The organism is Streptacidiphilus albus JL83, from assembly GCF_000744705.1.
Taxonomy (GTDB): domain Bacteria; phylum Actinomycetota; class Actinomycetes; order Streptomycetales; family Streptomycetaceae; genus Streptacidiphilus; species Streptacidiphilus albus.
Map to the genome: position 1 here is coordinate 342,487 of NZ_JQML01000001.1, position 57,276 is coordinate 399,762.

Genomic DNA, 57,276 nt, shown 5'->3' on the forward strand with positions numbered 1-57,276 from the left:
CTCCTCTGATCGAATGGGTACGTATCGAGCACGAGTACGAGCGTGAGGCCAGCAACAGATATGAGTGACCGTCAGAAATGAGTTGCTTTTGGCTCGTTTCCCGCCAAGGATGCCACCACCGCCCGGGGTGCGAACCGGGGGCGGTGGTGGCAGCCGGTCAGGAGAGGACCTCGAACTCGGCGACCTGGGCGCCGTTCTGGACGCTGTTGGCGCTGAAGTCCAGCTCGACGTACCGGTCGGCGGTGCCGGCCGGCAGGGTGATGGAGACGGTGTTGCCGGTGGCGGGGTTGAAGGTGTAGGTCGCCGGGCCCACCAGGGTGGTGAAGCCGGTGCCGTTGGTGCTGCCCAGGACGGACAAGGTCTGGGTGCGGGTGTTCCAGTCGGTGGCCGGTGGCAGGTCGACCACCACCGAGGACAGCGACTGCGCGGCGCCGAGGTCGACCGTGAGGGTGGTCGGCCAGACGCCGTCGGTGCCCTCCCAGTAGCTGCTGGTGTTGCCGTCGTCGGCGTTGCCGGCCGGGTAGCCGGGGGTGCTGCTGCTGGCACTGACCGGCCGGTCCAGGGCCAGGTTGACCGGGCTGCCGCTGCTCCCGGTCCCGGACAGGGCGACGCTCAGGGGTCCGTTCGCGGCGCCGCCGACCACCACCAGGCTCGCCGAGGCCGCACCGGTCGCGGTCGGGGCGAAGGCGACCGCCACCGTGCACGAGGCGCCGGCGGCCAGGCTGCTGCCGCAGGTGTTGGTCTCGCCGAACGGTGCACCGGCACTGATCGAGGAGATCGCCGCCGCCACGGTCCCGGTGTCGGTGACCGTCACCGACTGCGCCGCCGTGGTCGAACCCACCGTCTCGCTGCCGAACGAGAGCGAGCTCGGCGACGCGCTCAGCGTCGCGGTGCCCGGGCTGCCGCCGCCGGTCCCCGGGAAGACCTCGAACTCCGACACCTGCGCCGCGCTCCACCCGGTGTTCGCGGTGAACGAGAGCTCCAGGTACTTGTCGTTCGTGCCCTGGGGCAGGCCGAACGACACCGTGTTGCCCGTCGCCGGGTTGAAGGTGTAGTTCGCGGAGGGAACCAGCGTGCTGTACGTGGTGCCGTCGGCCGAGCCGAGCACCGACAGGGTCTCGGTGCGGGTCGCCCACGCGGTGGACGGCGGCAGCGTCAGCGTCACCGAGCCCAGCGGGTACGACTGGCCCAGGTCGGCGGTCAGGGTCTGCGGATAGGCCGCCCCGTCCAGGCTCTCCCAGTACGTGCCGGTGTTCCCGTCGTTGGCGTCGCTCGCCGGGTACCCGGCGGCGGCGCTGCTCGCGGTCATCGTCCCGGCCGCCGCGAGGTCGGTGCCCGGGCCGATGCCGTTGCCGGACAGCGACACCGTGGCCGGGCTGCCGTTCGCGTTGCTGGTGACGGTCAAGGCGCCCGGAGCGGCCCCGGCCGCGGTCGGGGTGAACCCCACGGTCACGGTGCAGGATCCGTTGACGGCGACGGTGGTGCAGTCGTTGGTCTCGGTGTAGGGGCCGGTCACCGCGACGCCCGACACGGTCGCCGGTGCGGTGCCCGAGTTGCTCACCGTGACGGTCTGCGTCGGAGCGGCCGTGCCGACGACCTCGTTGGGGAAGCTCAGCGTGCCCGGGGCGGCGCTGAGCACCGGGCCCGGCGCGGTGCCGCTCCCGGAGGAGAAGGCCAGGTAGTGCAGGCTCCAGCCCGGGGCGTCCTGGTCGAGGACGAGGGTCTGCAGGCCCGCGGGCAGGGTGACGGTGTCGGAGACCGTGGCCCAGCTCTGCGGCCCGCCGGTGGCCGGGACCGCCTCCGCACCGGTGAGGGCGTTGCCTGCGGCATCGGTCAGGTGGAGGGCGTCGGAGACGCCGCTGGTCGAGGAGGTCCGGAAGTTGACGGTGTAGAGCCCGGCGGTGGCGACGTCGACGGTGTATCTGAACCACTGGCCGGCGCCCGTCCAGGCCAGGTCGTCACCGCCCCCGGTGTCCGAGCTGGCCTCCAGGTCGACCCCGTCGGGCCGGTAGCCGTCGGCCGTGCCGTTGACCGAGCCGACGGTGTAGGCCACGCCCTGGCCGCCGCTGTCGTAGTTCGCCGCCTGCACGGTTCCCGGCACTGCGGCCGCGGTGCCGCCGTAGGGGCTCTCGGCCGTGGTGTTCTGCCAGCTGTTGCCGGTGGTCGTGGCGGTGAAGCCGGTGGACTCGTTGTCGTAGGCGGTCGTTCCCGGGGCCAGGCCGGTGACCGAGTTCCCGGTGATGACAGCGTTGCCGGTGGGGGCCGGGTAGTACTGGGGGGAGATCACGACTCCGTCGCGCCACGGGTCGACCACCTGGTTGGCGGCCAGGGTGGTGTCGGTGGAGGTGGAGAAGTCGATGCCGTCGTAGACCGGGTCGACCACGGTGTTGCCGGTCACGTCGGCGTCGGTGACGGTGCCCACGTTCTGGCCGTCGCCGCCGTTGCCGATCTGCAGTGCGGGCTGGCCCTGGAAGTAGGCGTTGCCGCCGGAGCGCACGATCACGTTGCCGGAGACCGTGGCGCCGAGCAGGTCGCTGCCGTTGACCCCGAAGCGGCCGATCCCCAGGCCGATGTAGCGGGCGGTGTCGGCGATGTAGTTGTCCTCGACCACGTGTCCGCTGCCGCCGTAGACGCCGATGCCCTTGCCGCCCCACGCCCCGAGCAGGGTGTTGTGGGTCATGGTGATGTCGGACATCGCGGTGTAGTCGGTCGAGCCGTTGTAGGCCACCGAGTTGATGGCCATGGCGTCGTCCCCGGTGCCGCGGATGAAGTTGTCGGTCACCTTGATGTCACTGCCGGTGGTGCCGGTCAGCGAGACGTTGTTGATGTTGCACCCGTCGGCCCAGATCGAGGTGAAGAAGTTGCCCGCCACCGTGCCGCCGGTGCCGGAGGCCCAGAGGCTGGACTCGACGTGCTGGACCCACATGGACTCGATCGACCAGTCGCTGCCGGTGGTGTCCTCGGCCCCGCCGCCGCCGTCGACCTCGGCGCGGCTCAGCGCGTCGGAGTCGATGTGGAAGCTCTGCAGGTGGCAGGAGGTGCACTGGAACGCGGAGCCCAGCGCCACGCTGTTGGGCAGCGGGACGTCGCGGTAGATCTCGCTGTACAGGTAGCCCGCCCCCTCCACCGTCACGTTGTCCACCACGATGCTCGCGGTGCCGGTCAGGTAGAACGTGCCCTGCGGGATCCACAGGATCTCGTGGTCCGCCGCCGCCTCGTTGACGCAGTTCTGGATGTCGGCGGTGCTGTCGACCGCGCCGGGCGCGGCCGTGCCGTTGGTCGGGGTGTCGTCGGGGACCGCGCCGCAGCTGGTGATGGAGATGGAGTTCGCCGGCTGGGCGGCCGGGGCGGGCGCGTCGAACAGGTCGATCGAGTTGATCCAGTAGGACCCGGCGGTGTTGGACGAGTCCTCCTGGAGGCCGAAGGTCGCGCCCGGCGGGATCGGGGTGCCGGTGACGAAGGCGTGGAATTCGTCCCAGAAGTCGCGCGGGCTGCCGTCGGCGGGGTTCTGGTCGCTGCCGTTGTAGTTGTCGTCGCCCTCGTACTGCCAGCTCTGGATCGAGTTCAGGGCCAGGGCCTGCCGGAACACCCCGTTGACGTAGAAGTCCAGCGTGTTGGTGAGCCCTCCGCCGGTGGCGGAGTCCGGGACGGAGGCGCGCACGTTGATGAAGCTGATCGGCTGACCGGTGTCGTTGGTCCACTGAACGGACTGGCCGGTGCCGGTCAGTTGGACGTAGGCGTGGCCGGTGGCCTCCCCCTGCGGGCTGTCGTACTCGGAGGTGGGCGCCGAGGTCAGTGACACCACGCCGGCCCCGCCGCCCAGCGCGCCCTCCGGCGCCTGGTAGGTGGTGAACGGCGTGGTCGCGCCGGCCACGCTCGGCGAGGGGGTGCCCGGCGCCTGGTACGCGGTGGCGGTGGAGGGGGCAGCCGCCACCGCGGCCGACGCCGGCAGGACCGCCAGCATCAGGCCGGCGACGGCGGTGGCCGCCGCGGTGCACATGGCTAACAGCCTGCGCGGGCGGCGGCGGGAGGGGAGCGGCTGCACGGTCGGGGCAGAGTGTCTCATCGGTCTCCCTGGTTGACGTCGTGCCGAACCTCGACCGCGGCAACCGCGCTGCGGCGCCTGGAGGGGCCGGTGGGTTCGATTGGTGTGCAGAGAGTAGGACCAGGGACACATCGCCGCAATAGTTGCAGATAAGTTACTCAATATTGATGTGAGGTACTGCAAAAAACCGACAGCGACTCCCCCCGCCGGCCTGCTCGAACCGACGCGGCCGAGCACCCGGCCGGCCGGCCGGCGGGGCCGCAGTGGGTAATCCCCGCACCCGAGCCGCGGCGGGTCGGTTACCCTCAGAACCTCTGGTGAGCCGGGAAGTCTGGTCGGCGGCGCGCGACAGCCCCCGAGGGGCGGCGCGTCCGTTCGCCTGCCCCGGGAGTCCTGATGTCCTCCAGCTACCGCCTTCGCAAGCCTCGGGGCGGGTTCCGGGTCGCCGCCTGGCGGCTCGAAGCCCTGCGTACCAACCTCTGGCTGGTGCCCGCGCTGGAGTCGCTGCTCGCGACCGCGCTCTTCGCCGCCACCGTCGCCGTGGACCGGGCCGCCTACGACGGCCGGCTGACCCTGCCCACCTGGGTCCTGGCCGGAAGCGCCGACGGGGCCCGGCAGATCCTGACCACCGTGGCGGCGGCCGTGATCACCGTCGTCGGCCTGGTGTTCTCGATCACCATAGTGGCGCTGACGCTGGCCTCGACCCAGTTCGGCCCGCGGCTGCTGCGGAACTTCATCCGCGACCGCGGCACCCAGCACACCCTGGGCACCTTCGTGGCCACCTTCCTCTACACCGTTCTGGTGCTGGTCGCGGTGAGCCCGGGACCGCACGGCGACTTCGTGCCGCATCTGTCGATGACCGTCGCGCTCGCGCTGACCGTGCTCGACCTGGCCATGCTGATCTACTTCATCAACCACATCGCCAGGACCATCCAGCTGCCGGAGGTGATAGCCGCAGTGGCGGCCGACCTGGCGAAGGCGATCGTCGACCAGGGCGGCGCCGACGCCAGCGCGGTGGACGGGCGCGAGCGCGGCCTGTCCCCCGCGGAGCTGCTGGCCCGGATGGACAGCGCGGGCGCGGTGATCCCCACCCCGGCCAGCGGCTACCTGCAGTACCTGCGCCACGACCGGCTGATCCGGATCGCGCGTGAGGCCGATGCGGTGATCCACCTGCCCTACCGGCCGGGCCACTTCCTGGTCGAGGGCGCGCCGCTGGCCGTGGTCTGGCCCGCCGAGGCCGCCCCGCACGTGGCGGCGAACCTGGGCCGGGGCCAGGCCACCGGCCCCTACCGGACCCTGTCCCAGGACATCTCCTTCGGCATCGACCAGTTGGTGGAGATCGCGATCCGCGCCCTCTCCCCCGCCGTCAACGACACCTTCACCGCACTGACCTGCATCGACTGGCTCGGGGACTGCCTGTGCCGGATCACCCTGGGCTGGCACCCGCAGCGGGTGCACCGCGACCGCGACGGGTACGTGCGGGTGTTCGCCCAGCAGGTCGCCTACGACCGCCTGGTGCAGCGCGCCTTCGACAAGGTCCGCCAGGCCTCGGTCGCCATGCCCGCGGTGATGATCCGTCAACTCGACGCCCTGCACCGGGTCGCCGAGCAGACCGTGGACCCGGACCGCAGGCAGGTCCTGCTGGACCAGGCCCAGCTGATCGCCAACACCTGTGACGCCACGGTGCCGGAGCAGGCCGACCGCGACGACGTCCGGCGTCGCTTCCAGCTGCTGTTCGACCTCTGCTCGGCGGGCCCGGCCGGCGAGCTGCCGAGCGTCCGCCTCGCGCCGCTCGGCAGCGGGGCCGGTGCTACTGCCCCGTGATGTACTTCATGGTCGGGCCGGTGGTCCAGCCGCCGTCGACGGCCAGCTCGGCACCGGTGATGTAGGAAGCGGCGTCGGAGAGCAGGAAGACCACGGCCGACGCGATCTCCGGGGCCTCGCCGACGCGCCCCATCGGCGTGTTCGGGTAGTTGCCCTCCCCTTGCCGGATGCCGGTCACGGCGGTCATCGGGGTGTAGGTCATGCCGGGGTGCACCGAGTTCACCCGGATCCGGTCGGTGCCCAGTTCGACGGACCCGATCTTGCTCAGCCCGCGCACCCCCCACTTCGAGGCGCCGTAGCTGCCGGTGAAGGCCATGCCCATCAGCCCGGCCGCGGAGGAGATGTTCACGATCGAGCCGCCGCCGGCCTCCTTGAGGGCCGGTATCACGGACTTCATGCCGATGAACACGCCCACCAGGTTGACCTCCAGCACCCGGCGGAAGTGCTCGACGGACTCCGCCTCCAGCAGGCTGCCCGTGGAGATCCCGGCATTGTTGACCAGGCCGTCGAGGCGGCCGAACTCCGCGACGGCGAACCCGACCACCCGGTTCCAGTCCTCCTCGGAGGTGACGTCCAGCCGCGCGAAGCGGCCGGCCTCGCCGAGCTCCGCGACCAGCGCGGCGCCGTCCTCCTCCAGTACGTCGGCCACCACGACGCGGGCCCCGGCGGCCACGGCCTGGCGCGCGGCCTCCGCGCCCAGCCCGCGCGCGCCGCCGGTGATGATGACGACCTTGTTCCCAAGGGTGCTCATGTGGTGCTCCTCGTGCTGTTGGGGTGTAGCGGGTCCGGCGTTCGGGAACGCGTCGGCGGCGGGGGCGCCTGCAGCAGGGCGACGCTCACATTCGCCAGGTCCGCCAGGAACAGCGGCTCGTCGGTGAGCGGGGGGAGCTGCTCCTGGTACTGCTGGGCGCGGTCGGCCAGCATGTGGCCCACCAGGGTCAGCACCTGCTCGACCCGCTCCAGGCGCAGCGGCTCGGCCAACCCGGACCGGTCGGCCAGCCGGGACTCGATCGCGGTGACGAGCTCCCAGACCCGGGTGCCCGCCAGCAGCGGGTGGGGGGTGCGGGTGCGCAGGCCGCTGGTGTGGGTCCGCTGGGCCACGATCCGCAGGCCGTACCGGCCGCGCTCGGTGGCCAGCTCCCGGCCCTCGACCGCGACCAGCAGTCCGACCAGCTCGGCCAGTCCGAGTGGGCTCGGGCCGTCCGGCTCCGGGCGGCCGAGCTCGTCGAGCAGCCCGCGCAGGGTCGCCTCGGTGCGGGCCTGGCGGTCCTTCAGGATGGTGTCCAGCAGCGCCTGGCGGGAGCCGAAGTGGTACTGGATCGCCGACGGGTTGGACTGGCCGGCCAGCCTGGTGATGTCCCGGGTCTGGGTGCCGTCCACACCGAGCGTGGCGAACAGCTGCTCGGCCGCGCGGATCAGCTTCTCCCGGGTGTCACCCTCGTTCTGCTTGCGTGCCATGCCCACATATTAATACTGGGCATTATTAACCACAAGCGACCGAGGGACGCTTGGCGGGCCGTCGGCCGGGGAATGGCATCGGGGTCATGACAATCGGTGGATGGTGCGGAGGTCTTTCGATGGCGTTCGGAAAATGGGTTTCCCTCGCGGCGGCGGCATCGCTGGTACTGGGCCTGGCAGGAGCGGCGCAGGCCAGCAGCATCGGCCCGCACGGCAGCAAGGCGGCCCGGACGGTCAGGGTCTCGGCGGCGGCGCCCACCGGATGCGGCTTCGTCGCCTCGGTGCCCGCCGACCGGTTCAAGGGCGTCCCGGTGTTCAACGCGGCCGAGGCCGCCAAGCCCTACACCGTGAAGCTGCACACGGACCAGGGGCTGATCGCCTTCCAGGCGCTGACCGCCGCCGCCCCGTGCACGACCTTCTCCTTCAAGTTCCTGGCGTCGCAGCAGTACTTCAACCGCACCCACTGCCACCGGCTCACCACCCAGGGCATCTTCGTCCTGCAGTGCGGAGACCCCACCGGCACCGGCAGCGGCGGCCCCGGCTACTCGTTCAACGACGAGAACCTGACCGGTGCGACCTACCCGGCCGGCACGGTGGCGATGGCCAACGCCGGCCCCAACACCAATGGCAGCCAGTTCTTCTTCGTCTGGAAGGACACCACGCTGCCGCCCGACTACACCCCCTTCGGCCGGGTGACCCAGGGCATGGCCGTGCTGGAGAAGATAGCCGCGGCCGGTGACGACTCCCAGAACGGCCCGGGCGACGGCTTCCCGACCCTGCCGGTGGACATCAGCAGCGTGACCGTCAACAGCGCCGGCAGCCGGTAGCCCTCCACGGAGCCCGGCCCTCGTGTTTCCATGGTGGAAGCTCCGGAGTTCCCACCATGGAAACCAATGGGTCGATCAGCGTGGCCGAGGCATCCGCCGCACCGACCTCGGCGAAACGGCGCCAGGTGCGCGTGGTAGCCCGGTGCGGCGGAGCCATCGGCCGGATCGAAATCGATGCCGCCGGCCCCGGACTCATATCCCACCGCCCGCCCGGGAGTTATCGCACTTCACGAGGGCCTTTGTGCCCACGAATTCGGAAACGGTTCACGGACCCGACCGCTCCCCGTCGCCGGGCGGGCGTCGCACCTCCGGACCTGCGGGTGACGCTGTGTCGGAGCTCCCAGCTCGGGGAGATTGAGCCGGAGGACGGCGCGACGGTACGCTCCGCGAATGATCAGAACTGCAGTAATCGCCTTCATCGGGGCGCTCGCGGTCGGCTCCGCCGCCGCGGCCCTGGCCGTGTCCCCCTGGTGGTGGCTGGCCGCCGCCCTGCTCGCGGCAGTGGCAGGGCTCGGAACCTACGATCTCCTGCAGAAGCGGCACTCCATCCTCCGCAATTATCCGGTGCTCGGGCATATACGCTTCATGCTGGAGTCGATCCGACCCGAATTGCAGCAGTATTTCATTGAGCGCAATTTCGACGGGCGTCCCTTCGACCGGGATGTGCGCAGCCTCGTCTACCAGCGGGCCAAGGGGGAAGAGGCGGAGCTCGCCTTCGGTACCGAGCGGAACGTCTATGAAGAGGGCTACGAGTACTTCGAGGCGTCGATGCGGCCGCAGCCGGTGGCGGCCGAGCAGCCCCGGGTCCGCATCGGTGGACCGGACTGCACCAAGCCCTACGACATGGCGCTGCTCAACGTCTCGGCGATGAGCTTCGGCTCGCTGTCCGCCAACGCCATTCTCGCGCTCAACCGCGGCGCCGCCCTCGGCGGCTTCGCCCACGACACCGGCGAGGGCGGCCTCTCCGAGTACCACCTGCGCCACGGCGGCGACCTGGTCTGGGAGATCGGCACCGGATACTTCGGCTGCCGCACCGACGACGGCCGCTTCGACCGGGACCGGTTCGCCGAGAAGGCCGCGCACGACAGCGTGAAGTGCGTGTCGCTGAAGCTCTCGCAGGGCGCCAAGCCCGGCATCGGCGGCGTGCTGCCCGGTGAGAAGGTCACCGCCGAGATAGCCCGGGTGCGCGAGGTGCCCCAGGGCAAGACCGTGATCTCGCCCCCGTACCACCAGGTCTTCAGCACGCCCAGGGAACTGGTCCGGTTCATCGCCGAAATGCGCGAACTGTCCGGCGGCAAGCCGGTCGGCTTCAAGCTGTGCGTCGGCTCCCGGCGGGAGTTCCTGGCGGTGTGCAAGGCGATGATCGAGGAGAACACCACCCCGGACTTCATCATCGTCGACGGCTCGGAGGGCGGCACCGGAGCCGCTCCGCTGGAGTTCGCCGACCACCTCGGCAGCCCGCTCACCGAGGGGCTGACCACCGTCCACAACGCCCTGGTCGGCACCGGCCTGCGGGACCGGATCAAGATCGGCGCCAGTGGCAAGGTGGCCACCGGGGCCGACATCGTCAAGCGGATGGTGCAGGGCGCCGACTTCACCAACTCGGCCCGCGCGATGATGTTCGCCATCGGCTGCATCCAGGCGCAGAGCTGCCACACCAACACCTGCCCGGTCGGCGTGGCCACCCAGGACCAGCGCCGTGCCCGCGCGCTGAACGTCGACGACAAGTCGTCCCGGGTCCACCACTTCCAGTCCGGCACGGTGAAGAGCGCCCAGCAGATCATCGCCTCGCTGGGGGTGAACAGCCCTGCCGAGCTGCGCCCGGCCATGCTCCGCCGCCGCGTGGACCCGGTCACCGTGCAGTCCTACGCCGACCTCTACGAGTGGCTGACCCCCGGCCAGTTGCTGATCGAGCCGCCCGAGTCCTGGGCCGCGGACTGGAAGGCCGCCGACCCCGAGCGGTTCTCGGTCTGACCCCCTGCCGGTCCGGCGTCGACAGCGGCGCGAGGGTGCGCAGCGAGCAGTGCTGCTCGCTGCGCACGGCGGCCCCTCACCCGGGTCGCACCGCGAACGCCGAACGCGTGTTCAAGCAGTATCCGGCCGTAGCTTCCGGGGCCGTGACGGTGCGTCGTCGAATGGTCACGCAATTGCCCGGCGGGTCGCCGCGAATGGACAGCGGTCACCCCGGCGCCGCATTCACCGGAGCATCGGCGCCCGTCATCGGTTCGTCGTGGACGGCGATATCCCGGCGCCATTCCCCCGGCAATGGCAGGTTCATGGCGTCGGGCCTGCGGAATGAATGCGGGGGTGCGCGTCGGTCGGGCGCGGCTCAGAGTTCGAGGCCGGCCTCGATGCCCTTCAGGGCGTGCCGGGCGAGGGCCAGGTTGCCCCGGGAACGGTCGAGCGCGAGGTAGAGGAAGAGCGAACTCTGACTGCGGCCCAGCGGGCGGATCAGGTGGTACTGGGTGCCGAGCGTGATCAGGATGTCCTCGATGACGTCGTCTATCGCCAGTGTGGCCAGGGCGCGCAGCTTCGCCCGGACGACCTCGGTGTTGCCCGCCGCGGCGACCTCCAGGTCGAGGTGCTGCCCCCCGCCGAGGAATCCCAGCGCCATGCCGCTCTCGTAGTCGACGACGGCCACCCCGAGGGCGCCGTCGATGGCCATCGCTTCCTGGAGCGCGGACTGAATGTTCATGTGCTGTACTTCCTTCGAATGACTTCCCCGGCCGGAATCCCGCCGCGTGCACGGACAAAGTAGCAAACAGGCCGTCAACCACCGCCATGCGCGATCAATCTCCGCAATCAAGTAGGCTCGCTGACGTCAGGAAAGGAAAAGGACCCCGGTGCGCACACTCGACACTTCCCTCTCCGACGTACTCGCTTCGCCGGGGACGATCGGTGTCCTCCTCGTCGACGCCGTCAGCGGCCTCACCTATGCCGCCGCCGGCGACCGCACGGCGGTCGGCTCCGGCGAGGCGCTCTCCGAGCTTGCCGAACTGGTCGCCGACGGGCTGCACCAGGCAGGCGCGGACGGAGAGTTGGAGAGCATCGTGGTCACCGGTCGGCGACGGCACCACATCGTCCAGGTGGTTCCCCGGCAGGGGGACCCGCTACTGCTGGCCGTCGTGGTCGACCGCGAGCGGACCAACCTGGCACTCGCGATGCGCGAGACCGCGACCCACGCAGAGAACCTGCTCGCATGACCGAGGGCTCCGTGCCGCGCGCGGCACGCAACGTACCCGCGCTCCTGCTGACACTGCGCCAGGAGGGGTTCAGCGGGCTGGTCACCGTCTCCGGCTCGCCCGGCGGCACCATCCACCTGGAGCGCGGACTGGTCACCGCGATCGACTCCCCCGGCACTCCGAGCGCCGAGACCCTGCTGCTGCGGTCCCGACGGATCAGCGAGGCGGACTGGAGCGCCGCCGCCACGGTCGGCGCCGCCGACGGGCGGCTCGACCGGGCGCTGATCGCCGCAGGGGTCGTCAGCGCGGCCGAGCTGGAGATCGTCTGCCTGGCCGCCGCCTTCGACGGCGCCTTCGCCATGTCCCTCAGCCCGCCCGGGAGCCGGGAGGTGACGGCCTCGGCCGCGGCGCCGCAACTGCCGGTGCGTCCAGGGCTCGAACCGCAGCTGCTGTTCGACGAGACCGCGCGCAGGCGCGCGCTGCTGACCAGGCTCTGGGGACCGCCCGGCGAACTGGCCCGCACCCGGTTCCACTGCTCCCCGGAGGCCGGGGGCGGTGCGCTGCGGATGCCGCGCCGGTACCGGGACCTCCTGGCAGCCGCCACCGGCAGGAACACCCCACGGGACATCGGGTTCGGGCTGGGGCGCGGCCTGTTCGCGGTGATGCTCGACCTGGCCGGGATGGACGCCCGCCGACTGCTCGTCCCGGAGGCGGCGCGCTCCGGCGACGCGGCGCCGAGCGTCGCGCCGCGCACTCCCCCGACCGGCGCACCGGCCCCCGTCGCCGGTCCGCTGCCGCGCCGCACCCCCGGTCGGCCCGCCCCGGGCGCCCGGGCGGCGACCACGCTCCGGGGGACCACGCTCCGGGGGACACGCCCCATCACCCTCCCGGCCGTGAACACGGCCGACGAACCACCTGTCGCACACCGCACGGAGAAGAGCCGACCATGAGCAGCCAGACGTCGTCCGCATCGCTTGTCGATGAGCTGAAGTCGCTACGCGAACGGATCATGGGCCTCTCCGAGAGCGTCATCTCCACGACCGACGGCCTCCTGGTCGCCGCCGACACGGCAACGGTCCACCCCGAGTCCGTCGCCGCCCTGTCGGCCGCCATGCTCGGCCTGGGCCAGCGCACCGCCGCCGAGGTCGGCGTCGGCGGCCTGCGGGACGTGGTCACCCGTTGCAGCGGCGGCTACGTCGTCGTCCTGGCCATCGGCGGGCAGGCCCTGCTGATGATCCTGGGCGACGAGGGACTCGACATCGCCGCCCTGCACCGCGAGTCGCCCGCCACCGTCCACCGGCTGGCGCACCTGCTGGGCATCGCCCTGCCGGCCTAGGGGTGTCGGCGGCGCAGCGGCGATCATGCGCCGTTGCGCTCCTGCCAGAACCGGTAGACCTCGACCGCGTCCGCCCGGGCCCGGTGCCGCATCGGCAGTCGGCGCTCGTCCCAGTTCTTGGCGAACTCGCCGTAGAAGGTGTCCAGTTCGAAGTACTTGCGGTCGTCCACGTAGTACGGCTCGTAGGCGTCGCGGGTGGTGAGGAAGACGACCTCGTCCGGGGAGCAGTAGTACAGCGAGCCCAGGCACATGGGACAGGGGTGGGCCAGCACGTGGATGGTGGTGCCGGTCAGGTGCTCGGTGCCCAGCTTCACGCAGGCCTCGCGGATCGCGAGGATCTCGGCGTGGGCGGTCGGGTCGCCGGTCTGGGCGACCAGGTTCGGGCTCTCCGCGAGGATCCCGCCGTCCTTGACGATGACGGTCGCGAACGGTCGGCCGCCCTCGGCGACGTTCTGGCGGGCGAGGTCGATGGTGCGCTGCGCGAAGTCCATGGCGGGGGTCCCTTGCTGGAGAGGTGCTGGAGACGTGCTGGAGAAGTGCCGAGGCGGTGCGGGCGGGCGCGGGGCCGGGCCCCGCGCACCGCCGCCGATCGATCAGGGGTGGGTCAGAACGGCTTGGTCGGCAGGTACTTGCCGTCCAGGGTGATGACCGCGCGCTCGCCGCCCTCGGGGTCGGCGACCTTCTTCACGTCGAGCTTGAAGTTGATCGCGGAGATGATGCCGTCGCCGAACTCCTCGTGGACCAGGGCCTTGAGGGTGGTGCCGTAGACCTGGACCATCTCGTAGAAGCGGTAGATGGTCGGGTCGGTGGGGATCCCGCCGGGGATCGAGCCACGGACCGGGATGGTCTGCAGCAGCACCGCGTCGTCGCCGTCCAGGCCCAGCAGCTCGCTGACGGCCTCGGCCGAGGCCTTGGGCAGCGGGTGCTGGCCGAGCACGGCGGCGGTGACGAAGGCGACCGACAGGCCGCCGGCCTCGGCGATCTCCCGCCAGGACAGGTCCTTGCGGACCTTTGCCTCGACCGCCCTGACGGCCAGGGCCTCGCGGGCGGTGTTGTCGAACTGGGCGTGCACCATGAGGTGGTGTCCTTTCGCAGAGTGCCGGTCCGAGGGCCGGAGCGGCGGGAATCGGGCGTCCCGGGACGGGTGTCCCGCGACGGGTGGTCCGGGATCGGGCGTGGGCGCCGAGCCTGGGGTCAGGCTGCCAGAGCCGGGGCGCCGGAGGCGGCAAGGTCGACGACCGCGCCGGTGGGGATGGAGTAGACCCAGCCGTGCAGGGTGACCCTGCCATCGGCCAGTGCGCGGGCCACCGAGGGGTGGGTGGCCAGATTGGCCAGCTGCGCGAGGACGTTGCCCCGCACCAGTGCGTCCACCCCGGTGCCGGCGGCGCGGGCCACGGAGGCGTCCGCGTGGCGCAGCCAGTCGGCGACGGTCGGCACGGCGCTCAGGTCGTGCCCCTCGGCCAGGGCGGTCATCGCCCCGCAGGCCGAGTGGCCGCAGACGACCACGTCGGTGACGCCGAGGACGGCGACCGCGTACTCGACGCTGGCCGCCACCCCGTCGGCGCCGGGGGTGTAGGCCGGGACGAGGTTGCCGGCGGTGCGGATGACGAACAGCTCGCCCGGCTCGCTGCCGGTGATCAGCTCCGGCACCACGCGGGCGTCCGAGCAGCTGATGAACAGCGTCGTCGGCGTGTGGTCGGTCGCCAGGCGGGCGAAGAGCTCCGCCTTGGCCGGGAAGACGTCTCGACGGAAACGCGCGACGCCTTCGGAGAGGTTCTGCACGGTCACTCCCTTCGGTGGCTGCCGGTCCTTGGGGCCGACCAGATCCACCATGCATGACCTGTGGCTATAGTGTCCAAGACCTGTTGTCGATGGTTGCCAGTGATGTCATCTATGGTTGGTCCCATGGCCCTGGAACTGCGTCATCTGCGCTATCTGCTCGCCGTCGCCGAACACGGCAATTTCACCCGCGCCGCCCAGGAGCTGCGGATCTCCCAGCCCACCCTGTCCCAGCAGATCAAGCAGTTGGAGCGGACCGTCGGCGTCCAGCTCCTGGACCGGACCGGCCGCTCCGTCCGCCCCACCGACGCCGGCACCGCCTACCTCCACCACGCCCGGCGGGCCATCCGCGACCTCGCGGCCGCCGACCGTGCCGTCCACGACCTCCAGGACCTCTCCCACGGCCACCTGCGCCTGGCGTTCACCCCGACGTTCACCGCGTACCTGATCGGCCCGCTCGCCGCCGAGCTCCACGCCCGCCACCCCGGCATCACCCTGGACGCCAGGGAGCTGAACCAGGACCGGATGGAGTCGGCGCTACTGGCCGACGAGCTCGACCTCGGCATCGCCTTCCGCGGTCCCCACCTGCCCGGCATCACCGGGACCGACCTGTTCACCGAGACCCTCGGCCTCGTCGTCGGCCCCCGCCACCCCCGGGCCGGCCGCAGCGAACCGCTCCCGGTGACCGACCTCGACGGTCAGCCCCTCGCACTGCTCAGCGGCGACTTCGCCACCCGCGGCCACATCGACGCCCACTTCGCCCGCCACCGCACGACGCCGACCGTCGCGGTGGAGGCCAACTCCATCACCGCCCTGACCGAGATCGTCCGGCGCACCCCGCTGGCCACGGTCCTCCCGGACGCCATCACCCACGACCAGCCGCAGCTCCACCCCGTCCCGCTGACCCCCGCCCTGCCCTCCCGCACGGTCACCCTGCTCCGCCGCGAAGCCGCCTACCGGAGCGCTGCGGCAAGGGCGTTCACCAGCCTCACCCGTGACTGCGCCCGGGCACTGGCGCGCTGACGGCCCGGCAACCGCCGCGGGCGGCGGCAGCCGGGCCGGGGGCCGACCGGACTGGTCAGTCGGTGAGTTGGATCGCGAGGGCCGGACAGACCATCGCGGAGCGGCGCACGTCCTGGTCGAGGTCGCGCGGGGGCTCCGGGTCCAGCAGCACCACGATCCCGTCCTCGTCGCGCTGGTCGAAGACGTCGGGCGCGGCCAGGACGCACTGGCCCGAACCGACGCACTTGTCCTGGTCGATGGTCACTCGCATGGGCGTTCTCCTCACTTGTGCCGGGTGGTTGTCGAGCGTGGCTGGTGCGGCGGCGCCGGTCGGATCACCAGGTGACGGGCAACTCGTAGACGCCGTAGACGAGTCCGTCGTGCTTGAAGCGCACCTGGTCGAGGTCGGTGGCCAGCCGGAGGCCGGGGATCCGGCGGTGGAGCGTGCTGAGGACCACCTGGAGCTCGACCCGCGCGAGCGGCTGGCCCAGGCACTGGTGGGGGCCGAAGCCGAAGGCCACGTGGTGCCGGGCCTCGCGGGTGATGTCCAGGCGGTCGGGGTCGGGGAAGGCCTCCCCGTCGCGGTTGCCGACGTCGTTCGCCAGGATGATGCCCTCGCCGGCCCGGATGGTCCGGCCGCCGACGAGGATGTCCTCCGCCGCGACCCGGCGGCGTCCGGAGTGGGTGATGGTGAGGTAGCGCAGGAGCTCCTCGACCGCCCCGGCCACCAGGCGCGGGTCGTCGGTCGTCCGCAACTCCGCCAGCTGCTCCGGGTGCTGGAGCAGCGCGGCGGTCCCGAGCGCGATCATGTTGGCGGTGGTCTCGTGGCCGGCGATGAGCAGCAGCACACTGGTGACCGCCAGGTCGTGCCGGGTCAGCGCACCGGTGGCGACCTGCTCCAGGGCGAGCCTGGACAGCAGGTCGTCGGCCGATTCGGCGAGCTTCCGCGCGATCAGCTCGTCCAGGTAGTCCGCCAGGGCGAGTTGCGCCTGCACCGAGGCCTCGGGGCTCTGGTCACGGTTGACCAGGACGCTGCTGTGCCGCTGGAAGAACGCGTGGTCCTCGTAGGGCACGCCGAGCAGTTCGCAGATCACCATGGACGGCACCGGCAGCGCGAAGGCCTGGACCAGGTCCACCGGCCGGGGCCCCGCCAGCATGGCGTCGACCAGGTCGTCGACGATCCGCTGGATCGCCGGGCGCATCGCCTCCACCCGCTTGATGGCGAAGGGACCGGTCACCATCCGGCGCAGCCTGGCGTGTTCGGGGTCGTCCATGCTGATGAAGGTCCTGGCCTGCTCGCGCCGGGCGCGGGTGGCCTCGGTGGGGTGGGGGTAGGCGGCCAGTCCGGTGTCGGCGCTCACCCGGGGGTCGACCAGCAGGGCGCGCTGGTCGTCGTAGCCGGTGATCAGCCAGGGGGTGCTGCCGTCCCAGAGCCGCACCCGCGTCGGCGGCTCCTGCCGGTCGCGCAGCCGGCGCAGCTCCGGCGGCGGGTCGAAGGGGCAGCGGGCGTCGCGCGCCATGGGGTAGGCCGGCGGGGTGGCGCCCCGGGGGCCGTGGTGTCCGGGTCGATCTGGGTGGAGGTCTCGGTCATCGTCCTGTCCTGTCCCGTCTCGTCTGCTTCGGTGGGGTACGGCTCTCGGGTGCACGGCCTACGGCTGCGCGGCGGCGCCGGGCTCGCCGGCATCGGGCTCGCCGGCATCGGGGCCACCGGCATCGGGCCCGCCGGCGCCGACGGCCTCGTCCCAGGGGGCCCGCCGGGCCACCAGCGCGCGGTGGTTCCGGGTCTGTCTGGGCAGGTTGACGCCGATGACGCCGCCCACCCGGCCGTCCGCCCGGCACAGGGCGACCAACCGGCCCGCCTCGGTACTGCCTTCGACCACGCGGACCTCGTCCGCGCCCCTGGTCCGGCCGTAGATCTGGACCCGCAGGCCGTACAGGTCGGACCAGACGTACGGGACGGGGTCGAAGACCTCGGCGCCGCCGGGCGGGGCGAGGATGTTGCGCGCGACCGCGAGCCCCTGCTCGGCGGCGTTGGTGCGGTGCTCGATCCGGGTCGGCAGTCCCGTGCGCGGGTGGGTCCAGCGGGCCACGTCACCGGCGGCCCACACCCCCGGTCCGGCGCACAGGGTGGCGTCGCAGCGCACGCCGTCGTCGACGGTGAGGCCGCTGCCGACCAGCCAGTCCACGGCCGGGCCGGCGCCGACGGCGAGCAGCACCGTGTCCGCGGGCAGCGAGGTGCCGTCCTGGAGCTCCACCCCGCAGGTCCGCCCCTCCTCGACCAGGACCCGGCGGGCCCGGACCCCGGTGTGCAGCCGCACGCCGTGCTCGCGGTGCGTGCGGGCCAGGAAGGCGCCGATCTCCTCGCCGACGGCATCGGACAGGGGGATCCGGGTGGCCGAGACCAGGGCCACGTCGACGCCCAGCCCGGCGGCGACCGCGGCGACCTCGTTGCCGATGAAGCCGGAGCCGACGATCACCAGCCGGCGGGTCCGCCGCAGTGTTCGCCGCAGGGCGAGGGCGTCGCCGAGGGTGCGCAGGGTGTGGGTCCCCGGTGCCGGGGCGGCTCCGGGGGACGTCCCCGGGAGCAGCCGCGGGGTCGATCCGGTGGCGATCACCAGGGCGCGGTAGCGCAGCCGTTCGCCGGTGGCCAGCCGCACCTCACGACGGCCGGTGTGCAGCGCGGTCGCCGGCCGGCCGAGCCTGAGGTCCAGCTCCAGGGCGGCCAGCGCCGCGCGGCTCCGCAGCTCCAACCGGTCGGGCTCCCAGTCCCCCTGGAGCAGTTGCTTGGACAGCGGGGGTCGGTCGTACGGAAGCTGGTCCTCGGCTCCCACCAGGGTCAGCGGTCCGTCGAAGCCGTGCGCGCGCAGCCCCTCCGCCGCACTCAGACCGGCCGCTGACGCGCCGACGACCACGATGCGGTCGGGTAAGTCGGACACCGGGCCCATCCATCTCTCCCTCCGAGCGGGCTCGCCGAGCAGTCGGCGGCAACCGGCATGACAGAGTCGGCATTTGGTTGGCAAAGCCATCCAAAGGCCTGGCGCCACCCTACTCCTCGAAACCGGCTGTGCACATACCGCCCCTCCCGCCGGAAGCAGGCCCTCCGCCCCATGGTTCACCTGCATCCATCTTTAACGTCTACGGGCAGAACCCTTGACGGAACGGACAACAGACTCTTAAATCTGCATTTAACACTAACAGCAGGCCCGATCCAGGGAGCGCCCGTGAGCACGAACCCGCCCGCCGTCGACGACAGGGCGAGACCAACCGGCCCGCCCCCTGCCCTCGCCTCCGGAGCCGTCTCCGCCACGGTCGGCAAGGGGCTGCGTCCCGACTCCGTCGGGCTGTTCACGATGATCTCCCTGGGACTGGCCTCCGTGGCTCCCGCCTACAGCCTCACCGTCACCCTCGGCCTGGTGGTCGCGATCGTCGGAGTGCAGGCGCCCGCCGCGCTCCTGGTCGGTTTCGTCCCGATCCTGTGCACCTCCTTCGCCTATCGCGAGCAGAACCGGGTGATGCCCGACTGCGGCACCAACTTCGTCTGGATCACCCGGTCCTTCGGTCCCTGGGCCGGCTGGCTGGCCGGGAACTGGGTGCCCCAGATCGCCACGGCGATCGCCATGACCGCGCTCGGCAGCATCGGCGCCACCAATCTGCTCAGCCTGGTCGGCCTCGACGCCTGGGCCGGGCAGACGCTGCCGACGACACTGGTGGCGGTCGGACTGATCGCCCTGGTCACCGCGGTCTCCTACCGCGGGGTACAGCTGTCCGCCCGGGTGCAGAACGCCATGCTGGTGGTCCAACTGGTCGCGCTGCTCGGCTTCGCAGCCATCGCCCTGGGCCGCGGCCACGCCGCGACACCGTCCCTGAGCTGGCTCGACCCCCTGGCGATCCACAGCGCGAAGGGGTTCACCGAGGCCGTCCTGCTGTGCCTCTTCATCTACTGGGGCTGGGACGCCGCCCTGGCCGTGAACGAGGAGGCCAAGGACCGCAGCCGCACCCCCGGCCGCGCCGCGGTGCTCTCCACCCTGATCCTGCTGGGCACCTACGTCTTCACCGCGGTCGCCGCGATCAGCTTCGCCGGCGCCGGCACCACCGGTGCGGGGCTGGCCGACCCGAGCAACTCGGCGGACGTCCTCACCGCCCTGGCCGGCCCGGTCCTCGGCAGCGCCGCCGCCAAGCTCGTCACCTTCGCCATCTGCATCTCCACCGTCAGTGCCCTGCTCACCTGCGTGGTGTCCACCGCCCGGCCCAACGTCTCGGTCTCCGCCCACGGCGCGCAGCCGGCGGTCTTCGGCCGGATCCATCCCCGGTACCAGACCCCGACCTTCGCCACCGTCTTCTCCGGCGCCTCGGCGTCAGTGCTCCTGGTCGTCCTCACCTTCGCCTCCTCCCGGTTCCTCGGCGACGCGATCCTGTCCACCAGCCTGCTGATCGCGTTCTACTACGGCACCACCGCCCTGTCCTGCACCTGGCACTTCCGCCACGAGCTGCGCAACTCAGTACGCGACCTGCTGGTCAAGGGGGTCCTGCCGGCCGCCGGCGGCATCATGATGCTCGCGGCCTTCGGCTACAGCGCCTACCAGACCGTCGCCCCCGACTACGGCAGCACCTCGATCGACGGCGTCGGCGGCGTGTTCCTGCTCGGCATCGGCTCCATCGTGCTGGGCCTGGCCGTCATCGCGGTGCTGCGGCTCCGCTACCCGGACTTCTTCCGCCACGGCCGCAGCACCATCACCGACTTCGTCGTCGAGGACTGACACACCGAACACCGCAGCGCCGCAATACCGCAGCACCGCAGACCGATCGAACAGAGAGACCGAGCAACCGTATGCGAACCCTCGCCATCGCCGCCGTCCAGACCTCCCCGGTGCCCTTCGACCCGGAGGCCAGCTGGCAGCGCTTCGCCACCCAGGCGCGCGCCGTCCGGGAGCTGTTCCCGCACGTCCAACTGCTGGTCGTGCCGGAGCTGCTGCTCATGGCCGAGGGGCCGCTGCTGGCCGACGCCCCCGCCGACTGGATGGAGCGGACGGCCGAGACGATCCCGGGCCCGCTGACCGACCGGATCTGCGCGCTGGCGGCGGAGACCGGCCTGTGGCTGATCCCGGGCAGCATCTTCGAGCGCGCCGGGGACGGGAACATCTACAACACCGCCCTGGCCGTCTCCCCGCAGGGGGAGATCGTCGCCCGCTACCGCAAGGTCTTCCCCTGGCAGCCCTACGAACAGGCCGCCCCCGGAAGCGAGTTCGTGGTCTTCGACATGCCGGGGGTCGGCCGCGTGGGGCTGGCCATCTGCTACGACGGCTCCTTCCCCGAGACCATGCGCCAACTGGCCTGGCTCGGAGCCGAGGTCGTCATCCAGCCCACCCTCACCACCACCCGGGACCGGGAGATGGAGCTGGTCTGCGCCCGCGCCAACGCCTGGACCAACCAGCTCTACGTGGTCAACGTCAACGCCGCCGACCCGGCCGGCGTCGGCGCCAGCGCCGTCGTCGATCCGGAAGGCATCGTCCGCCAGCAGGCCGGAACCGGCGAGGAGGTCCTGGTGGACGTCCTGGACCTGGACACCGTCACCCGGGTGCGCCGCTACGGCTCGGCCGGGATCAACCGCCCCTGGGAGCAACTGGCCCGCTACGGCGAGAAGATAGAACTGCCGATGTACGGCGGCGGGACCTTCCGCACGCCGGACTGGCTCAAGGACGCGGATTCCCGGGGCCTTTAGCGGTCCCGCCGACCGGCGTGGGGTCGGTCCGCCCCGGCCTCGCTCCGCCAGCTGGAACGGAGTTGCGCGCCGAGGTCGCCGGCCTGGCGGAGCCCCGCCAGGTAGGCCGGCTCCCAGGCCGTCGGATCGCCCAGGTCCGGACCGAAGGCGCGCGCCGAGGCCGGATCGGGGCCGACGGTCACCACGGTGTCCGCCCCCACCGCCGCCAACTGCTGGTCGAGGGCCTCACGGGGAAACAGGTGTGCCATCGGCTCGACCACGACCAGCGTGCGGGCTCCGGCCGCCAGATCGGCGTTGGCGCCCGCCCGCAGCGCACCGTCCATGTACCGTCGGCCGTCGACGGCGACGGGGGGCGCGGCCCCGGGGAAGGCGCTGCTCGCCGCCACCGCGTGCACCAGGGGCACGCCGCTGTCGCGCTCCCACACCACCGGCTCACCGGTGGTCGCGTCCACGGCGATGATCATCAGTCGCCGCTCCGGCCACTCGTCCGCGCCGATCAGGGCGCCACGCCCGGCGATCAGCGCCGCATCGGCCCGGGGGTCGGTGCCTTCGAGTGCGAGCCGGCCGACGCGACGCCTGGCCTCGCCGGGTTCCAGGCTGCGGTCGCCGAGCACCGCGAAGACCGCGCCCGCCCGCGCCGGGTCGACCTCGATCCGGTGAGCGGACTGGCGAGCCGGAGCCGCGAGCCGCCCCGGGTCCTGGCCGGTGGCGAGCAGCGTGCCGACGATCGCGCCGGCCGACGTGCCGACGATCAGGTCGGCCTCGCCCAGATCCACGCCGTCGCGGCGCAGCCCGTGGGCCAGACCGGCCATCCAGGCCGTGCCGACATGACCTCCGGGGCCCAGGACGAGTGCTCGGTCGATGGTGTGCATCGTGCCCTCCCTCATTATTGAAACAGTCGTACCATATACTCGCCAACGCACGTTCCGGTTCCGAATTCCCGAGAGGAGATCCACCGTGGGGCGACCCGCAGATCCCGCCCGGCGCGAGCGCACCCTGGCGCGGGCGACCGACTACGTGCTGGCGCACGGCCTGGCCGGACTGAGCCTGCGCCCACTGGCCGCGGCCCTCGACACCAGCCCCCGGATGCTGCTCTACGACTTCGGCAGCAAGCAGGAGTTGGTCGCGACGGTCCTCGCCGAGGCCCGCCGCCGGGGTGCGGTTCGGCTGGCCGAGCACCTTCCGCCGACGACCGGCACCGTGCAGGAGCGGCTGCGCGGCATCTGGGCGTGGATGAGCGCGGACGAGCGGGCGCCGTTCGTCCGACTGTTCTTCGAGGTGCACGCCGACGGGCTGGTCCACCCCGAGAACTACCCCGACCAGGGCCAGGCGATCACGGACTGGTTCGACACCCTCGGCGCCACCTTCCACGACGTCACCGACGGTCCCGACGACACCGTCACGCCCACACTGGTCATGGCCGTGGTCCGGGGCCTGCTGTTCGATCTCACCACCACCGGCGACCGCCGCCGCACCGATCGTGCGCTGGACCGCTTCGCCGAGCTCCTCGCTCGGTGAAGGCGCCGGCGACCGGCGACGCCGGGTCGCCCGGGCTGCCCCGGCAGCAGGCCAACCTCGGTGCGGTGGGAGGATACTGACGGACGACCAGCTCGTTCGGCGGTCCCCGCGCTTCCTGCGGTTCCCGCTCTCCCGCTGCTTCGGAGGCCTGTCATGACCGGCGGCACACCCCGCGCCTCGACCCCGTCCCCGGCCTACCCGCTGGACGCGCGCGGCACCGACCAGCACGCGGAGAACGCCGCCCTGCGCGCCCTCGGGCCGGTCGCCCTGGTGGAACTGCCGGGCGGGGTCACCGCCTGGGCCGTCACCGGCCACGCCGAGCTGCAGTCGCTGCTCGCCGACCCCCGGATCGCCAAGGACCCGCGCCACTGGGGCGCGATGCGCGAGGGCCGCGTCCCCCGGGACTGGCCGCTGCTCGCCATGGTCACCGTCCCCGGCATGACCACCGCCGACGGCGACGACCACCGCCGGCTGCGCTCCCTGGTCAGCAGGGGCTTCACGCCGCGCCGGGTCGAGGCGCTGCGCCCGCACGTGGAATCCACCGTCGCCGAGCTCCTGGACCGGCTGGCCGGCCTCGCGCCCGGGCCGGTGGACTTCCGTGAGCTCTTCGCCTACCCGCTGCCGATGCGGGTGATCGGCGACCTCCTCGGCGTGCCGCAGGACGCGCGGGACACCCTCCACCTCCACTCCATGACGGTGGTCAGCAGCTCCGCCACGCCCGAGCAGTCCCTGGCCGCCTACCGCGGCCTGACCGAGCTGCTGGGCGGGGTCGCCGCCGCCAAGCGCGCCCGGCCGGGCGACGACCTGACCAGCGACCTGATCGCCGTCCGCGAGGCCGACGACCGGCTCTCCGAGCAGGAGCTCGTCGGCACGATGATCCTGATGCTGGTCGCGGGCCACGGCACCACCCTCAACCTGCTCACCAACGCGGTACGGGCGCTCTCGGCCGACCCGGCGCAGCGGGATCTGGCCCGGTCGAGGGCGGTGCCCTGGTCAGCGGTGGTCGAGGAGACCCTGCGCTACGACTCGCCGGTGGCGAACTTCCCCATGCGCTACGCCCTGGAGGACATCGCGATCGCAGGCGTGGTGATCCGCCGGGGCGAGGCCGTCCTGGCCTCCTACGCCGCGGCCGGACGCGATCCGCGCCAGTACGCCGACGCGGACCGCTTCGATCTCACCCGCACACCCAACCGGCACCTGTCGCTGGGCCACGGACTGCACTACTGCGTCGGCGCGCCACTGGCCCGGCTGGAGGCGGGCATCGCGCTGCGCGCCCTCTACCAGCGGTTCCCCCAGCTCACAGCGGTCCACGACACCGAGCCCGTGCCCTCCTTCGTGAGCAACAGCGTGGCCGCGCTGCCCGTGCACCTGGGCCCGGAGACGCGGTCGGCAGCGGCGACGGCCGGGTGGCGCTAATTGGCGATTCCGGCGACGTACTCGTTCCAGAACCTGGGAATGTCGATCGACTGCACGATCGTGGCCCGCTGGGTCCCGACCGGGTTGTTCGGCGGGGAGTACTCGTCCAGGTCGTAGGCGACGGCCCGGCCGTAGTCGGGACCGTCGACGTCGTCCACGTCGACATAGCTGACCTGCTGACGGGTGACCAGGGACGGGTCGAGCAGGACCGCCGCCGCGATGGAGTCCCAGACCGGGGTGGTGTAGCCCGGGTCCTTGGCGAAGGTCGGGCCCTGGAGTGCCTCGAACTCGCGCTTCACCGGGTTCGGCGCGCCGGCCACCACCCGTTGGTACAGCGGCTTGGAGTAGACGACCTGCGTGCACAGCTCGTTGGGCACGATGGTCTGCTTGGCGAAGGGCTGGCGCAGCACGATCTTGGCGGCCTCCGGGTCGAACCAGAAGTTGAACTCGGCGGCCGGGCCGATGTTGCCGGGTGCGGTGAAGGCTCCGCCCATGTAGACGACCTGCTTGATCAGCGGCACGATCTCGGGGTGGTCGCTGACGGCGATGGCGAGGTTGGTCAGCGGGCCGATCTCCAGCAGGGTGACCTGGTGCGGGTGCGCCTCGACCTGGTGGACGATGAAGTCGGCGCCCGAGGTGTCGGCCAACGGGGCCGCCGCGGCGTAGCCGCCGTAGGGCGGTTGCGGCAGGGTGCGGTAGGAGCTGGGACGGGGCCCCTCGAAGGCCCCGGTCCAGGGCGCGGTGCCGTAGAGCGCGTCGTCCCCGACCAGCCGCTGTTCCCGGTCCGGCATCAGCGGGAGCGCGGCGCCCTCGACGACCGGGATGTCGCTGCGCCCGATCAGCTGCAGCTGGCTGAGTGCGTAGGCGGTACCCGCCTCGGTCCAGGTGTTCCCGGAGACCGTGACCACGCCGAGCAGGTCGACCTGGCGGTGTCTGGCCAGCAGGAACAGGGCCTGGGCGTCGTCGTTGAGCTCGCCCATGTCGGTGTCCAGGACGACCATGGGGGCGTCGGCGGAGGCCGGCCGGGCCGTCGTGCGGGCTGCGCCCGCTGCCGTGGGGGTCGCGGCGGGCGCCGGGGCGGGGCTCGCGGCCTGTGCGGCGGTGATGCCGCCACCGGCCAGGACGAACGCGGTGCAGACAGCGGCGATCTTGGTTCGGGACATGCTGGCTCTCCTGGGTGGGAAGGGGCGTGTCGGGGCGTGTCGGGAGCGGGACCTGTCCGACCGAGCCGGACAGGTCCCCTTCCGGCCAGAGGTGTTGCTTCGGGATCCGCTCAGCCGTGGGCGGCGAGCCTGGCTGCGAGGCGGGCGCGGTAGTGGTCGACGATCACCGCGATCATGATCACCGCACCGGTGATGATCTCGCTCTCGAACTCGGAGATGCCCATCAGCAGCAGGCCGTTGGTCAGCACGCCGAGCAGGCAGGCGCCGAGCACGGTGCCGATCATCGAGCCCTTGCCGCCGTTCAGCGAGGCCCCGCCGATCACCACGGCGGCGATGGCGTTCAGTTCGTAGCCTTCGCCGATGGTCGGGTCGGCGATGTTCAGCCGCGCCATGTAGGTGACGGCCGCGATTCCGACACAGAGTCCACTGATGACGAAGACCGACATCTTCACCAGCGAGGTGCGGTGCCCGGAGAGCCTGACCGCCTCCTCGTTGTTGCCGATTGCGAAGATCATCCGGCCGTAGACGGTGCGGGTCAGCACGAAGTGGCCGACCGCCACCATCGCCAGCGCGATCCAGAACAGGATCGGCACGCCCAGCAGGGTGATCGTGCCGAAGTCGTCGAAGGACTGCGGGAAGGTGTAGTAGGTCTTCGCGTTGGTGTACTGCAGCGCCGCGCCCCGGGCCACGTTGAGCATGCCGAGGGTGACGATGAAGGACGGCACCCGCCAGCGCTCCGAGACGAAGCCGTTGACCAGGCCGCAGGCCATCCCGACGACGATCGAGAGCACCACCGTCAGCAGGATGGCGACCGGCGCGGAGAGCGAGGACGAGGCGAGCACCCGCCCGGACACCACTGCGCAGAGGGCGATGACCGAACCGACCGAGAGGTCGATCCCGCCGACCAGGATGACGAAGGTCATCCCCACCGCCAGCATGGTGTTCAGGGTGATCTCGGTGGCGATGTCGGACAGGTTGCCGGCCGAGGCGAAGTGCGGTGCGAAGGCCGCGAACACGGCCAGCAGCACCAGCAGCGCGACGCCGGTGCCGGCCTCGCCCATCACCGTGCGCAGCAGGCCCGAGCCGGTTCGGCCGCTACGGGCGGTGCGGTCCAGGGTTTCTGTGGTCATGAGGATGTTCCTGAACTGGTGGGGACGGGGTCGGCGGCGGAGGCCGCCGCGGTGTAGCCGGAGTAGGCGAGCTCCAGGATCCGGGTGCTGTCGAAATCCGCCCGGACCACCTCGCCGGCGATCCCGCCGCGGGAGAAGACCAGGATCCGGTCGCAGATGCCCAGCAGCTCCGGGAGGTCGGAGGAGACCACCAGCAGCGCCTTGCCCTGGTCGGCCAGCTCGATCAGCAGTTGGTGGATCTCGTAGCGTGCCCCGACGTCGATGCCCCGGGTGGGCTCGTCGACCACCAGCACATCGGAGTCCGCCAGCAGCCAGCGGCCCAGCAGGACCTTCTGCTGGTTGCCGCCGGAGAGGGTGCGTACCGGGGTGGCGGTGTCGGGGGTCTTGGTGCGCAGCCGGGCGGCCATCCGGGCGGCCAACTGCTGCTCCGCCGCCCGGCGGAGCAGCCCGAAGCGCGAGACCAGCTGCGGTGTGGCCAGGGTGGTGTTGGCCGCCACCGAGAGGTCCAGCACCAGGCCCTGGGCCTTGCGGTCCTCGGTCAGCAGGCCGATGCCGTGCCGGACGCTGTCGCGCGGCGAGCGCAGTCGCACCTCCTTGCCGCGCAGCAGCACCCGGCCGGCCGTGGGCCGGTCCGCCCCGAACAGCGCGCGGACCGCCTCCGTCCGCCCCGAGCCGACCAGGCCGGCGATGCCGACGACCTCGCCGGCCCGGAGCGCGAAGTCCAGCGGACGGCCGCCGGGGGGCGTGAGCCCCTCCGCCCGCAGCAGCTCCTCGCCGACGGCCGCGTCACCGCGCGGCGGGTACTCGTCCGCCAGCTCCCGGCCGACCATCAGCCGGATCACCTCCGCGGTGTCCAGTCCGTCCAGGTCGCGGGTCACCACATGGGTGCCGTTGCGGTAGACGGTGACCCGGTCCGCGATCTCGAACACCTCCTCCAGGTGGTGGGAGATGTAGAGGACGGCCACCCCGCGCTCGGTCAGTCGGCGCAGGATGGCGAAGAGCCGGGCCGTCTCACGGGGCGTCAGGGTCGCGGTGGGCTCGTCCATCACCAGGACCCGGCAGTTCTGCCAGAGCGTCTTGGCGATCTCCAGCAGCTGCATCTGGGCGATGCCCAGCCGCTCGACCCTGGTGTCGGGGGCGACTTCCAGGCCGACCTCGGCCAGCAGCTCCGCGGCCCGGCGGTTGAGCTCGCGCCGATCCACCAGGCCGTGGCGGCGCGGCAGGCGCTGGAAGAAGAGGTTCTCGGCGACGGTGAGATTGGGGAGCAGGTTGAGCTCCTGATGGACCACCTGGACCCCGGCCGCCATGGCCTCGGCGGCCGATCCGGGCCGGTAGGGTTCGCCACCCAGGGTGACCGTGCCCTCGTCCGGCGGATGGATCCCGGCGAGCACCCGGACCAGGGTCGACTTGCCCGCGCCGTTCTCGCCGAGCAGCGCGTGCACCTCCCCCGCCCGGAGTTCCAGCTCCACCCCGTTCAGCGCGAGCACTCCGGGGAAGCGCTTGACGATGCCGCTGGCGGAGAGCACCGCCTCGGGTTGACCGGCCATCAGTTGCCGCCTGCGGCCGAGGCGGTGGTGACGACGGAGAAGGGGGTCTTCACCCAACCGGTGTACGTCGCCTTCCCGGCGATCTCGTTCAGGACGTCGTCGATGCCGTCGTCGGCCTGGAGGCCGGCGTTCTGGTTGACGGTGGCGACCACCGAGCCGTCGGCCAGGTAGGTCTGGACCGCGTCGATGTCGTCGAAGGAGGCAATCTTGACCTTGCCGGTCAGGTGCGCCGCGGCGATCGCCTTCTCGGCGCCCAGCGTCATGTCGTCGTTGGAGGAGAGCACGCCCTTGATGTCGGGGTGGGCGGTGAGCATGTCGCTGAGCACGGTGTAGGCGTCGTCGGTGTCCCAGTGGGCGGTGGTGGAGGCCAGCAGGTCCAGGTGCCCCTGCTGGACGGCCTCCATGAAACCGGCGGTGCGCTGCACGGCGTTGGCCGCGCCGGGCTCGCCCTGGAGGATGACGACCTTGCCGCCGCTGCCCAGGTCCTTGGCCAGGACCATCCCCGAGGCGAGGGTCGCCGCGGTGTTGTCGGGGCCGATGAAGGGGATGGCCAGGCCGGCCTGCTTGAGCGCGCCCTGGTCCAGCTGGACGTCGATGTTGACGACCTTCATGCCGGCTGCCACCGCCCGCTTCAGCGGCTCGACCAGGGCACGGGAGTCGGCAGGGGCGATGATCAGGCCGGCCGCGCCCTCGGTGATGCACTTGTTGATCTCGGTGACCTGGTCGTCGACGTCGGTGTCGCTCTGCACGCCGACGGCCTGGAGCACCAGGTCGCCACGCTGCTTGGCGTGGGCGACGGCGGCGGCCTGCATGCCCTGGAAGTACTGGTTGCCGAGCGACTTCATGACCAGGCAGACGGTCGGCTTGCCGCCCTTGGCGACGGCGGAGGCGGCGTTGCTGGACGTCCCCTCGTGGCCGCAGGCGCTGAGGGCGAGGGCGACGGCCGCGCCGGTGAGGGACGCGGCGACGGCGCGGGCACGGGTGCGAGTGATGGACATGGAGGTCCACCTTTCTGGTGTTCGAGGGTGCGCTGGGTGGGTTTTGGACGTGCGGGAGTACCCCGATGGCAAGTCGGGTGGCTGGTGGTGGAACGGCAGTGCGGGCGCCCGGGGGCGAAGGGCTAGAAGGGGACGCCGGCGATCAGCAGGACGTTGGCGTACGGGGTGGCTTCGCCGGTACGGACGACGGCGGCGGCGCCCCGGGTCAACTCCTTGAAGCGCTCGTGCGGCACGCGGTCCAGCGGGGCCGGGGCGACCATTCCGGCGAGCTCCGCCCGCAGCGGTTCGGCCGCCTCGGCGGCCATCACCGCGCGCTCGACCACGAGCTCGGCGAGCACGGCGCGCAGCACCGGCAGGAAGGGCGGGTCGCCGCGCCGCCAGACCAGGTCGATGCCCGGTACGCCGGGCGGCACCGGCAGGCCCGCGTCGGCGATGACGATGCGGTCGGTGTGGCCGAGCGAGGTGAGCAGGGCCAGCAGGCCCGGATGCCACAGTCCGTCAGCGCGCATGCACGCCTCCCCCGGTGCGGGCGAGCAGCGCGTCGACCTCGGCCGAGGTGGGCAGCGCGGCCTGCGCACCGGCCCGGGTGGTGGCCAGCGCACCGGCGGCGCAGGCCCGGCGAAGCGCCTCCGGCAGGCCCACCCGTGCGCCCAGGGCCAGCGCGAGCTGGGCGCAGAAGGCGTCCCCCGCGCCGACCGCGTCCACCGCGTCCACCCGGAACCCGGGCTCGACCAGGGCCTCCAGCCCCTCGGCCGCAGCGGCTCCGGCCTCGCCGAGGGTGACCACGGCGACGGTGGGGCCCAGTCCGAGCAGCGCCGCCGCGCAGTCGGGCCCGGCCTCGGGCCGGCCGGCGTCCGGGAGCAGCCCGAGCGCCTCGCTCTGGTTGACCACCAGGACATCGACCGAGCGCAGCAGTTCCAGCAGCTCGTCGTCGACCGTCGGCAGCGGTGCCGCGTTGAGCACCGTCAGCACCCCCGCCCGCCGCGCCGTTCGGGCCGCGGCGAGCGCGGTGGCGACCGGGATCTCCAGCTGCAGCAGCAGGACGTCGGCCGGGCCGAGCAGATCGCCGCCGGTGATCCGCTCCAGGACCGGCGCGTCCAGCCGACGGTTGGCGCCGGGCGACAGGGTGATCGCGTTCTCCCCGTCGTGCTGGACCACGATCAGGGCCACCCCCGAACTGCTGTCCGGCAGGGTGCCGACGGCGCGGTCGTCCACCCCCTCGCTGACCAGCCGGGCCCGGAGTTCGGTACCGAAGGCGTCGTCACCGAGCAGCCCGACCATCCGAACGCGCGCGCCGAGCCGGGAGGCGGCGACCGCCTGGTTGGCCCCCTTGCCCCCGGCGTCGCGGACGGCGTCCTCGCCCGACACCGTCTCCCCCGGGGTCGGCAGTCTCCGGACCCGGACCGAGAGGTCCATGTTGAGGCTGCCGACTACGGCGAGTTGTGTGCTCATTGTTCTGCTCCGTGTTCGTGGTGCTGGTGGTTCGCAGGTTCCGGCGTCGTCGGGTGGGGTTCGGCCTCCTCCGGGCAGCCGCAGGAGCGGCGGGGGGCCAACCGGACCGGCAGCACGTCCCTGGTGGGCTCCTGGTCCGGGTCGCGCATCCGGGCGGTGAGCCGCTCGTAGCCGACCCGGCTGAGCTCGTCGAAGGGCTGGGACATGGTGGAGAGGGAGGGCGTGGTGTAGTTGCAGCCGGCGATGCCGTCGAAGGAGACCAGCGACAGGTCCTCGGGGATCCGGCGCCCCAGCTCGGCCGCGGCCCGGATCACCCCGAGGGCCTGCTCGTCCGAGGTGGTGAACAGCGCGTCGACCTTGCGGTCCGCGCCGAGCAGCGCCCGTCCGGCGAGGTAGCCGGCCCGGCGGCCGAAGGCGCCGTGCAGGAGCGGCGCGGCGTCCGGCAGGGCCTCCCAGCCGGTACGGCCGACGGAGCCCGATCCGGCCCGGAGGCCGGCCTCCTCCAGTGCGGCGCGCCAGCCGGCGACCCTGTCGACGGTGGGGTGGATGCCCAGCGGCCCGGCGATGCAGCCGATCCGGCGACGGCCGTGGGCGAGCAGGTGCCGGGTGGCCTCCACGGCCCCGCCCCGGTTGTCGACCAGCACCTGGGACACGCCTGCCCCCTCCAGTTCGCGGTCGAAGACCACGCAGGGCACCCCGGTCCTGGCCAGTTCGTCGCGCCAGGGCCGGTCGCCGTGGGCGGGGACCAGCATCAGTCCGTCGACCTGGCGGTCGAGGAAGGTGCGGATGTAGCCGGCCTCGCGCTCGGCGTCGTCGCCGGCGTTGCCGACCAGCAGTGTGTAGCCGCCGGCCCAGGCCCGGTTCTCCAGCCCTCTGGCCAGTTCGGCGAAGAACGGGTTGGCGCTGTCGGGGACGACCAGGCCCAGGGTCATGGTGTGGCTCATCCGCAGCGAGCGGGCGAGCGCGTTGGGGCGGTAGTCCAACTGCTTGACCGCGGCCAGGACCCGCTCCCGGGTGGCCGGAGCCACACTGCGCGGTCCCCCGTTGAGGACGTAGCTGACGACGGCAGGTGACGTCCCGGCGAGCGCGGCCACCTCCTGACGTGTGGGCACGAGAGTTGCTCCCTTCCTTGGAAACAGCTGGATTCGACCGCTGACCAGCCGCAATACGAGTTGGCAACTCGTGTTGAGCCGGGAGTATGGAAGGCAACCAGGGCAACAGCAAGAGGGCGGCGGCGACCTTTTCCGATCTGTGATGCGAGGGTGCGGCCCATCGGCGGAGCCGGCCGCACCGGCGGGGTGACGCCGGCCGCCCGGTCGGCGCGCCGTCGGCGGGGAAGCCACGTACTGTCTCCTTGACGGCGGGTCAGGGCTGATCTGAGCAGGTCAGCACCGGTCCCCAGGCCGTGAGACGGGCAGGCACGGTCACGTGCACCCCCCATCGATGGTGGCCCTTCCCTGGAGGAGCGCGTGTCCACGTACCTGTACCGGCTGGCCCGTTTCGCGTTCGAGCACCGCCGGCGGATGCTCGCCCTGTGGCTGGTGCTGGCCGTGGCGACGATCGTGATCGCCACCGCCAGCGGCGGCAAGACCAACGACAACTTCACCATTCCCGGGACCGAGTCCCAGCGGGCGGCCGACCTGTTGACGAAGAAGCTGCCCGCGCTCAGCGGCGGCCAGGCCCAGGTGGTGTTCTCCGTCAAGGGCGGGACCGTGCTGACCGGTCCCACCCAGAAGGCCGGGATCGAGGCAGCGGTCGCCGACCTCAGGAAGGTGCCCCAGGTCGTCTCGGTCTCCGACCCCTTCACCGGCAACGCGGTCTCGTCCACCGGGCAGGTGGGCCTGACCAGCGTGCAGTTCTCGGTGCAGCCGACCGACGTCAAGGACTCCACCCTGGACGCGGTCAAGGCGGCGGTGGTCCCCGCCCAGAACGCGGGGGTCGAGGTGAACTACTCCGGCAGTGCCTACCCCGGATGGCGTACCGTGCCCTCCGAGCTTCCCGAGCTGATCGGCATCGTGGTCGCGTTCGTGATCCTGCTGGTCACCTTCGGCGCACTGGTGACGGCCGGACTGCCGATCATCACCGCGGTCATCGGGGTCATCGTCACCCTGATGGGCGTGACCGCCGTCGCGGCTGTGATCAACATCGCCTCGGCCTCGACCACCGTGGCACTGATGCTCGGCCTGTCCTGCGGCATCGACTACGGCGTGTTCATCCTCTACCGGCACCGCAACAACCTGCTCACCGGGATGAGCGTGGAGGACTCGGTGGCGCTGGCCGTGGGCACGGCCGGCAGCTCGGTGGTGTTCGCGGCCCTCACCGTGATCATCGCCCTGTGCGGCCTCTCGGTCGTCGGCATCCCCTTCCTGACCGTGATGGGCCTGGCCGCCGCCGCGGCCGTGCTGGTCGCCCTGCTGATCGCGCTGACCCTGCTGCCGGCCATGCTGGGCTTCGCCGGCCCCAGGATCGCGAAGTTCATCAACTCTCCGCTGCGCCCCGGACACCACGAGGCGGTCGCCCGGACCTCGGCGAACCGGCCGGAGCGCACCTTCGGCGCATCCTGGGCCCGGTTCGTGGTCCGCTACCGGATCCCGGTGCTCGTCCTCGGGGTCGCGCTGCTCGGGGTGCTGGCGATCCCGGCGGCGAGCCTCCAGCTCGGGCTGCCGAGCGGCTCCTCCAAGCCCACCTCCGACACCCAGCGCAAGGCCTACGACCTGACCACCGCCGGCTTCGGCGCGGGCTTCAACGGTCCGCTGCTGGTGGTCGCCGACGGCGTGACCTCCAGCAGCGTCACCGACCAGATGGCGGCCACCCTGCGGCAGCTGCCCGGGGTCGTGAGCGCCACTCCGGTCGCGGCGCAGAACGGGGTCTCGGTGATCAAGGTGATCCCCTCCACCGGGCCGAACGACCCGGCCACCGCGACCCTGGTCCACCGGATCCGCGACGACCGCGGCACCGTCGAGGGCACCACCGGGGCCACCATCCTGGTCGGCGGCACCACCGCGTCCAACATCGACGTCTCCGCGAAGCTCTCCAGCGCCCTGCCGGTGTTCCTGGCGGTGGTCGTCGGACTGGCCTTCATCCTGCTGACCTTCGCCTTCCGGACGATCCTGGTGCCGATCAAGTCCATCATCGGCTTCCTGCTGTCGGTCTCCGCCGCGTTCGGCGCCCAGGTGGCGATGTTCCAGTGGGGCTGGGGCCGGCACGTCTTCGGGGTCACCCCCAGCGAGACGATCAGCTTCCTGCCGATCCTGATGCTCGCCATCATCTTCGGCCTGTCCAGCGACTACGAGGTGTTCGTGGTCTCCCGGATCAAGGAGGACTTCACCCGGACCGGCGACGCGCGGGGCGCGGTGGCGCGCGGGACCGGCCTGTCCGCCCGGGTGGTCACCGCCGCCGCGCTGATCATGTTCTCGATCTTCGTGGCCTTCATGTTCACCACCGACCCCACCATCAAGGCCATCGGTTTCAGCTTCGCCGTGGGCGTCTTCCTGGACGCCTTCGTGGTCCGGCTCGCGCTCGTCCCCGCAACCATGGCCATCGTCCGCGCCAAGCTCTGGTACCACCCCCAGTGGTTCGCCAAGTACATTCCCGACCCCGACATCGAGGGCGAACGGCTCCAGGCGCAGCGGGACGCGGCCATCGCGGCCGCTGCGGCCACCACCGGCCCGGGGCAGGACTGACCGACCGGGCGGACGCCCCTCCGGGGGCTGCGGCTCGGAAGCCGCCGGCAGTGGTGCCGCCGTGGACTCCGGCCCGTCGCGTTTCAACAATCTGTCAACATGGGCCCATGTCGAATCCGGAAATACCGACGCCCCGTCAGTTCGGGGCCCCGCCGTCCGCCGCACCGGCCGGGCCCTCCGTCCTGCACCGGTCCCCCGCGCCCGCCGGGGGGACGATATGACCGCCCCGGTCCCCCTGGCCCGCCGCGCGACCGCCGAGGCGGTCGGCACCGCCGCGCTGGCGGCGATCGTCGTCGGCTCGGGCATCCAGGCCGTCGACCTCTCGCCCGACACCGGCGTGCAACTGCTGGCCAACTCCCTGGCCACCGCGCTGGGACTGGGCGTGCTGATCGCCCTCCTCGCCCCGGTGTCGGGCGCCCACCTCAACCCTGCGGTCACCCTGGCCGCCTGGTGGACCGGCCGCCGCACCGGCGGGGGCCCCGAGCTGCGCGTGGTCGCGGCCTACGTCCCGGCCCAGATCGTCGGCGCGATCGGCGGGACGGTGCTGGCCGACGCCATGTTCGCGGAGCCGCTGGTGAAGTGGTCCACCCACCGGCACGCCGACGGTCACCAACTGCTGGGCGAGGTCGTCGCGACCGCCGGGCTGGTCCTGCTGGCCCTCGGGCTGGCCCGAACCGGCCGCGAGCGGTTGCTGCCGGTGGCGGTCGCCTCCTGGATCGGCGCCGGGTGCTGGTTCACCGCCTCCAGCGGCTTCGTCAATCCGGCCCTCACGATCGGCCGGTCGTTCACCGACACCTGCACCGGCATCGCCCCGGCGTCCGTGCCTCCCTTCGTCGCCGCCCAGCTCGTCGGCGCCGTCGTCGGCCTGACCCTGGCCGCCGCGCTGTTCGGCCGGACCCCCGCGCCGGCCCGGGCCGGCGGCCGGGCAGATCCGATCGCCCAGGAAGTCTCGTACTGAGAGCGGTCGCGGTCAGTCCGCGAGCGGCGCGCTCCAGGCGAGTTCCGTCCAGGCGCAGACCGGATTCCCCTTGGCGTCGGTCATCCGGACCCGCGCCAGCAGGGTGCCGGTCTCCACCGCCGCGGCCATGACCGCCGGCTCCACGCCCGACAGCAGCAGCTTGGCCCGCCGGAACATGGTGAAGCCGCCGTCCGTGCCGACCTCGCCCCACGACAGGTAGACGAAGCGACCGCCCAGCCGGTTCTGGATGTAGCGGCCACGCAGCGTCAGCACGCCGTCGGCGTCGGTGAGGGGCTCGCACTCCAGCTCCCAGGACACCGAGTCCGCGTCACCCGGCTGCACCGCGAGCAACTCGCCCGGCCTGTCCTTGCGTTGCACGGCGACATGGACGTTCCCGGCCCCGGGAAAGTCCGGTCCGGGCCCGCAGTGACGTCCCGGCAGGTCGTAGCCCTCGATCCGCAGCAGCACCCGCCCATCCTCGCACGGCGCAGCCGTCCCGCGACCGCACCGCCCACCGGGGGCCACGCGCTGCGGCGCGTGGCCCCCGGTGTGACGTCGCCTCAGCTCGCGGGCTGGGGCTCCTCCTCCGCGGAGGCGACGCCCGTGCCCCGGTCGAGTCCGGCCTGCCAGCGGGACTCGACCTTGCCGAAGCGCCAGAAGAGCAGCGCGACGATCCAGGTGCCGGCGAACAGGCCGGCGATGACGAAGCCGGCCTTGTTGATGTCGAAGTCGGCCATGAAGTCCCAGAAGGGGCCGCTGAGGTGCATCTCGCTGGTGAGCACGCCCAGCATCTCGATGGTGCCGATCAGGAAGGCGGCGGCGATCGACAGGCCGGTGATGACGAGGTTGTAGTAGACCTTCCGCACCGGCTTGGCGAAGGCCCAGCCGTAGGCGAAGTTCATGAAGCAGCCGTCGAGGGTGTCGAACAGGGTCATGCCGCCGGAGAAGAGCAGCGGCAGGGCGAGCACCGCGTAGAAGGGCAGTCCGGAGGTGGCGGCGTAGGCCGTCGCGGCGAGCAGCACCACCTCGGTGGCGGTGTCGAAGCCGATGCCGAAGACCAGGCCGACGAAGAACATCTGGTAGGTGTGGTTGATCGAGCGCATGAAGCGGCCGAAGAAGCGCCACATCAACCCGCGGGCCTGGAGCTGGCGTTCGAGCTCGTCCTCGTTGAACGTGCCGCGCCGCATGTCGCGGAAGACCTTGAAGATCCCGGCCAGCACGATCAGGTTCAGCGCCGCGATCAGGTAGAGGAAGCCGGCCGAGGTGATCGTGCCGAGCATCCCGCCCAGGGTCTCGTAGGTGGAGTTGGGGTCGACCATCGCGCCGAACACGGCCTTGGCGGCGATGGTGATGCCCACGCCGACGGCGACCACGATCGTGGAGTGGCCCAGCGCGAAGAAGAAGCCGGTGCCCAGCGGGCGCTTCTTTTCCGCCATCAGCTTGCGGGTGACGTTGTCGATCGCGGAGATGTGGTCCGCGTCGAAGGCGTGCCGGGCGCCCAGCGTCCAGGCGGTGAAGGCGACGCCGAGGCCGACGCCGAGCTTGTCGTAGTGGAAGTGGTGCGGCAGCACGGTGAAGATGTAAATGCCCCAGCCGAAGCCGTTGAGGGCCAGGATGACCAGAGCCATCACGCCGAGTCTGGCCCATTCGGACGGATGGAGCGCCTGGGTCACGGTCCGGTACCTGGTGGCGATCGATGACACGGGGCATCCTCCTCGGGATGCTCACAGGTCCGGCGCCCCTCGACCAGCCGTCGCGGCCGGGGGTGGAGCCGCCCTCCTGCGAGACGGGGTTCCATCGGTGCAGCCACAGGCGACCGGACTCGTCCCCTTCGGACACGGTCGACATGCGCCGTGGCTGAGGGGCTTCACCGTTGCGGGACAGTGCCGGATTCACACCGGGCTTCGCTGGAGCTGCGCCGTTCCGACCGTTGTCGGAACGCAGTCATCGTAGGGGCAGCCGGACAACAGCTACAAGCCTGCATAACTAATGAGATGTGTAACATGTGAGACAGTTGTCACATGCATCTCGTGCCGACCGAGCGGGCCCACCTACCGTCCATCGACGACCACCGGGTGTGCGCGGCGATCGCGGCGATCGGCGACCCCGAGCACCTCGCCGCCTGGGCCTCCCGCTTCTCCCTGGTCAGCGATCCGCACCGGCTCGCGCTGCTGCTCGCCATCCGGCAGGCCGGGCCGATCAGCGTCACCGATCTCGCGGTGGCGACCGGGATGAACGCGACCACCGTCTCCCAGGCGCTGCGGCTGCTGAAGACCGCAGGCGTCGTCACCGGCATCCGCGACGGGCGGGTGATCCGCTACCGGTTGACCGACGGCACGATCGGTCAGGTGCTCGCGCTGTCGGCGCCCTCGGGCGAGGGCGTCTCGCCCTGCGAGCCCGGTCCCTTCGGCGAATGACGGCGGGCCGCCGCAGCCCGTGCCTCAGCCGGTTCCGGACGACCCGTCAGACCCGTCAGACCGGACCGGCCGGCAGGGTGTAGCTGATCTGCCGCTGGGCTCCGGCCGGCCTGGCCCCCGGGTAGTCCAGCGTCAGCCGGGTGAAGCGCTCGACCCCCGGGTGCCCGGTCCAGGGCTCGGCCCCGCTGAGCGAGACCACCGCGGGGTAGTCGTGGAAGTGGCCGGCGGCGCAGTAGGGCAGGCAGTCGTTGGCCACGTCGGTGCCGACCGCGCGGGCGCCCTTCGCCCCCCACTGAGACCAGTGCAGCGAGACGAGGTAGTTGTTGCCGTCCCCGCAGGCGAGCAGGTAGGTGGCGGGACGCGTCCCGGCCTCGCCCACGCAGCCGAGGACGACCGGCCCGGTCCGGCTCACCTGGTGGACCGCGGTCGGCGTGGCCGCGAACGAGGTGGCGGGCGCTCCGACGGCGACCACGGGAATTGCGGAGCCGACGCAGGCCAGGACCGCTGCCGTCCAACCGAGACGATTCATCTGCCGCTCCCTTGGCGCCGTTCCTCGCTGCACGACAGCCGCTGTGGTACGGACAAAAGGGGCGTCTGCCGCAGGTCCACGCTACGACTGCGAGGGACGTGACGCCAGTGCCTTTCGTGGCCCGATCTGTCGCCGCGAGTCACGCTCCCGCTCGGGGAGGTCGCGGCGGTTCGGACGCGGACGGGCCGTTTCGGCCGAGCCTGCTCCGTGTACCGGAGATCGTCTCTCTCGCTAGGGTGAAGGCCGTTGCCCGTTGGTACCGCACACCTCGAAGGAGCATGGTCATGGAATTGCGTCCGAGCCGGCGCGGCGTTCTCGTCGGGGCTGCCGGCACCGCTCTCACCGTCGTCCTCCCCAGCGGGGGAAGGGCCTTCGCGCAGGGCGCCGACGGCGAGGGGATCACCGCCCGGCTGCGCGCTCTCGAACGGGCGCACTCCGCCCGGCTGGGGGTCTTCGCGGCCGATACGGTCACCGGCAGGACCGTGGGCTACCGCGCGGACGAGCTGTTCGCGATGTGCTCCACCTCCAAGACCGTCACCGTCGCCGCGATCCTGCGGGACCTCGACCGGGACGGCCGGTTCCTCGCCGAGCGCGTCCGCTACACGGAGCAGGACGTCACCGGGTCGGGGTATGCGCCGATCACCGGCCTGCCCGGGAACCTCGCCCACGGCATGACCGTCGCCGACCTGTGCGCGGCCGCCATCGAGTACAGCGACAACACCGCAGCCAATCTGCTGCTGCGCGAGATCGGTGGTCCGCCCGCGTTCACCCGCTTCTGCCGTTCCATCGGCGACGGGGTGACCCGGCTCGACCGCTGGGAGCCCGCGCTGAACTCGGCGGAGCCGGGGCGGGTCACCGACACCACCAGCCCCCGTGCCATCGGCCGGACCTACGCCCGGCTCGTCCTGGGAGACGTGCTCGGGGCGCGGCACCGCGAGCGGCTGACCGGATGGCTGCTCGCCGACACGACCAGCGGCAACCGCTTCCGCGCGGGACTGCCCAAGGACTGGACCCTCGCGGACAAGACCGGCACCGGCGGTTACGGCACCGCCAACGACGTGGGCATCGCCTGGCCCCCCGGCCGGGGACCGGTCGTGCTGTCCGTGCTGACCACCAAGCACGTCTCCACCGCCCCCGCCGACGAACCGCTGGTCGCCGAGGCCGCCGCACTGCTGGCAGCGGCACTCGGCTGACCGGCGCCCCGAGCGGGACCGGGCCGGTGGAGCCTCACCCGGCGGAGAACAGCCGGCTGACGCACTGCTGGTACTGGTGCAGGTGGTGGAAGTGGTAGCAGCTCGCCGTCCGGTGGCCGTACCAGAGCAGGAACACGGCGACCAGGACGGACACCACGATCGCGAGCGCCGACGTCACCACGGCGGTGACGGCCCGGTCCCGGCCGAGGCCGGTCCGCCTGGACCGGGCCAGGGCGACACTGCCCAGGATCAGACCGGCGACCCCGATCACTCCGCCGACGACGAGGATCGAGGTGCTCAGCGCGATCGCTCCCAGCACCAGGGCGACCGCGGACAGGCCGGGCCGACCGGTCGGCGGCCGCACCGCCGGTGCTGTCCGGCTCGGCGGCATCTCTGTCCCTGTCGTGTACATCGGTGGTCCTCTCGTTGACCGGTATCTGGGCATGATCCTGGTCTCCGGGGGCCGGGAGGCACATCGCGCGGGGGCGGGAAGAACTCCTCCCCCGATCGGGGGAGGACCCCGCTGAGCTGCCCGGTCATACTTACGATCATGTTCAGGAGACTCCGGCCGCTGCTGCGCGGCGATCCTCCAGGAGGCGCTCACCAACGCGCTGCGGCACGGGAGCGGCGGTCCGATCGAGGTCCGGGTCGCGGCCGCGCCGGACCGGCTGGAGCTCGGCGTGGTCAACCGGACCACGCCCGGCACGGGCACGGGCACGAGGGCCTTCCCGACCTCCGGACACGGCCTGCCCGGCCTGGCCGAGCGGGTGCGGCTGCTGCACGGTGAGATCGCTGGGCGCGCAGAACCGGACCCACGCGGTGGTGATCGCCTACGAGTCCGGCCTGGGGGTGCCGGGGTTCGCCGGCAGACCGGGCGCGGACCCGGACGGAGCAACCCGGCTGGTCGCGGCGGTCGGGGCCGGAAAGAGTGGCCGGGACGTGCCGCCGCGTGCGGCACCGCACCACTGGCCGCGCCGGTGCACCGCCCCCTGACCCGCACCGCCCCGGAGTCGGCGCCGTGCCCCTTTCCGGAGGGACCTCCCATGCTCCGCTACCCGTCCATCGCCGACCACGGGCTCGTCGGCGATCTGCAGACCTGTGCCCTGGTCTCGGCCGAGGGTGTCGTCGACTGGATGTGCGCGCCGCGCTTCGACTCGCCCAGCGTCTTCGCCGCCCTGCTCGACCACGACCGCGGCGGCTACTTCTCAATCAGCGCCGCGGACGTCCCGGGCACCAGCGTCCGCCAGCTCTACCTGGCCGACACGGCGATCCTGGTCACCCGGTTCCTGACCCCCGACGGCGTCGGGGAGGTCGTGGACTGCATGCCGGTGAACCGCCCCGAGCAGGCCACGGACCGGCACCGGCTGCTGCGCGGGATGCGGGTGGTGCGCGGCAGCGTCGACTTCACCCTGGAGTGCCGCCCCCGGTTCGACTACGGCCGCGCCGCGCACAGCCTGCACCTCGACGGCGCCGACGCGCTCTTCGCGGGTCCGGGCATCGACGCCCGTCTGCAGACGGCCGGGCCGATCCGGCTGGAGCGCGACGGCGCGGGCGACGTCCGCGCCCGGGTCACGCTCCGCGCCGGCGAGGAGGCGGCCGCCCTGCTGACCCTCTGCGACAGCGACAGCGACAGCGCCGGCGACGACGGCGGCCCGGCGCCGGACCCGCTGACCCTGTCGGACGCCCTGGCGCAGATCCGGCACACCCGGCACTACTGGCAGGGCTGGACCGCCCGGTGCCGCTACCGCGGCCGCTGGCAGCAGCAGGTGCGCCGCTCGGCGATCACCCTCAAGCTGCTGACCTACGCGCCCACCGGCGCCCCGATCGCCGCAGCCACCATGGGCCTGCCCGAGCAGGTCGGCGGCGAACGCAACTGGGACTACCGCTACACCTGGATTCGCGACGCCTCGCTGTCGGTACGGGCGTTGCAGGACCTCGGCTACACCGAGGAGGCCCACGCCTTCCGCCGCTGGCTCGGCGACCGCCTCAGCGCCGGGAACACCGCCAACGGCGAGCCGCTGCAGATCATGTACCGCGTGGACGGGGACCCCGAGCTGACCGAGGAGGTGCTGGACCACCTGGAGGGCTGGCGCTCCTCGGCGCCGGTCCGCGCCGGCAACGGCGCCGCCGGCCAGCTGCAGCTCGACATCTACGGCGAGGCCGTCCACGCCCTCGCCCAGGTCCGCACCCTGGCCGACCTCGCGGGCATCGACGGCTGGCGGCTCAGCGCAGAGCTGCTCGACTGGCTGACCGACCACTGGGACCGCCCCGACGAGGGCATCTGGGAGACCCGCGGCGGACAGCAGGACTTCACCTACAGCCGGCTGATGTGCTGGCTCGCCTTCGACCGCGGCATCGAGGTGGCCACCCGCTTCGGACGGCCCGCCGACCTCCCGCGCTGGCGGGCGGCCCGCGACGCCATCATGGACCAGGTCGTGCGGAAGGGCTGGAACGAGCAGCGCCAGGCCTTCGTCCAGCACTACGGCACCGATGTCCTGGACGCCTCGCTGCTGCTGATGCCGCTGGTCGGCTTCCTCTCCCCGACCGACCCCCGCTGGCTGGCCACCCTCGACGCGATGAACACCGAACTGGTCTCCGACAGCCTCGTCTACCGCTACAACCCCGCCGCCTCATCGGACGGCCTGCGCGGGAGCGAGGGCACCTTCTCCCTGTGCAGCTTCCTCTACGTGGACGCCCTGGCCCGGGCCGGCCGCACCGACGAGGCCCGCTACGCCTTCGACAAGATGCTCACCTACGCCAACCACGTCGGCCTGTTCGCCGAGGAGATCGGCCCGACCGGCGAGCAACTCGGCAACTTCCCCCAGGCGTTCACCCACCTCGCGCTGATCACCGCCGCCATCGCCCTCGACGAGGAGCTCGACCGCGCCGAAGCGCTGCGCTGACCCGCCGCCGGGGCCGTGCCCGGGGCGGGCGGGCACGGCCGGCAGCGTGGGTCGGGCGGAGCCGCCGCTACTGCGTGGGCATGGTCTGCACGCCGCTGGGCACCGTCGGGGCGGGGTTGGCGGCGACCTCCTGCTGCGCGGTGACCAGGGAGGCCGTGGCCGCGGCGACGTACCCGCCGCCGGGTCGCCGCTGACACTGATTCAGATGCAACGTTCACAAGCTCAACTCCCAGCCCCCAGGGAGGCGCGGTCTAAATTCACCTCGCCCGCCTCAGAGCTCGTCGAATTCACCAGGTACTCCCAGGGATCGGCACCCTCACTCATAAGTCGACGTTCATCCTCCGCATGAATGAAACGGGAATGGGGAGCGCCCAAAATGTCGGGAATGTCAAATGGGCGATGATGGCGATCACCGAGCGTGAGCGTGATGAATTCCACCATGCCCATGAACAGTTCCTTCGCTGCACCCCCACGATGATTCCGCACAACCAGAGGCCACAGGTCTGGATCCTCTCCACGCATGCACCAGAAGAGGTCGACGCCAGTCCCCGTAGTGCCCCAGCCAACAAGGGAGCCCATCTGCGGCCAAGCTGGATACCAAAACTCATTTCCGTCAATTCGGGACTCAGTATTGGCGATCGGCGTTAGGTCACGACACCGAAGCACGCCCGGCGTCAGTTCACCGTCGACGGGAGTTGCGATCGTGAGCACATTGTCAATTGTGCCCCTGCCGTAAGCATCCATGAATTCCCGGAAATCCCGAGGGAAGGAGACTTTCCAGCGCCGCTCCACCGCTTGCCAGTCCACATTTTCTTGCGGATTCCCAGGAGGTGACAGAACATCGACGAGCCGTCGAAGTGACGAATTCATATCCATTTCCCCTCTCGCAACAACTACGTACCCCCAGCTACCTAGTACTACAGCCGGTTGTTCACGTGACGTGATGGCGGCTGGCTCGTTACTCCATTCGTGGGAGTGATGCTGCCGCCAGGTGCGGTGCCGACGGGCGAGTTGAGCGAGGCTGATGTCCGTTCCATGGAGGGTGAGTTGGAGGCGCTGTGTGCCTCGGTGGACGATGTGTTCGCCCGCCCGGCCTCGCGGGAGAACCTGCGGGCGATGATGCGCGGGCTGCTGGCTGAGGTGCCGCGCAAGAACCTGTGGCAGCTGGCCGAGTTCGCCGGTCACCCCAACCCCGACCGGCTGCAGGGCTTCCTGGCCAAGGCGGCGTGGGACGCGGACGAACTGCGCGACCGGGTCCGGGACTATGCCGTCGCCGCCCTGACCGCCCCGGATGCGGTACTCATCGCGGACGAGACTGGTGACATCAAGAAGGGCACCAAGAGCGCCGGGGTGCAGCGGCAGTACACCGGAACCGCAGGCCGGATCGAGAACGCCCAGGTCAGCGTCCACCTGTCCTACGGCTCCAGCCGGGGTCGGACACTGATCGACCGTGAGCTCTACCTCGGGAGGACATGGGCTGGAACCACCGCCGAACATGAACGGCGCAGTGCCGAGCAGGGCATCCCGCCCGAGCGCGCCACGCAAGTGGCCACCAAGCCGGAACTGGCCCGGCGGATGGTGGAACGCGCCGTGCGGGCAGGGGTCCCGTTCTCCTACTTCCTGGCCGACGAGGTCTACGGCCAGGCCCGCGCCCTGCGTGCCTGGCTGGAGGAACAGCGCATCCGCTACGTGCTGGCCATCCCCAAGGACGAGGCGCTGCCACTGCCCGACGGGCGCACCCGCCAGGCCCGCGAACTGTACGCGGCCGTGCCCGAGGACGTCTTCGAGCGCCGTTCGTGCGCCGACGGCGCCAAGGGCCCGCGCGACTACGACTGGGCCATCGTCCAACTCGCCCACACTGATCTGGAGTTGGAGCGCCACCTGTTGATCCGGCGTTCCACCGTTCCGAACAAGGTGAACAAGAAGACCGGCGAACTGGTCCGCGAGGTCGCCTACTTCCTGTGCCACGCCGACACCGGCACCACCCTGTCCGCACTGGTGACCGCCGCCGGGCAGCGCTGGATGGTCGAGGAGTCCTTCCAGGTGGCCAAGGGCCAGGTCGGACTCGATGAGCACGAGGTACGCAAATGGTGCTCGTGGTACCGGCACACCACCGTATGCATGCTCGCCATGGCCTTCCTGGCCGACGTCCGGAGCCGGCTAATACCGCACCGTCCACCGACAGTCGACCCCCGACCGTGAACGAGATCCGCCGCCTGTACGACCGCATCGTCCAGGCACCAGTGCGCACCGCCCGCACCTGGCTGACCATGCACTGGCACCGCTGGCGCACCCGCCACCAAACCCGGGCCCGCCACAGCCACTACCGCACCCGAACCGCCCGCGCTCACTCACCGTAAAACCACCGGCTGTAGTACTAGGGGGACCCTAGGTAGCTGAACCGATATCCCGGTTATTTTACTCCAGGCGTCGGCAGCTCACTACTGATCTTTAATCTCTGACTTGACGATCAGTCATAATGGGTACAAGTTCCCTATGGTGCAGTCTAGTTCGGGCAAGTTGGATGCTGCTTGGCGTGAGGAGCGGCGAATGCGGGCTGCCGCTCTGTTCGAACAGGGCGTGAAGCAGGCTGAGATCGGCCGGTTGCTGGGGGTGTCGCGGCAGGCTGTGTGTCAGTGGCGGGCCGCGTGGGAAGAGGGCGGGTCGGAGGCGCTGGTCGCACGGCCAGGGGGTCCTGGTTCCTATCTGACGTCCGGTGAGGAAGGCGACCTGCTGGTGGTGCTGAGGCGCGGACCGCTGGAGTCGGGGTGGGACGATCAGTTGTGGACGCTGGCGCGGATCGCGCGGGTGATCGAGGAGCGGTTCGGTCCGCGGTTCACCCTTGCGGGCGTGTGGTACCTGCTGAAGCGACTGGGGTGGTCCTGGCAGGTTCCGGTGACACGGGCCGTCCAGCGGGACGAGGAGGCGATCGCCGCTTGGCGCACACAGACGTGGCCGGCGGCGTCCCATCCGACCAGGCCGCACGCGAGGGACGCTGGATAGTCTTCGAGGATGAGGCGGGAGCCGCGCTCACCGGGGTAGTGCGCCGCTCCTGGGGTCCACGGGGCGTCACACCCGTCATCGCCATGAACGGGGCACGGGGCAAGCGCGAGAACATGGTGACCTTCCTGGCCTACCGCACCGGGCGCGAGCCCCGGATGCTCGCCTGGCACAAGAGTGGCGAGGGGTACACGAAAGAGGACTTCCCCCTGCTCCTCACGATGCTGCACGCCCGCCTCGGCGCGAAGGTCACGCTGATCTGGGACAACTACTCCAGTCACACATCAGCCCAGGTCAGAGCCTGGATTGCCGAGCAGTCGACATGGCTGCGCGTGGTCGCGCTGCCGCCGTACGCGCCGGAACTGAATCCGGTGGAGCTCCTGTGGAAGAACGTGAAGGACCTGCTCGCGAACCGCGCATTCCGTTCGATCCACGAACTCGCCGACACCGCCGAGGCGGCACTCGGCAGCGTCAAGCACGCCACGCACCTCGCCGGAACCGGTCTGGCGCTACCGGAAGTTGAGTTAAGCGGCTAGTTAAAGATCAGTACTTCAGGCAGGACCAGCCTTGGGTATTCAACGGTGGCGATGATCTGACCCCGGATCAGGGAAAGGTGCCGTTGACCTGCAAGGATGTGAGTGTCGAAGTCATATCCAGTGCGGGAGCAAGGCACCTTTCGGGTGAAGGCTACAGGGTGGGATGAACGGCTGTCGGTGAAGGCCGACGGCAAGGGCGTGGTCGGACACGCCGGGGCGGCGCTGCTGCGCCGATGTGCGGACCGGACCGGGCTGACCAGTGCGCTGGGGAGGGTACTGCCGAGCGGCGTCGGTACCGGGTGGCGTGATCGCGGCCAGGTGGTGGTGATGCTCGCGGTCGCGATCGCGCTGGGGGCCACGAGCCTGCTGGACGCTGAGGCTCTACTGGCCCACCAGTCCGCGCTGTTCAAGGCTCCGGCCTCGGACTCAACGATGCGCCGCGCGTTGGCGGCGATCGATGACAGGGTCCTGGCGCGGATCGCGAAGGTCCGGGCACGGGTGCGTCGCCACGTGTGGAACCAGATCGCGCTGCGGCCCGGCGGATTCCCCTGGCTGAGCGTGGCGGGCAAGCGCCTGACGGGGTGGATCGTGATCGACATCGACGCCACGATCATCACCTCGGCGTCCAGGAAGGCCGGGGCAGCGGCGACTTTCAAGCGGACGTTCGGCTTTCATCCGCTGGCCGCGTGGTGCCAGAACACCCAGGAGTGCCTGGCCATGCTGCTGCGCGAGGGCAACGCCGGCGCGAACACGGTCACCGACCACCTGCGGGTCCTGGCCGACGCCCTGCGCCAGGTCCCCGACTCCTCGGCCGCCAAGATCCTGATCCGGATCGACGGCGCGGGTGCCACCCACGACCTCCTGGACCACCTCGAAGCCCTCAACACCGCCCGCCGCACCGTGCGCTACCTGGTCGGCTGGAAGATGACCGACGCCGACGAGACCGCCATCTCCCTGCTGCCGGACATCGCGTGGGGCGACACCCTGGCCCAGCACGGCACCACCGTCCCCACCGCGCACATCGCCGAACTCACCGACCTGAGCACCCGCCCCGGCTGGCCCGAGGGCATGCGCCTGCTGGTCCGTCGCACCCGACCCTCTGCCCGGCAGGCCAAGAAGCTGACGGACTTCGAGCGCGCCACCGGCTGGCGCTACGCGGTCATCGCGACCAACATCCGCCACATGTGGGGCATCGCCGGGTCCCACCAGCCGCAGTGGCTGGACGCCGTCGCCCGGGCCAGGGCCCAGGTCGAGGACCGGGTGCGCTGCAACAAGGCCATGGGCCTGCGCAACCTGCCCTCCCAGACCTGGGACGTGAACCGCGCGTGGATGCTGACCTGCAACCTTGCCGCAGACCTCGACGCCTGGACCCGCCTGCTCGGCCTGCACGACGTCGACGACCTGGCCGCCGCCGAGCCCGAGACCATGCGCTACCGGCTCTACCACCTCCCGGCCAAGCTCACCCGCCATGCCCGCCGCCGCTGGCTCACCCTGTCGCGCACCTGGCCCTGGTGCGACGCCTTCACCACCTGCTGGCAACGACTCGGCCTCCTACCGGCCCTCCACTGACCTTCCATCACCCGACCGACGCGGAACAGGAAGGAGCAGAGCCCAGCCCCGGGAGCAGTGGAACCCCGGCGCAGCCGCAGCGAAACGCGAAGACCCGCACCGACATCGCAAGGACACGGCAGCTGTAGATCGTGATCTTTGGGTTCATGGGGTGCTGTCGGCGTAGGCGTGCCAGCGTTGGTGGCAGGCGCGGGCGCGGTGTTGGTGGCGGCGTCGCCAGGCGGACCAGCGCAGGACGTGGCCGGCGTCCCGGCGGGGCGTGGGGAGGATCAGTAGCCGGAGCAGGCGCAGGAGTTCGAAGCTGCTGAGTGGGACCAGCTCGAGCCCGGCGGGTGTGGGTTCGCCTGCTTCGAGGGCGGTGGCGACGGCGAGGAATGCGTAGGCGACCAGGGCGGCGGTGGACCAGCGGTGCCAGCTGGTCCAGGTGGTGACCTGGCCTTTGTCCAGGCCGACGGTGTTCTTCGCGGCTTGGAAGTCTTCCTCGATCTTCCAGCGCAGGCACACGATGCCCACCAGCCGCGCCAGGCTCGCCGGTATCGGGCTCCAGCAACGGTAGTAGGAGACGGTTCCGGTGTAGCGGTGGCGGCGGGCCAGCAGCACCGAGACCCCGCCTTCCGCGTGGTCGGCGGGGGTGTCGTCGGGGTGGACGTCGAGCATGGCCCAGTCGTAGTCGCGTGCGCCCTTGCTGCCGGTTCCGGTGCGCATCCGCTGCCAGGCCCCCTTGGGGACCAGGGCTTTCGCCTTGGCGGCGGACAGCCTGGCGCCCGAGGGCAGGGTGAGGTGGTGGCTGCTGCGGACCGCGACTGCGTAGCCGAGGCCGAGCCGGCGGCAGGTGGTCCGCAGGGCCTTGGCGCCGTAGACCTCGTCCCCGGCGAAGAAGCTCGCGCGGACCCCGGCGGCGTGCGCCTTCTCCAGCATGGCCTGGGCCTGGGCGGTCTTGGTTGCGAACATCAACTCCTCTGGCACGCCCGTGTGTTCGCGACGCTCCTCGTCGGCGGCCCACTGACGGCCGAGGTAGTGGACGCGGTCGACGATGGTGTGGCCGCGGCTGGTGGCGTAGGTGAGGTGGACGGCGACCTGGCACAGGCCGATCCCGCCGAGCGAGCCGGAGTACTGGTGGGCGGCGCCGACCGCGTCGGTGGAGGACTTCGCGTCGCCGGTCTCGTCCGCGATCAGCACCGCGTCGCCGTCGTCCAGCGCGGCGACGGCCCAGGCGGCGGCCGCGTCCAGCACCGCTTCGTCGTCCCAGCTCGCGCGGGAGAGCAGGTGCTGCAGGCGGTGTGGGCCGCTGTGGCCGATCGCCTCGGCCAGGGTCCAGCAGTTGACGTTCTCCAGTTCCATCAGCAGCCCCTCGGCGAGCTGGCGGAACGTCGAACGCGTCTCCCGGCGGGGAAAACCGCTGGCCACAGCGCCCATGAGGTCCTCGAAGAGCTCACGGTGCCGGTCATGCGCTATCGTCGGCGCGGCAGCCGCCGCGTACTGATGTTGAGTCACATCTCGTCATGATCGCGGCGGCTGTCCTCATGCCCGCAGACGGCCCCGGCCTCGCTGACCAGGAGCAACACCACCGAGATCACGATCTACAGCTGCCGTGAAGGACAAACCGGTGCGAACCGAAACCACTACCCAGCCGCGATCACAACAGACTCATCGAGGTCGATCAGGGCCCACTGCTCATCGGTGACATTGCCTCGCGCCATGACTGACTGCCTATCAAAACCGAGCCTCATGGCGCAGGCCAATCATCAAACTCGAGATCCAAACTCCAGACAGGACCTAGTACTGCAACGACACTCCGTGACCTGAGGAGCGGTTGGGTCGTTGGATATCGTATGCTGGAAAACATAACTGACGGCTGGTCAGATGAGTTTGACGATTTCGTGTCCCGGTTCGCTGGTCGTTTCGGGCGAGTGGAGCCCCGGCGGCAGATGATCTCCTACCTGCGGGGACTGCTCGGCGAGACGGAGCGGAAGAACGGCTGGACGCTGGCGGAAGCAGCAGGCGACGCCGGTCCGCAGGGAATGCAGCGACTGCTGAACTATTACGCCTGGGACGCGGACGCGTTACGGGATGACATCCGCAATGCGGTTATCGAAGCCATCGGCGATCGCGAGCATGGAGTCCTCATTCTGGATGAAACGGGGTTTATGAAGAAGGGGGTCCGATCGGCGGGGGTTGGGCGCCAGTACTCGGGGACAGCGGGGCGAATCGATAATTCTCAGGTCGGTGTGTTTCTGGCGTACGGATCCAATCGTGGTCGGGCTCTGATCGACCGGGAGCTTTACCTTCCCAAGGACTGGACCGATGACCGTGAGCGGTGCCAGGCCGCTGGTATCGATGACAATGTCAACTTCGCAACCAAACCCGATCTCGGACTTCGAATGCTAAAACGCGCCGTTGACGCCGGAGTGCCGTTCTCCTGGGTGACTGGCGATGAGGTCTACGGTCAGACCGGGCGTTTGCGGCTTTGGCTGGAGGAAAACGACATCCCCCACGTTTTGGTCGTGCCAAAATCCCAGATGGTCATCACCATGGAATTCTTCGGACAGGCCCGCGCTCACGAGCTGATCGGCGGCCTTCCGGCCAATGCCTGGCAACGTCTGAGCTGCGGTGATGGTGCCCATGGACCACGGGAGTACGACTGGGCGGCAGCCCCGATCCGCCCCTGGCGTCTTGAGGGCTGGGACCATTGGCTGCTTGCCCGACGCAGTCTCACCGATCCTACGGATATCGCCTACTACATATGTTTCTGTCCCACCGGAACCACGCTCCAAAAGCTTGCCTCGATCGCGGGATCGCGGTGGATGGTCGAAGAGTGCTTCCAGACATCGAAGAACGAGACCGGTCTTGACCACTACCAGGTCCGTGGATATACCGCGTGGTATCGGCATATCACCCTCTCCATGGCCGCCCTCGCATTTCTCGTCCTCCTTAGAGAGAAGGCCGCTAAAAAGGGGATCAAAATCTCGAACTGGTGAACTGTTGGTGCCCGTCAGCATGAACGAAGCACGACATCTTTTCAGCCGCGTCTGCTTTCCCAAGCGCAACGGAATCCACCATGCACTCGCCTGGTCGTTCTGGCGCCGAAAAGCTCAGGCTCGGGCCCGAATCAGCCACTACAAACGCAGAGGTCATACCGAAGTGTCGTTGCAGTACTAGTCCGCGTCTACCACGAGGCGGTGGGAGCACGAGTCCGCGTACTACGCCCTCCGCCACACGATCATGCAAGGGCGCGTCCTGCGGTCGGGCGACCCCGCCGGCGTGCGGCGATGGTCGAGGCCGCCGAGTCCAGGACCGGTACGGACCCGGACCGCTGCAGCTTCACAGTGGCCCTCCATGCCGCCCGCGAAATTACCTATCAACCTCTCAGGTGGAGCGTATATCTTATCGACAACCACAGGCTATTCGAAAAACACCTACACAGCCGGCGGCCCAGAGGATACCGACAAGCCCTCTCGCAGCCAATCCGACTCCATGATCCACCACATCCGGGGCCCAGTTAGCCACTCGGACGCCGGGTGATCGCCATGGAGCACATTAAGGAGAAACGCCACCATTCCACCCTCGAAGCGGTAGGTAGTGGCAGCGCCTCGCGCCCACATGATCACCGGCCATCGGTCCGGATCCGGATCCCCCGTCAACCAAAAGAAAATATCGCCGTCCTCATTTTCACCCCAGGCCAGCAGACCACCTGACGCCGGATGGATTGGATAGACCACCCCACCCCAATAGTCCTCATCGGCACCATCGAATTCAAAGAGCGGCCTAAAGTCCGAATGAGTTCTGTCAACGAACCGATTAAAACCGCCATTACTTAGGCTTGGAGCATAAACGAAGAACCTCGGCTCATCAAGTGCCGTATAAATTACCCCACCGCCATAGCGGCCGACAAATTCCCGATAATCCCCGGGGAAATCGATGCCAATTTCTGCAGCCGCGCCCTCCCAGGGCGGCGAGGATACGCCGCCCTCTGGCGGCGGCAGAAACCTGGCAAGGTCATCAAGATCCGCACTCATATGCATCCCTAGTTTCCAAGATTCGGATACTGGTTATCCCCAGTGTTAGGCACGTACACTGAGCCAACTCCCAATGGAGCTCCGGTCGCCTGGCTTTGCGATAGATAGCTTAGCCAGAATCCCAGAGGAATGGTGCTCGTCGCAGTCGCATATCTCGGCATGGCGACATAAATAAGAGCAGAATTCCCCGCAGGCTTCAACTGCCCCTGCGCTTGCGTTTCAAACTGGCGCATCGATCCGCTGCCCACATTCGTGCTCCGCCAGCAGGGTGCAACGTTGTCCAACGCACCGCTCCCTCCCAAGACCGATGGAGCCAAGTGGCAACTGTTGAGCCTACTCCTATTGAGCGCGGCCAGCTGCTGCGCAGGGGAATCGGGAGCCATGCTTCGCGGTATTTTCGCTCTGTTGTGCTTACTGTTGGTCTTGGTTGCGCAGACCACAGAACCTTCGGAGCGTCCATCATATCCGGTCGGCTCATAGTAGGCCCAGCCACCGTTCTGAGCGTTCGACTGAGAGCCTGGCATCGGGTTGTTCGCACAGGTCTGAGGATCGTCGTTGGAAGTCGGAGTGCATGAGGAGACGGCACACGTGGCGGCTGTTGCAAGTGCGGACCCTATGACCAGTGTTGAGGTGCTGACGATGTTGCTTAGGCTGCCGATGTTGATCAGCGAGGATGGCGGTTGTGCAACGTCGATTGAGTGGATATCGAGGGTAGCGTGGCCTATGTGTTCTGTGAGCGTCCTGGCTTCAGCCGCAATTTCGGCAGCCTCTGCGGCCGCTGCCGCTGCTGCGGCGGCGGCAGCGGCAGCAGCTGCAGCTACAGCTACAGAGACGCCGCCCCCAGCCCTACCGCCGCCACCGCCACCGCCACCGCCACTTTGCGTTACGGGTTCCATCGTGTTGCAGGGGATGAGGAGGGGCGGCCCACATTGCTGGCCTGAACCGCCGAGGAGTTGATTCATTCCCGACGAGTTGAGCTGCAACTGCGAGCAGCTGACGCCGTAGAGACCGGTGCAGGTGTCGCTGTCGTTGCCGGCCTGCATCGGTTGAAGCACGCTCCACACGGCGTCGCAAATCAGTGAGGCTACCTCGAGGTAGCTGCACTGATTATGTCCGCTTGGATCGGCGCCGGTGGTGGGGTTGTCGTTGGCGTAGGTGTAGGGGTTGGCGTTGACGCTGGAGCCGACTGGTGAGTTGCTCTGGGTGTCGGCGGAGTTGAAGCTGCCGGTGCCGGGCTGGTACCAGCGGGCGGCCATGTTGACCTGGCCGGTGGTGGGGTCGGTGTATTCGCTCTGGTAACCGAGGGTTCCGGTGAGGGTGGGGGTGCCGACGGGGTTGCCCCACGGGTCGTAGCTGGCGGAGCCGGTGAGGGTGGTGGCAGCAGCGGTGAACTGGGCGGTGATGTCGTCGTGGGCGTCGGTCATGGCGAGGGTGGCGCCGGTGCCGGGGGTGTTCTCGCCGGTGACGTTGCCGGAGGGGTCGCGGCTGTAGGTGGTGGTGCCGTCGGAGGCGACGTCGTTGTCCTGGCCGGAGTAGGCGAGGGTGGTGGTGCCGGAGGTGATGGCGCGGCCGAGGGCGTCGTAGGTGTAGCTGGTGGGGCCGGCGGTGGCTTCCTGGCCGTAGGCGTCGAAGCTGTAGGCCATGGTGGAGTTGTTGGCGGTGACGGTCTTGCCGTCGAGGGTGCCGCGGGCGGTGTAGCTGTAGGTGGAGGTGCCGTCGGAGGTGAGTTCGTCGCGGGCGTCGTAGGTGTAGGTGGTGGCGCCGGCGGTGAGGCGGTTGCCGTTGTCGTCGTAGGTGTAGCCGGTGGTGGTCGTGGTGGTGCTGCCGGCGGGGGTGGTGGCCCAGGAGGTGAGGCGTCCGGCCTGGTCGTACTGGTAGGTGTTGGTGGAGGCGCCGGTGGTGCCGGTGGTGGTCTCGCCGGTGAGCTGGTCGCCGTTGTTGTAGGTGTAGGCGATGCCCGCGACGGTGGTGCCGGCCGCGGTGGTCAGGGTGTCGTTGTTCAGGTGGTGCAGGGCGTCGTAGCCCAGGTTCTGGGTGTCGCCGCCGGTGCCGTAGCTGATGCTGGTGGGTTGGGACAGCGGGTTGTAATGGTAGGTGAGTTGGGTGCCGGTGGCCGCGTCGGTGTCGGTGGACAGGCGGCCGTCGGCGTCGTAGCTGTAGCTGCTGGTGCCCGACGCGTCGGTACGGGTCAGCGGGTTGCCGTCGGCGTTGTAGCTGAAGGAGCTAGCCCCTGCCTCGCCGGTGGCGGTGAGGAGCTGTCCCAGGGCGTTGGTGGCGTAGGTCTCGGTGCTGGAGCCGACCGAGCTGCCGACGAGGTACTGGTTCAGGGAGTAGGAGAAGCCGCGAGTGGCGGTGGGGGCGTCGGCGCCGGTGCCGCTCTGGGCGGTCAGGTCGCCCAGGGCGTCGTAGCTGTCGGTGACCGTCACCCCGCCCGGGAGGTATTCGTTCGCGGTGTCGCCGTCGCCGTCGTAGGCGAGGTAGGTGGTGGAGTTCGCAGCGCCCGAGTAGGCGGAGGTGGCGGGCGCGGTCTTCGACTCGGGCAGGTTCCAGGGGGTGTAGGTCGTGTAGGCGGTGTCGGCGGTGGTGCCGGCCGCGTTGCCGTTGCCGTCGGTGTACGCGGTCTGGTTGCCGTCGGCGTCGTAGCCGTAGGTAGTGGTGATCGAGTGGGTGGCGGTGGTCGGCTCGACCTGCTCGGTCAGGTCCCCCAGTGCGTCGTACTGGTAGGTCTCGGTGGTCTGCAGTGCGTTGGTGCTGCTGCGCAGGTCGCCGTCGTCGTCGTAGGTGGCGCTGGTGGAGCGCAGGACCGTGCCGGCCGGGTTCTCGTCGGCGGTGCCGGTCTCGCGCCCTGCGGCGTCGTAGGTGGCGGTCTGGACGCTCTGGTCGGGCAGGACCGTCTTGGTGGTGTCGCCGTTCAGGTCGTACGTGTAGTGGGTCGTGTCGCCGCTGGTGTCGGCCGACGAGGTCTTCTGGCCGAGGTTGTCGTAGGTGTAGGAGGCGGTGACGCCGGTTGTGGAGACGCTCGAGGCGACCTCGCCGGCGGTGTTGTAGGTGTCGGTGGTGCCGACCTGGGTCTGGGTGGTGGTGGAGGTGTAGACGTTCTCGGACGTGGTCTTGGGGCGGCCGAGGTCGTCGTAGCCCTGGTTGGCCACGCTCCCGTAGGGGTCGGTGGAGGTGAGCTGGTCGCCGCCCAGGTCGTAGGTGTAGCTCCAGGTGCCCTGCGTCATCGTGCCGCCCGCGTCGATGGCGGGGTTGGTCTGCGAGACGCGGTCGTCGAGCTGGTCGTAGGTGTAGTCGGTCTCGTTGCTGTCGTTGTCGACCTGCTTGGTCAGGTCGTTGTCGGCGTCCCAGCTCCAGGTCGTGGTCGAGGGGACGGGGCTGCTGGCGCCGTGGGGAGTGTAGGACGGCAGGGTCGTGGCGGACTTGCGGCCGTCCAGGTCGTACGCGGTCACGGTGATGTTGCCGCGCGCGTCCTCGCTCTGGGTGCGGTCGCCGAAGGTGTCGTAGCCGTCCAGGGTGGTGGGGGCGGTCGGGCTGGTCGCGCCGGTCGTCGGATCGGTTGTCGTGATCGTCGGGGCGACCGTGGTCGAGAGCTGGCCCGCCGCGTCGTAGGTGTAGCTGGTGGTCTGCGTGTCGGGGTCGGTCATGGTCAGGACCAGGCCGCGCTCGTCGTAGGTCCAGCCGGTGGTGAGCGTGGTCGTCGCGTTGACGTACTGGGCGGCGGTCTTCTTGTCGCCGTCGGGGTAGTACGTGTAGGTCCACTGCTGTGCCGGGTCGCCGGCGGCGTCGGTCTCGTCGGAGGTCAGGACGTGGCCGTCGAGGTCGTAGGTGTAGCTGGTGGCCCGGTCGGCGGCGCTGGGGTCGACGGTGGTGGTCAGCGTGCGGTCGTCCGCGTCCCAGGTGTGGTCGGTGGTCAGCGTGCCGTTCTTGGTGACCTGCGCAGTCAGGTTCCCGGCGGGGTCGTAGCTGTCCTGTTCGTCGATGTAGCCGGTGTCGGCCGAGCCGGTGTCGGTGACCTGCTTGGTCAGCCCGTTGTCGTAGTAGGCGTAGGTGCGGGTGACGCCGATGGCGTTGGTCACCGTGGACAGCCGGCCGCCCGGGTCGTAGGCCCGGCTCTCCAGCAGCTGAGCGACGGGGGCCTGCGCGGTCGCGGTCGAGCCGGTGTAGTTGCTGAGCGTGGTGGTCAGCAGGCGTCCGTCGGCATCGTGGGTGTAGGCGTACTGCTGGCCGCGGGGCTGGATCTCCGAGGACAGGTTCCCGTAGGAGTCGTAGAAGTACTGGGTCTCGTAGAGCATCGGGTCCGTGGACGTCGCCAGTTCGCCGTGGCTGTTGTAGGTGTCGACGGTCGGGCGCGAGGGGTCGCCGCCGGTGGTGTCGGAGACCGTGGTGGTCAGGGTGTTGCCGTCGGCGTCGTAGGTGTACGTCGTCTCCTTGGTGTGGACGACGTTGTTCCCGATGGCGTCGACGGCCCCCGGGTCGGTCTCGGTGAGCACGCGCCCGAGCGGGTCGTAGGTGTAGCTGGTGACCGGGTTCGTCGCCAGGTTCCCGGCGAGGGTCTTGGTCAGGACCCGGCCGAGCTGGTCGTAGGAGTACGTGGTCGTCAGGCCGCGGGGGTCGACGACGGTCGCGAGGTCGCCGTCCGCGAAGTAGGTGTACGCGGTCTTCGCGCCGCCGGGCGTGGTGGTGGAGGCCAGGAGTCCCACGGGGACGTCGTCGACGCCGTTCGCGTCGGGCGTGGTCGCGGTGGTGTACGTGTTGGCGGTCGTCAGGCCGCCGGTGTGGCCGGTCACCGCGGGCGTGGTCTCGGTGAGCCGGTTGCCGTTGGTGTCGTAGGTGTAGGACGTCTGGTAGGTCGTGTCCGTCGCGCCGGCCGAGCGGCCGTCCGAGGAGGTCAGCATCTCGTCGTTGCGCGGGTCGGTGGCCGACGTGGTGTCCAGGTAGTACGTGTAGTACGACGTGGAGCACAGGCTGGTGGCCTGGTCCTGGCAGGTGGTACGGGACACCACGTCGCCACGTGCGTTGTTCCCGGTGGTGGTGGTGTCCCCGTTCGGGTCGGTCACGGTGGCCAGGAACCCGCTGGCGTCGTAGCCGTAGGACGTCGTCGCGCCGGTGGCGTCGGTGCTCGACAGGATCCGCCCGCCGTTGGACAGGTCGTACGAGCTCGACATGACCTTCTGGCCCGGGTCGGTCACCTGCACCGTCTCGGTGGCCGCCGTGCCGGCGGACTGCTGGGCCGCCGACCACTGCGCGCCGACCTGCGCGGCGGTGAGCGCGGACGTGTACACGGCGGTCTCGGCCATCGAGCCGTCGAAGTAGACGGTCGAGCTCTCTGGCAGGGCGTCCCAGCCGATGCCGGTGACCCCCGCACCCAGCGTCAGGTACGGCATGCTCGTGAGCGCCAGGCTGGTGGCACTGCTCGTCGCCACCTGGCTGCCGTCCAGGTAGAGAACCTGCTTGGTGCCGGTCGCGGTGATCACCGCGTGGTGCCACTTGCCGTCGGTCACGCCGGCGGTGGACGCCATCTGCGTGATCCCGGTGCCCCAGAACTTGCCGTAGAGCTTTCCGTCGGTACCGACCCACAGCACCGGTGCCGCGGCGGCGAAGGACCCGGCCGACAGCACGTCACTCTCCATGCCCACCAGCACGCCGCCCCCAGTCGCGGTCTTGAACCACACCTGCGCCGAGACCGCGGAGGCCGTGGACGTCAGGTCCTGGGGAAGTTCCACATAACTGTCGGTGCCGTCGAACGACGCGGCTGTGGGCGCGGTGCCATCCGTCGCGGAGAACGGGCCGCCGCCCCCGAGTGTCGTGTTGTTGTAGGTGCCGTCTCCGCCGTTGACCTCGTCCGCCGCGTACGTCGACCCGGCCTCGTCGCCGAGCTGCCAGTACCCCTCAGGGCCGTCGCCCAGCACCGCGGAGTGGTAGACCTGGCTGGAGCCGGACACGGTCGGGTTGCCGAGGGTGTAGGTGCCGCCCTTGTCGTCGGTGACCGAGGTCAGCCGGCTGGTCGCGGTGTTGTACGTGACCTGGGCCTGGACGCGCTTGGCCGGGGTCGTCGTCCCGGTCAGGTAGGAGGCGC

48 protein-coding genes and 1 pseudogene (1 of these 49 only partly in view) are annotated in these 57,276 nt (G+C 70.6%); 22 read left to right on the plus strand and 27 right to left on the minus strand.

Annotation, left to right across the window (positions count from 1 at the left end):
• Positions 1–157: 157 nt before the first annotated feature.
• Entirely contained in the window at positions 158–4,000 is a 3,843-nt protein-coding gene (locus BS75_RS01610) for a discoidin domain-containing protein (RefSeq protein WP_052069102.1), read from the minus strand.
• Between the two features lie 441 nt (positions 4,001–4,441).
• On the opposite strand from BS75_RS01610, the gene BS75_RS01615 reads away from it, so the two are divergent.
• Entirely contained in the window at positions 4,442–5,869 is a 1,428-nt protein-coding gene (locus BS75_RS01615; protein ID WP_052069103.1) for a DUF2254 domain-containing protein, read from the plus strand.
• On the opposite strand, the gene BS75_RS01620 is transcribed toward BS75_RS01615, so the two are convergent.
• Together BS75_RS01620 and BS75_RS01625 are read right to left on the minus strand one after the other, a co-directional pair.
• Positions 5,856–6,620, minus strand: a complete 765-nt coding sequence (locus BS75_RS01620) for a glucose 1-dehydrogenase (RefSeq protein ID WP_034086894.1) — start codon at positions 6,618–6,620, stop codon at positions 5,856–5,858. The two genes, BS75_RS01615 and BS75_RS01620, sit on opposite strands and share 14 nt — an antisense overlap.
• Positions 6,617–7,327: a TetR/AcrR family transcriptional regulator gene (locus BS75_RS01625; RefSeq protein ID WP_042440083.1), complete on the minus strand. Its 711-nt coding sequence runs from the start codon at positions 7,325–7,327 to the stop codon at positions 6,617–6,619. Before BS75_RS01625 ends, BS75_RS01620 begins: the two co-directional genes overlap by 4 nt.
• Positions 7,328–7,446: 119 nt before the next feature.
• Here BS75_RS01625 and BS75_RS01630 point away from each other — a divergent pair, with 119 nt between their 5' ends.
• On the plus strand, positions 7,447–8,154 hold the full coding sequence (locus BS75_RS01630; RefSeq protein WP_042440085.1) for a peptidylprolyl isomerase: 708 nt from the start codon (positions 7,447–7,449) through the stop codon (positions 8,152–8,154).
• A 390-nt stretch (positions 8,155–8,544) separates the two neighbouring features.
• Entirely contained in the window at positions 8,545–10,128 is a 1,584-nt protein-coding gene (locus tag BS75_RS01635) for an FMN-binding glutamate synthase family protein (protein WP_034086896.1), read from the plus strand.
• A 355-nt stretch (positions 10,129–10,483) separates the two neighbouring features.
• Here BS75_RS01635 and BS75_RS01640 read toward each other — a convergent pair whose 3' ends face one another.
• Complete coding sequence (locus BS75_RS01640; protein ID WP_034086897.1) at positions 10,484–10,849, minus strand: hypothetical protein; 366 nt, start codon at positions 10,847–10,849, stop codon at positions 10,484–10,486.
• A gap of 148 nt (positions 10,850–10,997) precedes the next feature.
• Here BS75_RS01640 and BS75_RS01645 point away from each other — a divergent pair, with 148 nt between their 5' ends.
• Genes BS75_RS01645 through BS75_RS01655 form a run of 3 tightly spaced genes read left to right on the plus strand, consistent with a single transcriptional unit; the run spans position 10,998 to position 12,672 of the window.
• A complete protein-coding gene (locus tag BS75_RS01645; protein WP_034086898.1) occupies positions 10,998–11,357 on the plus strand; it encodes a hypothetical protein in 360 nt (119 codons plus the stop codon).
• A complete protein-coding gene (locus BS75_RS01650) occupies positions 11,354–12,286 on the plus strand; it encodes a hypothetical protein (protein WP_063771577.1) in 933 nt (310 codons plus the stop codon). The genes BS75_RS01645 and BS75_RS01650 overlap by 4 nt, the downstream gene beginning before the upstream one ends.
• On the plus strand, positions 12,283–12,672 hold the full coding sequence (locus BS75_RS01655) for a roadblock/LC7 domain-containing protein (protein ID WP_034086899.1): 390 nt from the start codon (positions 12,283–12,285) through the stop codon (positions 12,670–12,672). Before BS75_RS01650 ends, BS75_RS01655 begins: the two co-directional genes overlap by 4 nt.
• A 23-nt stretch (positions 12,673–12,695) precedes the next feature.
• Here the strand turns inward: BS75_RS01655 and BS75_RS01660 are convergent, their stop codons facing one another.
• The 3 genes from BS75_RS01660 to BS75_RS01670 all read right to left on the minus strand — a co-directional run bounded on the left by BS75_RS01660 (position 12,696) and on the right by BS75_RS01670 (position 14,454).
• Positions 12,696–13,163 (minus strand): nucleoside deaminase, encoded by a 468-nt coding sequence (locus tag BS75_RS01660; protein WP_034086900.1) that lies wholly within the window; start codon positions 13,161–13,163, stop codon positions 12,696–12,698.
• A 113-nt stretch (positions 13,164–13,276) separates the two neighbouring features.
• A complete protein-coding gene (gene cynS, locus BS75_RS01665) occupies positions 13,277–13,747 on the minus strand; it encodes a cyanase (RefSeq protein ID WP_034086901.1) in 471 nt (156 codons plus the stop codon).
• A 119-nt stretch (positions 13,748–13,866) separates the two neighbouring features.
• Positions 13,867–14,454: a carbonic anhydrase gene (locus tag BS75_RS01670; protein WP_034092214.1), complete on the minus strand. Its 588-nt coding sequence runs from the start codon at positions 14,452–14,454 to the stop codon at positions 13,867–13,869.
• 123 nt (positions 14,455–14,577) lie between these two features.
• Between BS75_RS01670 and cynR the strand changes: the two genes are divergently transcribed.
• Positions 14,578–15,474, plus strand: a complete 897-nt coding sequence (gene cynR / locus BS75_RS01675) for a transcriptional regulator CynR (RefSeq protein WP_034086902.1) — start codon at positions 14,578–14,580, stop codon at positions 15,472–15,474.
• Between the two features lie 55 nt (positions 15,475–15,529).
• Here cynR and BS75_RS01680 read toward each other — a convergent pair whose 3' ends face one another.
• From BS75_RS01680 to BS75_RS01690, 3 genes are all read right to left on the minus strand, one after another.
• Positions 15,530–15,724 carry a ferredoxin gene (locus BS75_RS01680; protein ID WP_034086903.1) on the minus strand — a complete coding sequence of 65 codons (195 nt, stop codon included), beginning with the start codon at positions 15,722–15,724 and terminating at the stop codon, positions 15,530–15,532.
• 64 nt (positions 15,725–15,788) lie between these two features.
• A complete protein-coding gene (locus tag BS75_RS01685) occupies positions 15,789–16,973 on the minus strand; it encodes a cytochrome P450 (protein ID WP_034086904.1) in 1,185 nt (394 codons plus the stop codon).
• A gap of 129 nt (positions 16,974–17,102) precedes the next feature.
• Entirely contained in the window at positions 17,103–18,398 is a 1,296-nt protein-coding gene (locus BS75_RS01690) for an NAD(P)/FAD-dependent oxidoreductase (protein ID WP_063771578.1), read from the minus strand.
• Between the two features lie 276 nt (positions 18,399–18,674).
• Here BS75_RS01690 and BS75_RS01695 point away from each other — a divergent pair, with 276 nt between their 5' ends.
• Complete coding sequence (locus tag BS75_RS01695) at positions 18,675–20,210, plus strand: APC family permease (RefSeq protein ID WP_231607650.1); 1,536 nt, start codon at positions 18,675–18,677, stop codon at positions 20,208–20,210.
• A 71-nt stretch (positions 20,211–20,281) separates the two neighbouring features.
• Positions 20,282–21,172, plus strand: a complete 891-nt coding sequence (locus BS75_RS01700; protein WP_034086905.1) for a carbon-nitrogen hydrolase family protein — start codon at positions 20,282–20,284, stop codon at positions 21,170–21,172.
• On the opposite strand, the gene BS75_RS01705 is transcribed toward BS75_RS01700, so the two are convergent.
• Positions 21,169–22,044: a patatin-like phospholipase family protein gene (locus BS75_RS01705; protein ID WP_169790807.1), complete on the minus strand. Its 876-nt coding sequence runs from the start codon at positions 22,042–22,044 to the stop codon at positions 21,169–21,171. The genes BS75_RS01700 and BS75_RS01705 overlap by 4 nt on opposite strands.
• Before the next feature lie 85 nt (positions 22,045–22,129).
• Between BS75_RS01705 and BS75_RS01710 the strand changes: the two genes are divergently transcribed.
• Positions 22,130–22,690: a TetR/AcrR family transcriptional regulator gene (locus BS75_RS01710; protein WP_034086906.1), complete on the plus strand. Its 561-nt coding sequence runs from the start codon at positions 22,130–22,132 to the stop codon at positions 22,688–22,690.
• Positions 22,691–22,843: 153 nt separating this feature from the next.
• On the plus strand, positions 22,844–24,106 hold the full coding sequence (locus tag BS75_RS01715; protein WP_042440089.1) for a cytochrome P450 family protein: 1,263 nt from the start codon (positions 22,844–22,846) through the stop codon (positions 24,104–24,106).
• Here the strand turns inward: BS75_RS01715 and BS75_RS01720 are convergent.
• The 7 genes from BS75_RS01720 to BS75_RS01750 form a co-directional block, all read right to left on the minus strand.
• On the minus strand, positions 24,103–25,269 hold the full coding sequence (locus tag BS75_RS01720) for a nucleoside hydrolase (protein ID WP_052069104.1): 1,167 nt from the start codon (positions 25,267–25,269) through the stop codon (positions 24,103–24,105). The two genes, BS75_RS01715 and BS75_RS01720, sit on opposite strands and share 4 nt — an antisense overlap.
• A 110-nt stretch (positions 25,270–25,379) precedes the next feature.
• Positions 25,380–26,399, minus strand: a complete 1,020-nt coding sequence (locus tag BS75_RS01725) for an ABC transporter permease (RefSeq protein ID WP_081982044.1) — start codon at positions 26,397–26,399, stop codon at positions 25,380–25,382.
• On the minus strand, positions 26,396–27,946 hold the full coding sequence (locus BS75_RS01730) for a sugar ABC transporter ATP-binding protein (protein ID WP_042440090.1): 1,551 nt from the start codon (positions 27,944–27,946) through the stop codon (positions 26,396–26,398). The genes BS75_RS01725 and BS75_RS01730 overlap by 4 nt, the downstream gene beginning before the upstream one ends.
• Complete coding sequence (locus tag BS75_RS01735) at positions 27,946–28,944, minus strand: substrate-binding domain-containing protein (protein ID WP_042440092.1); 999 nt, start codon at positions 28,942–28,944, stop codon at positions 27,946–27,948. Before BS75_RS01735 ends, BS75_RS01730 begins: the two co-directional genes overlap by 1 nt.
• Before the next feature lie 122 nt (positions 28,945–29,066).
• Positions 29,067–29,453 (minus strand): D-ribose pyranase, encoded by a 387-nt coding sequence (gene rbsD, locus BS75_RS01740; protein ID WP_034086907.1) that lies wholly within the window; start codon positions 29,451–29,453, stop codon positions 29,067–29,069.
• Entirely contained in the window at positions 29,443–30,396 is a 954-nt protein-coding gene (locus tag BS75_RS01745) for a ribokinase (protein WP_034086908.1), read from the minus strand. The genes rbsD and BS75_RS01745 overlap by 11 nt, the downstream gene beginning before the upstream one ends.
• Positions 30,393–31,508 carry a LacI family DNA-binding transcriptional regulator gene (locus tag BS75_RS01750; protein ID WP_081982045.1) on the minus strand — a complete coding sequence of 372 codons (1,116 nt, stop codon included), beginning with the start codon at positions 31,506–31,508 and terminating at the stop codon, positions 30,393–30,395. The genes BS75_RS01745 and BS75_RS01750 overlap by 4 nt, the downstream gene beginning before the upstream one ends.
• A gap of 357 nt (positions 31,509–31,865) precedes the next feature.
• Between BS75_RS01750 and BS75_RS01755 the strand changes: the two genes are divergently transcribed.
• Positions 31,866–34,079 carry an MMPL family transporter gene (locus BS75_RS01755; RefSeq protein WP_034086909.1) on the plus strand — a complete coding sequence of 738 codons (2,214 nt, stop codon included), beginning with the start codon at positions 31,866–31,868 and terminating at the stop codon, positions 34,077–34,079.
• A 217-nt stretch (positions 34,080–34,296) separates the two neighbouring features.
• Complete coding sequence (locus tag BS75_RS01760; protein WP_042440093.1) at positions 34,297–35,037, plus strand: aquaporin; 741 nt, start codon at positions 34,297–34,299, stop codon at positions 35,035–35,037.
• Between the two features lie 12 nt (positions 35,038–35,049).
• Here BS75_RS01760 and BS75_RS01765 read toward each other — a convergent pair whose 3' ends face one another.
• Positions 35,050–35,505 carry a DUF5990 family protein gene (locus tag BS75_RS01765; RefSeq protein ID WP_034086910.1) on the minus strand — a complete coding sequence of 152 codons (456 nt, stop codon included), beginning with the start codon at positions 35,503–35,505 and terminating at the stop codon, positions 35,050–35,052.
• 92 nt (positions 35,506–35,597) lie between these two features.
• Complete coding sequence (gene nicT / locus BS75_RS01770; RefSeq protein ID WP_042440094.1) at positions 35,598–36,740, minus strand: Nickel transporter NicT; 1,143 nt, start codon at positions 36,738–36,740, stop codon at positions 35,598–35,600.
• 318 nt (positions 36,741–37,058) lie between these two features.
• Here nicT and BS75_RS01775 point away from each other — a divergent pair, with 318 nt between their 5' ends.
• Positions 37,059–37,454 (plus strand): ArsR/SmtB family transcription factor, encoded by a 396-nt coding sequence (locus BS75_RS01775; protein ID WP_042440096.1) that lies wholly within the window; start codon positions 37,059–37,061, stop codon positions 37,452–37,454.
• Positions 37,455–37,509: 55 nt separating this feature from the next.
• Here the strand turns inward: BS75_RS01775 and BS75_RS01780 are convergent, their stop codons facing one another.
• Positions 37,510–37,983 carry a hypothetical protein gene (locus tag BS75_RS01780; RefSeq protein ID WP_034086911.1) on the minus strand — a complete coding sequence of 158 codons (474 nt, stop codon included), beginning with the start codon at positions 37,981–37,983 and terminating at the stop codon, positions 37,510–37,512.
• A 284-nt stretch (positions 37,984–38,267) separates the two neighbouring features.
• Between BS75_RS01780 and bla the strand changes: the two genes are divergently transcribed.
• A complete protein-coding gene (gene bla / locus BS75_RS01785) occupies positions 38,268–39,176 on the plus strand; it encodes a class A beta-lactamase (RefSeq protein WP_042440098.1) in 909 nt (302 codons plus the stop codon).
• A 34-nt stretch (positions 39,177–39,210) separates the two neighbouring features.
• On the opposite strand, the gene BS75_RS01790 is transcribed toward bla, so the two are convergent.
• Entirely contained in the window at positions 39,211–39,588 is a 378-nt protein-coding gene (locus tag BS75_RS01790) for a DUF4190 domain-containing protein (RefSeq protein WP_231607651.1), read from the minus strand.
• A gap of 380 nt (positions 39,589–39,968) precedes the next feature.
• Between BS75_RS01790 and BS75_RS47655 the strand changes: the two are divergent.
• Both BS75_RS47655 and BS75_RS01800 read left to right on the plus strand, forming a co-directional pair.
• A pseudogene (locus BS75_RS47655) lies at positions 39,969–40,043 on the plus strand (DNA-binding response regulator); the annotation flags it as partial.
• A gap of 176 nt (positions 40,044–40,219) precedes the next feature.
• The gene (locus BS75_RS01800) at positions 40,220–42,079 is read left to right on the plus strand and encodes a glycoside hydrolase family 15 protein (RefSeq protein ID WP_034086914.1); all 1,860 of its coding nucleotides are present in this window, start codon (positions 40,220–40,222) and stop codon (positions 42,077–42,079) included.
• A 67-nt stretch (positions 42,080–42,146) separates the two neighbouring features.
• Here the strand turns inward: BS75_RS01800 and BS75_RS47660 are convergent, their stop codons facing one another.
• Together BS75_RS47660 and BS75_RS47665 are read right to left on the minus strand one after the other, a co-directional pair.
• Entirely contained in the window at positions 42,147–42,290 is a 144-nt protein-coding gene (locus tag BS75_RS47660; protein ID WP_156164194.1) for a hypothetical protein, read from the minus strand.
• 11 nt (positions 42,291–42,301) lie between these two features.
• The gene (locus tag BS75_RS47665; RefSeq protein ID WP_152646196.1) at positions 42,302–42,955 is read right to left on the minus strand and encodes an SMI1/KNR4 family protein; all 654 of its coding nucleotides are present in this window, start codon (positions 42,953–42,955) and stop codon (positions 42,302–42,304) included.
• 102 nt (positions 42,956–43,057) lie between these two features.
• Here BS75_RS47665 and BS75_RS01805 point away from each other — a divergent pair, with 102 nt between their 5' ends.
• The 4 genes from BS75_RS01805 (at position 43,058) to BS75_RS01820 (ending at position 47,184) form a co-directional block, all read left to right on the plus strand.
• Complete coding sequence (locus tag BS75_RS01805; RefSeq protein ID WP_081982015.1) at positions 43,058–44,281, plus strand: IS701 family transposase; 1,224 nt, start codon at positions 43,058–43,060, stop codon at positions 44,279–44,281.
• A gap of 294 nt (positions 44,282–44,575) precedes the next feature.
• Positions 44,576–45,082, plus strand: coding sequence for a winged helix-turn-helix domain-containing protein (locus BS75_RS01810; RefSeq protein WP_034086915.1), 507 nt, complete (start codon positions 44,576–44,578; stop codon positions 45,080–45,082).
• Between the two features lie 38 nt (positions 45,083–45,120).
• Positions 45,121–45,615 (plus strand): transposase, encoded by a 495-nt coding sequence (locus BS75_RS01815; RefSeq protein ID WP_231608088.1) that lies wholly within the window; start codon positions 45,121–45,123, stop codon positions 45,613–45,615.
• Between the two features lie 144 nt (positions 45,616–45,759).
• The gene (locus tag BS75_RS01820; RefSeq protein WP_231607652.1) at positions 45,760–47,184 is read left to right on the plus strand and encodes an IS1380 family transposase; all 1,425 of its coding nucleotides are present in this window, start codon (positions 45,760–45,762) and stop codon (positions 47,182–47,184) included.
• A 144-nt stretch (positions 47,185–47,328) separates the two neighbouring features.
• Here the strand turns inward: BS75_RS01820 and BS75_RS01825 are convergent, their stop codons facing one another.
• Positions 47,329–48,678 (minus strand): IS701 family transposase, encoded by a 1,350-nt coding sequence (locus BS75_RS01825; RefSeq protein WP_034086917.1) that lies wholly within the window; start codon positions 48,676–48,678, stop codon positions 47,329–47,331.
• 338 nt (positions 48,679–49,016) lie between these two features.
• Here BS75_RS01825 and BS75_RS01830 point away from each other — a divergent pair, with 338 nt between their 5' ends.
• Positions 49,017–50,162: an IS701 family transposase gene (locus BS75_RS01830; protein ID WP_034086918.1), complete on the plus strand. Its 1,146-nt coding sequence runs from the start codon at positions 49,017–49,019 to the stop codon at positions 50,160–50,162.
• Between the two features lie 438 nt (positions 50,163–50,600).
• Here the strand turns inward: BS75_RS01830 and BS75_RS45855 are convergent, their stop codons facing one another.
• Complete coding sequence (locus BS75_RS45855) at positions 50,601–51,200, minus strand: SMI1/KNR4 family protein (RefSeq protein ID WP_160312344.1); 600 nt, start codon at positions 51,198–51,200, stop codon at positions 50,601–50,603.
• Positions 51,201–51,208: 8 nt separating this feature from the next.
• Positions 51,209–57,276: the 3' portion of a LamG-like jellyroll fold domain-containing protein gene (locus BS75_RS51270; RefSeq protein ID WP_042441023.1), read on the minus strand. It continues 3,193 nt past the right edge of the window; the window shows 6,068 of its 9,261 coding nt (coding positions 3,194–9,261); its start codon lies off the right edge, out of view — the gene reads right to left on this strand; the stop codon is at positions 51,209–51,211.

Coding starts and splice junctions, on each gene's coding strand:
- BS75_RS01610 (WP_052069102.1), bottom strand. CDS start 4,000: ATGTGCACCGCGGCGGCCACCGCCGTCGCCGGCCTGATGCTGGCGGTC.
- BS75_RS01615 (WP_052069103.1), top strand. CDS start 4,442: ATGTCCTCCAGCTACCGCCTTCGCAAGCCTCGGGGCGGGTTCCGGGTC.
- BS75_RS01620 (WP_034086894.1), bottom strand. CDS start 6,620: ATGAGCACCCTTGGGAACAAGGTCGTCATCATCACCGGCGGCGCGCGC.
- BS75_RS01625 (WP_042440083.1), bottom strand. CDS start 7,327: ATGGCACGCAAGCAGAACGAGGGTGACACCCGGGAGAAGCTGATCCGC.
- BS75_RS01630 (WP_042440085.1), top strand. CDS start 7,447: ATGGCGTTCGGAAAATGGGTTTCCCTCGCGGCGGCGGCATCGCTGGTA.
- BS75_RS01635 (WP_034086896.1), top strand. CDS start 8,545: ATGATCAGAACTGCAGTAATCGCCTTCATCGGGGCGCTCGCGGTCGGC.
- BS75_RS01640 (WP_034086897.1), bottom strand. CDS start 10,849: ATGAACATTCAGTCCGCGCTCCAGGAAGCGATGGCCATCGACGGCGCC.
- BS75_RS01650 (WP_063771577.1), top strand. CDS start 11,354: ATGACCGAGGGCTCCGTGCCGCGCGCGGCACGCAACGTACCCGCGCTC.
- BS75_RS01655 (WP_034086899.1), top strand. CDS start 12,283: ATGAGCAGCCAGACGTCGTCCGCATCGCTTGTCGATGAGCTGAAGTCG.
- BS75_RS01660 (WP_034086900.1), bottom strand. CDS start 13,163: ATGGACTTCGCGCAGCGCACCATCGACCTCGCCCGCCAGAACGTCGCC.
- cynS (WP_034086901.1), bottom strand. CDS start 13,747: ATGGTGCACGCCCAGTTCGACAACACCGCCCGCGAGGCCCTGGCCGTC.
- cynR (WP_034086902.1), top strand. CDS start 14,578: ATGGCCCTGGAACTGCGTCATCTGCGCTATCTGCTCGCCGTCGCCGAA.
- BS75_RS01680 (WP_034086903.1), bottom strand. CDS start 15,724: ATGCGAGTGACCATCGACCAGGACAAGTGCGTCGGTTCGGGCCAGTGC.
- BS75_RS01685 (WP_034086904.1), bottom strand. CDS start 16,973: ATGGCGCGCGACGCCCGCTGCCCCTTCGACCCGCCGCCGGAGCTGCGC.
- BS75_RS01690 (WP_063771578.1), bottom strand. CDS start 18,398: ATGGGCCCGGTGTCCGACTTACCCGACCGCATCGTGGTCGTCGGCGCG.
- BS75_RS01700 (WP_034086905.1), top strand. CDS start 20,282: ATGCGAACCCTCGCCATCGCCGCCGTCCAGACCTCCCCGGTGCCCTTC.
- BS75_RS01705 (WP_169790807.1), bottom strand. CDS start 22,044: ATGCACACCATCGACCGAGCACTCGTCCTGGGCCCCGGAGGTCATGTC.
- BS75_RS01715 (WP_042440089.1), top strand. CDS start 22,844: ATGACCGGCGGCACACCCCGCGCCTCGACCCCGTCCCCGGCCTACCCG.
- BS75_RS01720 (WP_052069104.1), bottom strand. CDS start 25,269: ATGTCCCGAACCAAGATCGCCGCTGTCTGCACCGCGTTCGTCCTGGCC.
- BS75_RS01725 (WP_081982044.1), bottom strand. CDS start 26,399: ATGACCACAGAAACCCTGGACCGCACCGCCCGTAGCGGCCGAACCGGC.
- BS75_RS01730 (WP_042440090.1), bottom strand. CDS start 27,946: ATGGCCGGTCAACCCGAGGCGGTGCTCTCCGCCAGCGGCATCGTCAAG.
- BS75_RS01735 (WP_042440092.1), bottom strand. CDS start 28,944: ATGTCCATCACTCGCACCCGTGCCCGCGCCGTCGCCGCGTCCCTCACC.
- rbsD (WP_034086907.1), bottom strand. CDS start 29,453: ATGCGCGCTGACGGACTGTGGCATCCGGGCCTGCTGGCCCTGCTCACC.
- BS75_RS01745 (WP_034086908.1), bottom strand. CDS start 30,396: ATGAGCACACAACTCGCCGTAGTCGGCAGCCTCAACATGGACCTCTCG.
- BS75_RS01760 (WP_042440093.1), top strand. CDS start 34,297: ATGACCGCCCCGGTCCCCCTGGCCCGCCGCGCGACCGCCGAGGCGGTC.
- BS75_RS01775 (WP_042440096.1), top strand. CDS start 37,059: ATGCATCTCGTGCCGACCGAGCGGGCCCACCTACCGTCCATCGACGAC.
- BS75_RS01780 (WP_034086911.1), bottom strand. CDS start 37,983: ATGAATCGTCTCGGTTGGACGGCAGCGGTCCTGGCCTGCGTCGGCTCC.
- bla (WP_042440098.1), top strand. CDS start 38,268: ATGGAATTGCGTCCGAGCCGGCGCGGCGTTCTCGTCGGGGCTGCCGGC.
- BS75_RS01790 (WP_231607651.1), bottom strand. CDS start 39,588: ATGTACACGACAGGGACAGAGATGCCGCCGAGCCGGACAGCACCGGCG.
- BS75_RS01800 (WP_034086914.1), top strand. CDS start 40,220: ATGCTCCGCTACCCGTCCATCGCCGACCACGGGCTCGTCGGCGATCTG.
- BS75_RS47665 (WP_152646196.1), bottom strand. CDS start 42,955: ATGGATATGAATTCGTCACTTCGACGGCTCGTCGATGTTCTGTCACCT.
- BS75_RS01805 (WP_081982015.1), top strand. CDS start 43,058: ATGCTGCCGCCAGGTGCGGTGCCGACGGGCGAGTTGAGCGAGGCTGAT.
- BS75_RS01810 (WP_034086915.1), top strand. CDS start 44,576: ATGGTGCAGTCTAGTTCGGGCAAGTTGGATGCTGCTTGGCGTGAGGAG.
- BS75_RS01830 (WP_034086918.1), top strand. CDS start 49,017: ATGCTGGAAAACATAACTGACGGCTGGTCAGATGAGTTTGACGATTTC.
- BS75_RS45855 (WP_160312344.1), bottom strand. CDS start 51,200: ATGAGTGCGGATCTTGATGACCTTGCCAGGTTTCTGCCGCCGCCAGAG.